Annotated in this window: 54 protein-coding genes and 1 pseudogene (1 of these 55 only partly in view); 32 read left to right on the forward strand and 23 right to left on the reverse strand. The window is 65.1% G+C overall.

Annotation, left to right across the window (positions count from 1 at the left end; genetic code table 11):
• Positions 1-177: 177 nt before the first annotated feature.
• The 3 genes and pseudogenes from MWU77_RS24780 to MWU77_RS19440 all read left to right on the forward strand — a co-directional run.
• Positions 178-378: pseudogene (locus MWU77_RS24780) on the forward strand (ABC transporter substrate-binding protein); the annotation flags it as partial.
• Positions 379-521: 143 nt separating this feature from the next.
• Positions 522-1466 carry an ABC transporter substrate-binding protein gene (locus MWU77_RS19435; RefSeq protein ID WP_308198831.1) on the forward strand — a complete coding sequence of 315 codons (945 nt, stop codon included), beginning with the start codon at positions 522-524 and terminating at the stop codon, positions 1464-1466.
• A 41-nt stretch (positions 1467-1507) separates the two neighbouring features.
• Positions 1508-3088: an ABC transporter substrate-binding protein gene (locus MWU77_RS19440; protein ID WP_247274540.1), complete on the forward strand. Its 1581-nt coding sequence runs from the start codon at positions 1508-1510 to the stop codon at positions 3086-3088.
• Between the two features lie 78 nt (positions 3089-3166).
• On the opposite strand, the gene MWU77_RS19445 is transcribed toward MWU77_RS19440, so the two are convergent.
• Positions 3167-3913, reverse strand: a complete 747-nt coding sequence (locus tag MWU77_RS19445) for a class I SAM-dependent methyltransferase (RefSeq protein ID WP_247274541.1) — start codon at positions 3911-3913, stop codon at positions 3167-3169.
• Between the two features lie 134 nt (positions 3914-4047).
• Here MWU77_RS19445 and MWU77_RS19450 point away from each other — a divergent pair, with 134 nt between their 5' ends.
• Positions 4048-6024: a CocE/NonD family hydrolase gene (locus MWU77_RS19450; RefSeq protein WP_247274602.1), complete on the forward strand. Its 1977-nt coding sequence runs from the start codon at positions 4048-4050 to the stop codon at positions 6022-6024.
• A gap of 16 nt (positions 6025-6040) precedes the next feature.
• Here MWU77_RS19450 and MWU77_RS19455 read toward each other — a convergent pair whose 3' ends face one another.
• The 7 genes from MWU77_RS19455 to MWU77_RS19485 all read right to left on the reverse strand — a co-directional run bounded on the left by MWU77_RS19455 (position 6041) and on the right by MWU77_RS19485 (position 12831).
• The gene (locus MWU77_RS19455) at positions 6041-6223 is read right to left on the reverse strand and encodes a YbdD/YjiX family protein (RefSeq protein ID WP_374229923.1); all 183 of its coding nucleotides are present in this window, start codon (positions 6221-6223) and stop codon (positions 6041-6043) included.
• Positions 6220-8538 (reverse strand): carbon starvation CstA family protein, encoded by a 2319-nt coding sequence (locus MWU77_RS19460; RefSeq protein WP_247274542.1) that lies wholly within the window; start codon positions 8536-8538, stop codon positions 6220-6222. Before MWU77_RS19460 ends, MWU77_RS19455 begins: the two co-directional genes overlap by 4 nt.
• 81 nt (positions 8539-8619) lie before the next feature.
• Entirely contained in the window at positions 8620-8889 is a 270-nt protein-coding gene (locus MWU77_RS19465; RefSeq protein ID WP_247274543.1) for a DUF2277 domain-containing protein, read from the reverse strand.
• 131 nt (positions 8890-9020) lie between these two features.
• Complete coding sequence (locus MWU77_RS19470; protein WP_247274544.1) at positions 9021-10169, reverse strand: acetyl-CoA C-acetyltransferase; 1149 nt, start codon at positions 10167-10169, stop codon at positions 9021-9023.
• Positions 10170-10178: 9 nt separating this feature from the next.
• Positions 10179-10787: a TetR/AcrR family transcriptional regulator gene (locus tag MWU77_RS19475; RefSeq protein WP_169688135.1), complete on the reverse strand. Its 609-nt coding sequence runs from the start codon at positions 10785-10787 to the stop codon at positions 10179-10181.
• Between the two features lie 38 nt (positions 10788-10825).
• The gene (locus MWU77_RS19480) at positions 10826-11626 is read right to left on the reverse strand and encodes an SDR family oxidoreductase (protein WP_247274545.1); all 801 of its coding nucleotides are present in this window, start codon (positions 11624-11626) and stop codon (positions 10826-10828) included.
• Positions 11623-12831, reverse strand: a complete 1209-nt coding sequence (locus tag MWU77_RS19485) for an acyl-CoA dehydrogenase family protein (protein ID WP_169688133.1) — start codon at positions 12829-12831, stop codon at positions 11623-11625. The genes MWU77_RS19480 and MWU77_RS19485 overlap by 4 nt, the downstream gene beginning before the upstream one ends.
• 44 nt (positions 12832-12875) lie before the next feature.
• On the opposite strand from MWU77_RS19485, the gene MWU77_RS19490 reads away from it, so the two are divergent.
• From MWU77_RS19490 to MWU77_RS19525, 8 genes are all read left to right on the forward strand, one after another.
• On the forward strand, positions 12876-14423 hold the full coding sequence (locus MWU77_RS19490) for a FadD3 family acyl-CoA ligase (RefSeq protein ID WP_169688132.1): 1548 nt from the start codon (positions 12876-12878) through the stop codon (positions 14421-14423).
• Positions 14420-15289, forward strand: a complete 870-nt coding sequence (locus tag MWU77_RS19495; protein ID WP_169688131.1) for an enoyl-CoA hydratase — start codon at positions 14420-14422, stop codon at positions 15287-15289. The genes MWU77_RS19490 and MWU77_RS19495 overlap by 4 nt, the downstream gene beginning before the upstream one ends.
• Entirely contained in the window at positions 15289-16449 is a 1161-nt protein-coding gene (locus MWU77_RS19500; RefSeq protein WP_247274546.1) for an acyl-CoA dehydrogenase family protein, read from the forward strand. Before MWU77_RS19495 ends, MWU77_RS19500 begins: the two co-directional genes overlap by 1 nt.
• On the forward strand, positions 16446-17420 hold the full coding sequence (locus tag MWU77_RS19505; RefSeq protein ID WP_247274547.1) for an acyl-CoA dehydrogenase family protein: 975 nt from the start codon (positions 16446-16448) through the stop codon (positions 17418-17420). Before MWU77_RS19500 ends, MWU77_RS19505 begins: the two co-directional genes overlap by 4 nt.
• The gene (locus MWU77_RS19510) at positions 17417-18466 is read left to right on the forward strand and encodes an acyl-CoA dehydrogenase family protein (protein WP_247274548.1); all 1050 of its coding nucleotides are present in this window, start codon (positions 17417-17419) and stop codon (positions 18464-18466) included. Before MWU77_RS19505 ends, MWU77_RS19510 begins: the two co-directional genes overlap by 4 nt.
• Positions 18467-18485: 19 nt before the next feature.
• Positions 18486-19037: a zeta toxin family protein gene (locus tag MWU77_RS19515; RefSeq protein WP_247274549.1), complete on the forward strand. Its 552-nt coding sequence runs from the start codon at positions 18486-18488 to the stop codon at positions 19035-19037.
• A 10-nt stretch (positions 19038-19047) separates the two neighbouring features.
• Entirely contained in the window at positions 19048-19923 is an 876-nt protein-coding gene (locus tag MWU77_RS19520) for an aldo/keto reductase (protein ID WP_247274550.1), read from the forward strand.
• 65 nt (positions 19924-19988) lie between these two features.
• Positions 19989-20732 carry an acetoacetate decarboxylase family protein gene (locus MWU77_RS19525; protein ID WP_374229932.1) on the forward strand — a complete coding sequence of 248 codons (744 nt, stop codon included), beginning with the start codon at positions 19989-19991 and terminating at the stop codon, positions 20730-20732.
• On the opposite strand, the gene MWU77_RS19530 is transcribed toward MWU77_RS19525, so the two are convergent.
• Genes MWU77_RS19530 through MWU77_RS19540 form a run of 3 tightly spaced genes read right to left on the reverse strand, consistent with a single transcriptional unit; the run spans position 20701 to position 22865 of the window.
• Positions 20701-21384 carry a GntR family transcriptional regulator gene (locus MWU77_RS19530; protein WP_247274552.1) on the reverse strand — a complete coding sequence of 228 codons (684 nt, stop codon included), beginning with the start codon at positions 21382-21384 and terminating at the stop codon, positions 20701-20703. The genes MWU77_RS19525 and MWU77_RS19530 overlap by 32 nt on opposite strands.
• Positions 21371-22108: a maleate cis-trans isomerase gene (locus MWU77_RS19535; RefSeq protein ID WP_247274553.1), complete on the reverse strand. Its 738-nt coding sequence runs from the start codon at positions 22106-22108 to the stop codon at positions 21371-21373. The genes MWU77_RS19530 and MWU77_RS19535 overlap by 14 nt, the downstream gene beginning before the upstream one ends.
• A 16-nt stretch (positions 22109-22124) precedes the next feature.
• A complete protein-coding gene (locus MWU77_RS19540; RefSeq protein WP_247274554.1) occupies positions 22125-22865 on the reverse strand; it encodes an Asp/Glu/hydantoin racemase in 741 nt (246 codons plus the stop codon).
• 80 nt (positions 22866-22945) lie between these two features.
• Between MWU77_RS19540 and MWU77_RS19545 the strand changes: the two genes are divergently transcribed.
• Both MWU77_RS19545 and MWU77_RS19550 read left to right on the forward strand, forming a co-directional pair.
• Positions 22946-23920: a D-2-hydroxyacid dehydrogenase gene (locus MWU77_RS19545; RefSeq protein WP_247274555.1), complete on the forward strand. Its 975-nt coding sequence runs from the start codon at positions 22946-22948 to the stop codon at positions 23918-23920.
• A gap of 43 nt (positions 23921-23963) precedes the next feature.
• Complete coding sequence (locus MWU77_RS19550; protein ID WP_247274556.1) at positions 23964-25337, forward strand: amidase; 1374 nt, start codon at positions 23964-23966, stop codon at positions 25335-25337.
• A 119-nt stretch (positions 25338-25456) separates the two neighbouring features.
• On the opposite strand, the gene MWU77_RS19555 is transcribed toward MWU77_RS19550, so the two are convergent.
• On the reverse strand, positions 25457-26209 hold the full coding sequence (locus tag MWU77_RS19555; RefSeq protein WP_169688120.1) for an enoyl-CoA hydratase/isomerase family protein: 753 nt from the start codon (positions 26207-26209) through the stop codon (positions 25457-25459).
• 313 nt (positions 26210-26522) lie between these two features.
• On the opposite strand from MWU77_RS19555, the gene MWU77_RS19560 reads away from it, so the two are divergent.
• The 4 genes from MWU77_RS19560 to MWU77_RS19575 all read left to right on the forward strand — a co-directional run bounded on the left by MWU77_RS19560 (position 26523) and on the right by MWU77_RS19575 (position 29656).
• On the forward strand, positions 26523-26978 hold the full coding sequence (locus tag MWU77_RS19560; protein WP_169688119.1) for a tautomerase family protein: 456 nt from the start codon (positions 26523-26525) through the stop codon (positions 26976-26978).
• 32 nt (positions 26979-27010) lie between these two features.
• Positions 27011-27571, forward strand: a complete 561-nt coding sequence (locus MWU77_RS19565; RefSeq protein WP_169688118.1) for a TetR/AcrR family transcriptional regulator — start codon at positions 27011-27013, stop codon at positions 27569-27571.
• 46 nt (positions 27572-27617) lie between these two features.
• Entirely contained in the window at positions 27618-28511 is an 894-nt protein-coding gene (locus tag MWU77_RS19570; RefSeq protein WP_247274557.1) for a thioesterase family protein, read from the forward strand.
• 125 nt (positions 28512-28636) lie between these two features.
• Positions 28637-29656 carry a zinc-binding dehydrogenase gene (locus tag MWU77_RS19575; RefSeq protein ID WP_247274558.1) on the forward strand — a complete coding sequence of 340 codons (1020 nt, stop codon included), beginning with the start codon at positions 28637-28639 and terminating at the stop codon, positions 29654-29656.
• Between the two features lie 73 nt (positions 29657-29729).
• Here MWU77_RS19575 and MWU77_RS19580 read toward each other — a convergent pair whose 3' ends face one another.
• Complete coding sequence (locus tag MWU77_RS19580) at positions 29730-30227, reverse strand: DUF3830 family protein (RefSeq protein WP_169688115.1); 498 nt, start codon at positions 30225-30227, stop codon at positions 29730-29732.
• Positions 30228-30245: 18 nt separating this feature from the next.
• A complete protein-coding gene (locus MWU77_RS19585) occupies positions 30246-31487 on the reverse strand; it encodes an aspartate aminotransferase family protein (RefSeq protein WP_169688114.1) in 1242 nt (413 codons plus the stop codon).
• Positions 31488-31598: 111 nt separating this feature from the next.
• Between MWU77_RS19585 and MWU77_RS19590 the strand changes: the two genes are divergently transcribed.
• Genes MWU77_RS19590 through MWU77_RS19605 form a run of 4 tightly spaced genes read left to right on the forward strand, consistent with a single transcriptional unit; the run spans position 31599 to position 37757 of the window.
• Complete coding sequence (locus tag MWU77_RS19590; protein ID WP_247274559.1) at positions 31599-33086, forward strand: NAD-dependent succinate-semialdehyde dehydrogenase; 1488 nt, start codon at positions 31599-31601, stop codon at positions 33084-33086.
• Positions 33087-33146: 60 nt separating this feature from the next.
• On the forward strand, positions 33147-33947 hold the full coding sequence (locus tag MWU77_RS19595) for a hypothetical protein (RefSeq protein WP_169688112.1): 801 nt from the start codon (positions 33147-33149) through the stop codon (positions 33945-33947).
• 4 nt (positions 33948-33951) lie between these two features.
• Positions 33952-35265: an alpha/beta hydrolase family protein gene (locus MWU77_RS19600; protein WP_247274560.1), complete on the forward strand. Its 1314-nt coding sequence runs from the start codon at positions 33952-33954 to the stop codon at positions 35263-35265.
• Complete coding sequence (locus tag MWU77_RS19605) at positions 35262-37757, forward strand: bifunctional lysylphosphatidylglycerol flippase/synthetase MprF (protein ID WP_247274561.1); 2496 nt, start codon at positions 35262-35264, stop codon at positions 37755-37757. The genes MWU77_RS19600 and MWU77_RS19605 overlap by 4 nt, the downstream gene beginning before the upstream one ends.
• Before the next feature lie 44 nt (positions 37758-37801).
• Here the strand turns inward: MWU77_RS19605 and MWU77_RS19610 are convergent, their stop codons facing one another.
• The 6 genes from MWU77_RS19610 to hsaA form a co-directional block, all read right to left on the reverse strand.
• Positions 37802-38086, reverse strand: coding sequence for a DUF4193 domain-containing protein (locus MWU77_RS19610; protein ID WP_169688110.1), 285 nt, complete (start codon positions 38084-38086; stop codon positions 37802-37804).
• 186 nt (positions 38087-38272) lie between these two features.
• Entirely contained in the window at positions 38273-39556 is a 1284-nt protein-coding gene (locus MWU77_RS19615; RefSeq protein ID WP_247274562.1) for an NADH:flavin oxidoreductase, read from the reverse strand.
• A 146-nt stretch (positions 39557-39702) separates the two neighbouring features.
• A complete protein-coding gene (gene hsaB, locus MWU77_RS19620; protein WP_247274563.1) occupies positions 39703-40311 on the reverse strand; it encodes a 3-hydroxy-9,10-secoandrosta-1,3,5(10)-triene-9,17-dione monooxygenase reductase subunit in 609 nt (202 codons plus the stop codon).
• Complete coding sequence (hsaC, locus tag MWU77_RS19625) at positions 40308-41210, reverse strand: iron-dependent extradiol dioxygenase HsaC (protein WP_169688107.1); 903 nt, start codon at positions 41208-41210, stop codon at positions 40308-40310. The genes hsaB and hsaC overlap by 4 nt, the downstream gene beginning before the upstream one ends.
• Positions 41210-42082 (reverse strand): 4,5:9,10-diseco-3-hydroxy-5,9,17-trioxoandrosta-1(10),2-diene-4-oate hydrolase, encoded by an 873-nt coding sequence (gene hsaD / locus MWU77_RS19630; RefSeq protein WP_247274564.1) that lies wholly within the window; start codon positions 42080-42082, stop codon positions 41210-41212. Before hsaD ends, hsaC begins: the two co-directional genes overlap by 1 nt.
• A 9-nt stretch (positions 42083-42091) precedes the next feature.
• Positions 42092-43267 carry a 3-hydroxy-9,10-secoandrosta-1,3,5(10)-triene-9,17-dione monooxygenase oxygenase subunit gene (gene hsaA / locus MWU77_RS19635; RefSeq protein WP_169688105.1) on the reverse strand — a complete coding sequence of 392 codons (1176 nt, stop codon included), beginning with the start codon at positions 43265-43267 and terminating at the stop codon, positions 42092-42094.
• Positions 43268-43456: 189 nt separating this feature from the next.
• Between hsaA and MWU77_RS19640 the strand changes: the two genes are divergently transcribed.
• Both MWU77_RS19640 and MWU77_RS19645 read left to right on the forward strand, forming a co-directional pair.
• The gene (locus tag MWU77_RS19640; RefSeq protein ID WP_247274565.1) at positions 43457-44602 is read left to right on the forward strand and encodes a Rieske 2Fe-2S domain-containing protein; all 1146 of its coding nucleotides are present in this window, start codon (positions 43457-43459) and stop codon (positions 44600-44602) included.
• A 2-nt stretch (positions 44603-44604) separates the two neighbouring features.
• Positions 44605-44943, forward strand: coding sequence for a hypothetical protein (locus MWU77_RS19645; RefSeq protein WP_169688103.1), 339 nt, complete (start codon positions 44605-44607; stop codon positions 44941-44943).
• Between the two features lie 16 nt (positions 44944-44959).
• Here the strand turns inward: MWU77_RS19645 and MWU77_RS19650 are convergent, their stop codons facing one another.
• Positions 44960-45736 carry an SDR family NAD(P)-dependent oxidoreductase gene (locus tag MWU77_RS19650; RefSeq protein ID WP_169688102.1) on the reverse strand — a complete coding sequence of 259 codons (777 nt, stop codon included), beginning with the start codon at positions 45734-45736 and terminating at the stop codon, positions 44960-44962.
• Positions 45737-45874: 138 nt separating this feature from the next.
• On the opposite strand from MWU77_RS19650, the gene MWU77_RS19655 reads away from it, so the two are divergent.
• From MWU77_RS19655 to MWU77_RS19675, 5 genes are all read left to right on the forward strand, one after another.
• Positions 45875-46804, forward strand: coding sequence for a LacI family DNA-binding transcriptional regulator (locus tag MWU77_RS19655; protein ID WP_247274566.1), 930 nt, complete (start codon positions 45875-45877; stop codon positions 46802-46804).
• A gap of 154 nt (positions 46805-46958) precedes the next feature.
• Entirely contained in the window at positions 46959-48674 is a 1716-nt protein-coding gene (kstD, locus tag MWU77_RS19660; RefSeq protein WP_206039899.1) for a 3-oxosteroid 1-dehydrogenase, read from the forward strand.
• Between the two features lie 50 nt (positions 48675-48724).
• Entirely contained in the window at positions 48725-49585 is an 861-nt protein-coding gene (locus MWU77_RS19665) for a MaoC/PaaZ C-terminal domain-containing protein (protein ID WP_169688099.1), read from the forward strand.
• 30 nt (positions 49586-49615) lie between these two features.
• On the forward strand, positions 49616-51361 hold the full coding sequence (locus MWU77_RS19670) for a cholesterol oxidase substrate-binding domain-containing protein (protein ID WP_247274567.1): 1746 nt from the start codon (positions 49616-49618) through the stop codon (positions 51359-51361).
• 28 nt (positions 51362-51389) lie between these two features.
• Positions 51390-52454, forward strand: coding sequence for an alpha/beta hydrolase (locus tag MWU77_RS19675; protein WP_247274568.1), 1065 nt, complete (start codon positions 51390-51392; stop codon positions 52452-52454).
• A gap of 22 nt (positions 52455-52476) precedes the next feature.
• On the opposite strand, the gene MWU77_RS19680 is transcribed toward MWU77_RS19675, so the two are convergent.
• Together MWU77_RS19680 and MWU77_RS19685 are read right to left on the reverse strand one after the other, a co-directional pair.
• Positions 52477-53280 (reverse strand): ABC transporter permease, encoded by an 804-nt coding sequence (locus tag MWU77_RS19680; RefSeq protein WP_247274569.1) that lies wholly within the window; start codon positions 53278-53280, stop codon positions 52477-52479.
• Complete coding sequence (locus tag MWU77_RS19685; RefSeq protein WP_169688095.1) at positions 53277-54236, reverse strand: ATP-binding cassette domain-containing protein; 960 nt, start codon at positions 54234-54236, stop codon at positions 53277-53279. Before MWU77_RS19685 ends, MWU77_RS19680 begins: the two co-directional genes overlap by 4 nt.
• Positions 54237-54392: 156 nt before the next feature.
• On the opposite strand from MWU77_RS19685, the gene MWU77_RS19690 reads away from it, so the two are divergent.
• The 3 genes in view from MWU77_RS19690 to MWU77_RS19700 are tightly spaced (at most 51 nt apart) and all read left to right on the forward strand, a layout consistent with a single transcriptional unit that may run on beyond the window.
• A complete protein-coding gene (locus MWU77_RS19690) occupies positions 54393-56051 on the forward strand; it encodes an MFS transporter (protein ID WP_247274570.1) in 1659 nt (552 codons plus the stop codon).
• A gap of 51 nt (positions 56052-56102) precedes the next feature.
• Positions 56103-57011 carry a DUF2268 domain-containing protein gene (locus MWU77_RS19695; RefSeq protein WP_169688093.1) on the forward strand — a complete coding sequence of 303 codons (909 nt, stop codon included), beginning with the start codon at positions 56103-56105 and terminating at the stop codon, positions 57009-57011.
• 29 nt (positions 57012-57040) lie between these two features.
• A protein-coding gene (locus MWU77_RS19700; RefSeq protein ID WP_169688092.1) for a MerR family transcriptional regulator crosses the window boundary here: on the forward strand, positions 57041-57480 show its 5' portion. The gene runs 328 nt beyond the window's last position; only the first 440 of its 768 coding nucleotides appear in the window; the start codon lies at positions 57041-57043; its stop codon lies off the right edge, out of view.

Genomic DNA, 57480 nt, shown 5'->3' on the forward strand with positions numbered 1-57480 from the left:
CGGGATCGGACGGTGGCGTAGGAACTTCCATCCAATCCCGTAGGTCGCACCCATCACAGTCGACACGCCGTTCACATGGCGACAAATCCCGAGGTCACAGGGCTACGCGCCGACCTTTCCGGGACCCTGGGAACGCTGATGATCGACAATCCTGAAACCCTCGAGATCGAATACCGGATGGCCTCCGACTTCTCGACCACCGACGGGGGCAACACCTTCACCCTCGAGCTTCAGCCGGGACTGACTTTCACCGACGGAACACCCCTCGATGCCCAAGCAGTACACCTCAATTGGTCGCGAATCGCGGATCCCGACACGGGGTCGAGTTCCTTTCCCCAGGCCTCCCAGATCTCCGCGACAGAGGTGGTCGACGAGACCACGCTGAGGGTCGTCATGGCCAACCCGAATCCGATGTTCGCCTACTCGATCACAAACAGCACGCTGAACTGGATCGCCTCCCCCACCGCGCTGAGAAGGGCAAGGACGCCTTCAACAACGCCCCGATCGGCGCGGGCCCGTTCGTGCTCACCCAGTGGCGTCGCCAGGACCGCATGGAGCTCACACGCAACCCCGACTACTGGGACGCACCCCGGCCATACCTCGACAGCATCACCCTCCTCAATGTCCCCGACGGAAGTCAGCGGGTGAACATGCTTGCATCGGGCGGCGCCGATCTCGCTTCGGAAACCAGCTGGACAGCTCTGGCCAGAGCCGAGGATGCCGGGCTCGGCACCGAACTCGCACCCGTCGGCGGTGGGCAGTACTTCGCGATGAACACCCGTCGTGCCCCTTTCGACGACCCCCGCGCACGTCGCGCGGTCTCGATGGCACTGAACCTCGACGACATCAACGTCGCCGCGTTCGAAGGCACCGGCGACATCCCGGAAACCCTGTTCCCCGAGTCATCGCCGTTCTACAAGGACATTCCGTTGGCCGAGTACAACCCCGAAGAAGCCCAGCGACTGTTCGACGAGCTCGCAGCAGAAGGAAAACCCGTCGAATTCACGTTCCTTGCAACAACATTGCCGGAGACCAAGGCGACCGCAGAAGTCACCCAGGCGCAACTGGCCGCATACGACAACGTGCACATGAACGTCGAGGCCGTCGATTTCGCCGCGTTCATTCCGCGCAACATCGCCCGCGACTACGAGATGATGATCTCGTCGGCGAATGTCCAAGAGCCGGATTCCACCTTGTGGAATGCCTTCCACTCACGGTCGATGGGCAACGTCACCGGCATCTCCGATCCCGAACTCGACGCAGCTCTCGATGCGGGTCGCGTGGGCACCACTCCCGAGGAACGCGACGCAGCCTACGAGATCGTGCAGAAACGACTCAACGAGGTTGCTCCCGGCGTCTGGTACACACGGGCGGCGCCGGCCGTCATGACCGCCGACAACATCCACGGCATCCGCATGTACTCACTCGGCTCCCCGCTTCCTGCGGAAATGTGGGTCACGGGATAACGACGCACCACATCACCGCGACCTGAAAGATAGGTACATTCATGCTCGAATGGGTTGTTCGGCACAGAAACCCGGTCACCGCGCTCATCTCTGTCTGCGCGGCAGCGCTGCTCCTGACGGCGTGCGGAACGAACGGCGGCTCCACGGCCGCTGCGGGGTCCGACGGCGAACCGGTTCCCGGCGATGTCGCCCGCGTCATCCAGGTGCGCGAACCGGTGTCGCTCGACCCGGCGACCCTCGCCAACAACTGGGTCGGCCAGGGCCTGCTGGGCAATGCGCTCTACGGGACGCTGATGATCGACGACCCGCACACACTCGAACTCGAACACCGTATGGCCGAAGATTTCGTCACGCCCGACGGCGGTGCCACGTTCCTCCTCACCCTGCGGCCGGATCTCGTCTTCACCGACGGAACACCGCTCGACGCCGAAGCGGTGAAGTTCAACTGGGATCGCATTCTCGATCCGTCGCTCGGATCCGGTTCGCTGACACTGGCGTCGCAGATCGCAGGGACCGAGGTCATCGACGATGCAACACTGAAGGTCACTCTCGTTGCACCGAACCCGAAGTTCGGGAATTCGATCACCTCGAGCGGGCTCAACTGGATAGCGTCCCCGTCCGCGTTGGCCGAAGGAACAGACGCCTTCAATGCAGATCCCGTCGGCGCGGGCCCATTCACACTGACCGAGTGGACACGCCAGGATCGCATGAAACTCGAACGCAACCCCGGCTACTGGGATGCACCCCGCCCGTACCTCGACGCCATCGAACTCCGCGCTGTCAGTGACGCGAACCAGCGTGTCAACATGATGGTCAGCGGTGGCGCCGATCTGGCGTCCGAATCCAGCTGGGCAGCGCTGGCGAAGGCCGAGCAGGCGGGGTTGGCCACCGACGCCGTACCCGTCGGCGGCGGACAGTACCTGGTCATGAACACCCGACGCGCTCCGTTCGACGACCCCCGAGCCCGGGAGGCGGTGAGCGCCGCGGTGAACCTCGACGACATCAACAGCGCGGTGTTCGAGGGACACGGCCAAGTTCCCGACACACTGTTCCCGGAGTCGTCACCGTTCCATGCGGACATCCCCCTCCGGCAGGATGATCCCGAGCGGGCACAGCAGCTCTTCGACGAACTGGCCGCGGAGGGAAAGCCCGTCGAGTTCACCTTCACCGCGACCTCGCTCGTCGAGATCAGATCCGTCGCCGAGAGTCTTCAGGCGCAGCTCGCCGCCTACGACAACGTCGACGTCCAGGTGGAGGTGCTCGACATCGCGGGGTACATGCCTCGTACCGCCGCCCGTGACTTCGACATGATCATCTGGGCCGCCGACAGCCCAGAACCCGACACCACGTTGTGGAACGCCTTCCATTCCACCTCGTCGGGAAATCACACCGGCATCTCCGACCCCGAATTGGACGCAGCCCTCGACGCCGGACGTACGGGCACCTCGGGCGAGGAACGTGTGGCCGCCTACCGCACGGTGCAGGAACGGCTCGCCGAGCTCGAACCTGGGATCTGGTACATCCGGTCGGCGCCGTCGGTGATCACCGGCCAGAATCTGCACGGCGTGCAGATGTACGCGCTGGGATCGCCGATACCCGACGGAATGTGGCTCACTCCTTAGCTTCGGTCGGCGCCCGGCGTGCAGTTCTCGTCGCAATTTGCGGGTAATTGCGACGAGAACTGCACGCTCACGGGTGATTCAGATCGTTCCCACACGCATGTTGACGGGCGACGTGAACTCCCGTGTTGTCGCGGGATCGCCCCACAGGTCTGCCAGATCTGCTGCGAAGGACTCGAGAACCTCGGACTTACCCGCCTCCGCGGCCTTCCGGACCGCCGACCACGTCGAGATATAGCCCAGCATGCCGTTCAGATCCCACTGTGTGCGGATCTGCATCGGTGGAGCCGGGCGCTCCTCGAACGGAAAGTCGATGTCGGCGTATCCGCTGTCGACGAGCTTGCGTTCCTCCGGCCAGTACGGGCCGATCTCGGTCCGGTAGAAGTGCTGGAACCGTTCGTCGAGGTCTGGGTCGAGCTTGGTCACCCCGTAGCTGACCAGCACGAGAACAGCATCGTCGACCGCGATCCGCCGGACCTCGCTGTAGAACGCCGGGCGGTCGAACCAGTGCGCCGCCTGCGCGGCGGTGATCAGCGCAGCGCTCCGATCCTGCACGGGAAGCGTCTCGGCGGGTGCCTGAAGGTAGCGGACCCGATCATGGAGCCTGGCGTTCGCGATCTGATCTGCACTGGAATCGACTCCGATCACGACATCGAATCGGGCTGCGAGCTGCACCGTCAATTGGCCGTTTCCGCATCCGACATCGACCGCCAGATCGGTCGCCGGAGCAAGAGAAACGAAGAACTCCGCGAGCTCCGCCGGGTACTCGGGACGAAACTGTGCGTAGGCCTGACCGCCATGATCGAACCAGTTCTTTCCCGCCGCCATGATCCGAAAATACAGCACACCGGTGTGTGCACATCGTTGACCTGGGGATTACCGACGGCTAACGTGCGAGCAAGCTGTTACTGCCGGTACGGGGGGAACCAAAGGTGAAAAGACGTCTCATCAGCGCTGTCGTCATGACGGCGACCGCCGCCATGACGATTGCTCTCGCACCCACGGCTGCGGCCGACCCTGCGGGCGGGGCCGATGCCATCGCATGGCAGGAGGCTGTCGATGCGCCCGATGCGTACCCGAACACCGCAGTCGAGTGGGATGTGCCGATCACCCTCAGCGATGGAACTGTGCTCCGTGCCAACGTGTTCCGGCCCGCAAAAGCCGACGGAACACCGATCGACGAGCAGACCCCCGTGGTTCTCAACCTCACGCCGTACACCAAACTCCTGTCGACGCTCGCGTCCGTCGCGATGGAGGATCCGACTCTTCAGCCGCTCGTCGAAGATCTCGGGACGATCCTCAACCTCGGCGTCCCCTTCGACGGCATCACGGAGCTTGCCGCTCCCGCGGCGCAGCTGGGACGCGCCTTCGGGCTCAACCGCGACCTCGTGCAGAACGGCTATACGCAGGTCATCGTCGACGTCCGCGGCACCGGATTCTCCCATGGACAGTGGGATGTGCTCGGACCTCGCGAACAACAGGACACCGTCGAGGTCATCGACTGGGTCGCGGCGCAGCCGTGGTCCAACGGGCGTATCGGCACTACCGGTGTCTCGTATTCGGCGATCAATCAGATCCAGGCTGCCGGACACCGGCCCGCCGAACTCGACGCCGTGTTCGCGGTCGAACCCGGCAACGATCTCCTCCGCGACATCGTCGGCACCGGCGGTGCGATCGGCGTCGGATTCATGCCGGCATGGCTCGGCCTCGTCAACGGCCTCAAGTGGGCCCCCGACGTCGAAGCCCTGTTGCAGGGCAGATTCGATGCACAATGGCTCCGCGATCGTATGGCCGATCCGGTCACGAAGATCCCCGAACTCGTCGAAGCGCTCACCGCACCGACCATCGAGGGTGTCTCACCCGAGGCACTCGAAGTCGCGCAGGACGGCCCGTTCTATCAGGAACGACAAGCAGATCTCGACGCCATCGAGGTACCCACCTTCGTGTTCGGCAACTGGCACGACATCTTCGCCAACAGCGAACCCGACATCTACAACTCGATTCCCGTAGCGCCCGGCAACAAACAACTCGTGATGGGCGACGGATACCATGCCGTCCTCGGTGAGGGCTTCGGCACTCCCGGACACCCGCCGACGATGGTGGCATTGCAGCGTGCCTGGTTCGACCACTGGCTCAAGGACATCGACAACGGCATCACCGAGTACGGGCCGGTCACGCTGCTGCAGCAGGGTGACGGCTGGACCACCACCGACCAATTCCCGCGTGCGGGTGTCGAATACCAGCGGATGTACCTGTCGACGAGACCGAGCGGCACTGCCGCACACTCGGTCCACGATGGCAGCCTGCAGCCTGCCCCGCAGGATTCTCCGGCGCGGCTCACCGTCGCACCCGGCCTGCGCGGGGTGTGTTCGAGGGAAGCCGCGCAGGGCACTGCGGGTATCGCCGTCCTCCTCGGATCGAACTGCACGAAGGACGCACGTTTCAACGAGGAAGAGGGCCTGACGTTCACTTCGGAGCCGATGGCAGAGCCGACCGTCCTCTCCGGGCCGATCAACCTGCATCTGAATACGGTGCTCGACACCCCGGACGGCTTCTGGTCGGTGTCGATCAACGATGTTGCACCCGATGGCCGCTCCACGGTGCTCTCCAGCGGATCCCTGGTCGCGTCACTGCGCGCGATCGATGATTCGAAGAGTACGTTCACCTCGTCGGGCGACTACGCGCGCGCCCATCCGTACCTCACGCTCGACACACATCAACCGGTCGTGCCCGGCCGGCCCACGCAACTCGACATCAGCATGATTCCCACCGACGCGATCCTGCAGCCGGGGCACCGCATCCGGATCGACGTCTACGCGTCCAGCATTCCGCGGTCATTACCGCTCGGTCCGATGCTCCACGACAGCAGGCTCGCACCGCAACATCTCGAACTCGATTCCACCGCACCGAGTTTCGTCACGTTGCCGATCGTGGGCTGAGCAGCCTGCGCCCGCGTCAACAGCACCGTGCCTCGGGATCTGCGTCGCTTGCGGCGTACCTCTGACGCCAATACTCACGCTCGGTCATGACCGGGTAGCCGGGGTTCAGCTGCCGCTGCAAGGCGACGTACCGGGCGTAGTCGTGATCGCCCATCAGCGCACCGACCCACCACCATGCCCGACGCACTGCGGTGATCACGGCGTCCCGCTCTCGTGCTGATGCGCGTGATCCGTGTGCGCGTGGGCGGCACCGGGTGCACGCACCTTGCCCGACGCGATGAGTTCATCCCATTGCTTCTGCAGTTCACGCTCGGCCGGTGTGGGTACGAATCCGGCAGGCGCGAAGATCTTCGACGGCACATCCGGCGACTCGGTCGTCGGCATGCCGCCGAGCCGCACCGATCGAATACACACCACGACCCCGGCGACGGCCACGATGAGAACGAGTACCGCGAACACGATCGACAGAGTGCCCTGGATGAAGGTGTTGCGGATGACAGCGTCGATCGCCGCAGGCGACGCGGCCGAACCGAACCGGGTCTCGCCGGCGTTCTTCGCATCGACGAACGCATTGTGCTGTGCCCAGTATCCGACCGCGCGGTCGCTGGAGAAGATCTTCTGCCACGACGCCGTCATCGTCACGATGAGATCCCATGCCAACGGGATACCGGGGATCCACGCCCACTTCACCAGGCCCTTCTTGACCACGATCGTCAGGACGATCGTGAGCGCGATCGCGGCGAGCAACTGGTTGGCGATACCGAACAGCGGGAACAAGGTGTTGATACCACCCAGTGGATCGGTGACACCCATGAGCAGGATCGCACCCCACAGCCCGCAGACCACGAACGAGCAGAACCATGCACCTGGACGCCACGACGGGTCCTTGAAACGCTTGGCGGCACCACCGAAGTTGCCGAGCGAATCCGACAGCATGAATCGCGCGACACGGGTACCGGCGTCGACGGTCGTGAGAATGAACAACGCCTCGAACATGATCGCGAAGTGATACCAGAACGATTTGAGACTGTCTCCGCCGAACAGGTCCGACAGGACATTCGACATGCCGAATGCGAGCGTGGGTGCACCGCCGGTGCGGGAGATGATCGACTCCTCCCCGACCGCCGCTGCCGCACCGGCGATCTGCTCGGGCGTGACGTCCGGGGACGACAGCCCGAGGCTGTTCACATAGGCCGCGGCTGTTTCGGGTGTGCCACCGGTGAGCGCTTCCGGCGCGTTGAGCGCGAAGTACAGGTGCTGATCGATGATGCACGCGGTGACCAGGGCCATGATCGCCACGAACGATTCGGTGAGCATCCCGCCGTACCCGATGAGGCGGGTTTGCTTCTCTTTCTCCAGCATCTTCGGAGTGGTGCCGGAGGAGATCAATGCGTGGAACCCCGACAGCGCGCCACACGCGATGGTGATGAACAGGAACGGGAACAGCGAGCCGGCGAACGCGGGCCCGTCACCGTCGATCGCGAACGACGTGACGTCGGGCATCTGGATCTCGGGGCGGGCGACGAGAATACCGATGGCGAGCAGCGCGATGGTACCGACCTTCATGAAGGTCGACAGGTAGTCGCGCGGGGCCAGCAGCAACCACACCGGCAGGACAGACGCGGCGAACCCGTAAGCGATCATCAACCACGCGATCGTCACCTTCGACAGGGTGAACCATTCGACACCCCAATCGGTTTCGGCGACCCACCCTCCTGCAACGATTGCCAGGACCAGCAGCACGACACCGATCGCAGACACTTCGGAGACCTTGCCGGGCCGCAGATAACGCAGATACACACCCATGAACAATGCGATCGGAATGGTCATCGCGATGGAGAACAACCCCCATGGGCTCTCCGCGAGTGCATTGACGACCACGAGTGCGAGCACCGCGATAATAATGATCATGATCACGAAAACGGCGATCAGGGCCGCGATTCCGCCGATCGGGCCGAGTTCGTCGCGTCCCATCTGTCCGAGACTGCGCCCGCGCCGCCGCGACGATATCCACAGCACCAGGAAGTCCTGGACTCCACCGGCCAGGACGACACCGACGATGATCCAGATCGTTCCCGGCAGGTAGCCCATCTGAGCGGCGAGGACCGGGCCGACGAGGGGACCGGCCCCGGCGATCGCGGCGAAGTGGTGTCCGAACAGGACCCGCCGGTCGGTCGGCATGTAGTCCTTGCCGTTCTCCAGGACCTCGGCGGGGGTCGCGCGATCGTCACGCGGTTGTACGATCTTGCGTTCGATGAATTTGGCGTAGAACCGGTATGCGACAAGATATGTGCACACTGCCGCGATCACGAACCACACCGCGTTGATGTTCTCGCCGCGCACCACCGCGATCATCGACCAGGCGAAACCACCGACGAGTGCGAGGACTACGAAAACGATGCGCGCCGTGGCGGACATCGGTGTTCGATCGACGACGCCAACCGGGGGAAGATCCGGGTCCGTGCGCAGGTATTCGACGTTCGCGTCGGTGGGCGGCGTCGGGTCGACGGCCATCTCGGCTCCTCGACAACGTGCACAGTTATGGCCTGCGTCACGCTACCCGCGGATGGGTGCCCGGGAACCGAATTGATGGATTCAGCCGCGCGCGGCGATCCTCGCCTGCACTTCGGGGCGTCGCAGCGGCGGCACCGTAGGTGGTGGTTGCCGCCGCTCGGGAAGGAGATCGAGCAATCTCGTGGTCGTCGCGGCAACCTCCGCGACGGCTTGCTCGAACGGCTCCCGGGTGGCATCGGACAATTTGTGGATTCCGCTGACCTTACGGACGTACTGCCGGGCGGCCGCCTCGATCTCCTCGGCGGTCGCTACCGGCGCGAGCCCGCGCAGCTCCGTGATGTTCCGGCACATGCCTTCAGGGTAGACCGCGATGCGCAGCAGACCCGGGGAAAACCGACGCCCGCCGACATCCCGCGACTGCGAGTGCAGTGGCGGAAGGCGGCGGGCGCGCGGAAAGTGCGGAAAGTGCGGAAGAGGCCGGGTCAGAGGCGCTCGATGATGGTCACGTTCGCGGTACCGCCGCCCTCGCAGATGGTCAGCAGGCCGTAACGGCCGCCGGTGCGCTCGAGCTCGTTGAGCAGGGTCGCCATGAGCTTGGTGCCGGTCGCGCCGAGCGGGTGACCGAGCGCGATCGCACCACCGTTGACGTTGACCTTGGCCGGGTCGGCGCCGATCTCCTTGATCCATGCGAGCACGACGGGAGCGAACGCCTCGTTGATCTCGATGACGTCGATGTCGTCGATGGTCAGGCCGGTCTTCTCGAGTGCGTGCTGGGTCGCCGGGATCGGCGCCGACAGCATGAAGATCGGGTCGTCGCCGCGGGCACTCATGTGGTGGATCCGCGCGCGCGGCTTCAGACCGTGCTTCTGCACGGCTTCGTCCGAGGCGAGCAGCAGCGCGCTGGCGCCATCGGAGATCTGGCTGGCGACGGCCGCGGTGAGGCGCCCACCGTCGACGAGGACGTTGAGCCCGGCCATCTTCTCGAGGCTGGTCTCACGCGGCCCCTCGTCGGTGGTGAACTCCCCGACCGGGACGATCTCGTTGTCGAAGCGCCCCTCGGCGATGGCAGCCTTGGCGCGCTCGTGGCTCTGCAATGCCCACTTCTCGAGGTCCTCGCGGCTGATGTCCCACTTGTCGGCGATCATCTCGGCGCCGCGGAACTGCGACACCTCCTCGTTGCCGTAGCGCTCGGTCCAACCCGCCGACTCGGCGGTCGGGGTCGTGAAGCCGTACTGCTGGCCGACGATCATCGCGGCGGAGATCGGGACCTGGCTCATGTTCTGCACGCCGCCGGCGATGATGAGGTCGGCCGTACCGGACAGGATCGCCTGCGCCCCGAACTGGATGGCCTGCTGGCTCGAGCCGCACTGACGATCGACGGTGACGCCGGGCACGTGCTGCGGGAGGCCCGCGGCCAGCCACGACATGCGTGCGATGTTGCCGGCCTGGCCACCGATCGCGTCGACGCAGCCGAAGATGACATCGTCGACGTCCGACGGGTCGATGCCGGTGCGCTCGACGACGGCCTTGATGACGTGCGAGCCGAGGTCGATCGGGTGAATGGGAGCCAGGCTGCCGTTCTTCTTACCGATCGGAGTGCGGATAGCATCGACGATGTACGCCTCGGTCATTGTTGCTCCTTATGCGGGGTTCGGGTTCGACAGTCCGTCGAGAACGATGGAAAGGTACTGCTGCGCAACTTGTTCGACACTGAGCGCTCCGCCAGGCCGATACCAGCGCACCGCGACCCACACCGTGTCGCGGAGAAAACGGAAGACGACGTCGACGTCCACGTCGGGCCGGAACGAGCCTTCGGAGATTCCACGCTCGAGCACCCCCGACCACAGTGTGCGGAACTCGGTGTTGAGTTCGGCGATGTAGGAGAACCTGTCGCCGTCGAGGTGCTTGGCCTCGTCCTGGTAGATCGCGACCGCGGCGTGCGATCGGTCGATCGATTCGTATGAGGTGGTGACGAGGGCTTCGAGCGTCGCGCGGGGGTCGAGGCCTGCGGCCACGATCTTGCGGTACCGGTCGAACAGGTCGTCGAGGAAACCTCGCAGGATCTCGTCGACCATCGACTCCTTCGAGTCGAAGTGGTGGTAGAGGCTCCCGGAGAGGATCCCCGCGGCGTCAGCGATGTCGCGGACCGTCGTGGCGCGGACACCGCGTGACGCGAAGAGGTCGGCCGCGATGTGGAGCAGTTCGGCGCGGCGGCCGGTCTTCGCTGAGTCGTCGCGAGGTGGGGTCATGGAGCAAAAGCCTTTCGAACTTCCGGCCTGTCGAACTACTAGGCCCGCTGCGAGGAGATCGAGACGATCTCGCCGGTCAGGTAGGTGGTGTAGTCGCTCGCCAGCATCGCGATCGTCGCAGCAATCTCCCACACCTCCGCCGCACGACCGTACGCCTCGTCGGACGCCAGCCGGTCGAGCAGTTCCTCGCTGGTCACCTTCGCGAGGAAGGCGTGACGCGCGATGGACGGGGCGACGGCATTGATGCGGACACCGTATTCGGCAGCCTCGATCGCCGAACAGCGGGTGAGCGCCATGACGCCGGCCTTCGCCGCGGCATAGTGTGCCTGCGAGTGCTGGGCACGCCAGCCGAGCACCGACGCGTTGTTGACCAGGACTCCGCCGTGGCCGGCCGACTTGAAGTACCGCAATGCGGCGCGCGTCGCCCGGAATGTGCTCGTGAGGGTGACGTCGAGGACGCGATCCCACTGTTCGTCGGTCATGTCGACGACCGGGGTCTCTCCACCGAGTCCGGCATTGTTGATCAGCGTGTCGATGCGGCCGAGCTTCTCGGCGGCACCGGTGATGAGTGCGTCGACCTGCTCGGTGGACGACACGTCGCACACGATGGAATGCACCTGCTGTTCGGGGAACTCCGCGGCGAGCTTGTCGGCCGCCTCACCGAGGCGACGCTCATGGAAGTCCGAGATCAGGACGTCGGCGCCCTCGAGCAGGGCGCGTCGCGCCGACGAGAAACCGATTCCTGTGCCGGCCGCCGCGGTGACGACGACTTTCTTGCCTGCGAGCAGCCCGTGCCCGGGGGTTTCGACGGGCGGGGTGGACAGCGGGGAGATGGTCACGGGCGAGCCTCTCGGGGAAGGCCGAGCACACGCTCGGCGATGACGTTGCGCTGGACCTCGTTGGATCCGCCATAGATGGTGTCGGCGCGGGTGAACAGGAACAACCGTTGCCATTGGGCGAGCTCGAGGTGTTCCGGGTCGGTGATGTTCGACGGTGTTCCCGCGTGATCGTGATCGGGTGCGACGAGCGACGCCGCGCCTTGCGCTTCCATTGCAAGGACACCGAGGTCGCGGTGCCAGTTTGCCCACAGCAGTTTGGCTACCGAGGCCTGGCCGGGGTCGGCGTCGCCCAGGGTGCGAAGGGCGTGGGCGCGCATCACCCGCAGCCCGATGCGGGCTCGGGCGATCTTCTCGCGGATATTGGGGTCGTCGATCGAGCCGTTGGCCCGCGCAAGGTCGACGACACCGTCGAGTTCGCGGGCGAAGCCGATCTGCTGGCCGAGGGTGGAGACGCCGCGTTCGAAGGTCAGCAGACCCATCGCCACCTTCCACCCGTCGCCGGGCTCCCCGACGACGAGGTCGGCATCTGTCACCGCATCGTCGAAGAAGACCTCGTTGAATTCGGAGGTGCCGGTGAGCTGCTGGATCGGCCGGACGGTGACGCCGGGCTGGTCGAGCGGCACGAGCAGGAAACTCAGACCCTGGTGGCGGGTCGATCCCGGTTCGGTGCGCGCAATCACGAACGCCCACTGGGCGACGTGCGCAAGGGACGTCCACACCTTCTGGCCGTTGATGATCCACTTGCCGTCTTCGAGGCGCGCGGTGGTCGAGACGTTGGCGAGGTCGGATCCGGCACCCGGTTCGGAGTATCCCTGGGCCCACAGTTCGGTGACGTTGCGAATTCCGGGGAGGAATCGCTTCTTCTGCTCCTCTGTACCGAACGCGATGAGGGTGGGTCCGAGCAGCTCCTCGCCCAGGTGGTTCACCCGGGCAGGCGCGTCGGCCTTCGCGTATTCGGTGTGGAAGGTGACCCGCTCCTCCATGGTGGCACCGCGCCCGCCGTATTCGGTGGGCCAGCCGATGCAGGTCCATCCGGCCTCGGCGAGATGGCGATCCCACGCGAGTCGTTGTTCGAAGAACTCGTGCTCGCTGCCGGGCCCGCCTTTGCCCCTGAGGGCGGCGAATTCGCCGGTCAGGTTCTCGTCGAGCCACGTCCGCACGGTGGCCGCGTACTCGGTATTTTCCAGGCTCTCGCTCTCTTGCACGTCTGTACGATAACCTACCAAGCAATTGCTAGGTAGGGAGCTCAGTGAACACACATCCGAGAACCACGCCGGCCGCCCTCGTCCGCTCTGCCGAGACCTGGCCCGACCGGCTCGCGATCGTCGACGGCGAGACCCGACTGACCTTCGCACAATTGCACGCACACGTGCGGGATTTCGCCGCGGCTCTGGTCGCTCGAGGCGTCGAACCTGGTGCGCGCGTCGCGATCTGGTCGCCCAACACGTATCACTGGGAAATCGCTGCTCTCGGTGTGCATTGGGCCGGTGGCATCGTCGTCCCCGTCAACACCCGTTACACCGCCGGTGAAGCAGCCGAGATCATCGAACGCGTCGACGCGTCCGCGCTCGTCATCGTGGGCGACTTCCTCGGCTCCGATCGCTACGCACAACTCCGCGCGGTCGCACCCGATCTCACCGTTCCCACAGTCGTGCGAGTCCCGGTCAGCGGGAACGACAATCCGGTCGACGGCGTCACCGACTGGGACGATTTCCTCGCCGGTGCCACCGACGCGTCGCGTACCGATGCCGACGCTCGCGCCGCGGCCGTCGAGCCCGACGATCTCTCCGACATCCTGTTCACTTCCGGCACCACCGGAAAGAGCAAGGGCGTACTCAGTGCGCACCGCCAGTGCATCGGAGTCGCGCAGGCGTGGTCCGAATGCGCCGAACTGACCGTCGACGACAACTACCTCGTCATCAATCCCTTCTTCCACACCTTCGGATACAAAGCCGGGATCGTCGCGGCGCTGCTCGCAGGGGCAACGGTCATCCCGCTCGCGGTCTTCGACGTCGAGAAGGTCATGACGATGGTCTCGGCCGAACGCATCAGCGTGCTACCGGGCGCACCGACGATCTACCAGAGCATCCTCGACCACCCGCGTCGCGGCGACTACGACCTGAGCAACTTGCGCATCGCGGTCACCGGCGCCGCACCGGTGCCGGTCTCGCTCGTCGAACGCATGCAGACCGAACTGAACTTCGACGCGGTGATCACCGCGTACGGCCAGACCGAGGCCGTGGTCGCCACGATGTGCCGCACCGACGACGACCCCGTCACCGTGTCGACTTCGTCCGGACGCGCGACCGCCGACTTCGAGGTGCGGATCGGCGACAAGGGCGAGATCCTGCTGCGCGGCCCGAACGTGATGCTCGGCTACCTCGACGATCCCGAGGCGACCGCCAAGACCATCGACTCCGACGGCTGGTTGCACACCGGCGACGTCGGCACACTCGACGAGCGCGGGTACCTCGACATCACCGACCGCCTCAAGGACATGTACATCAGCAACGGATTCAATGTGTACCCCGCCGAAATCGAGGCGTCGCTGCTGCGGATCCCCGGTGTCCACGAGGTCGCCGTCATCGGCGTGCCCGACGAACGGGCCGGAGAGGTCGGCTGCGCCTTCGTCGCCACCTTGGACGGAGCGAACCTGACCGAGGATCACGTTCTCGCCTACGCCAAAGAGAATCTGGCCAACTTCAAACGACCCCGGTCGGTGCGCTTCGTCGACCACCTTCCCCGGAATGCGTCCGGCAAGGTCCTGAAAAACGTTCTGCGTGAGGAGAAGTCATGACAGTCCCCTTCGAGCCCGACGTCGTCACCTATGAGGTACGTGACGGCATCGCGATCGTCACCCTCAACCGTCCGGACTACCGGAACGCCCAGAACTCGGTGATGACGTATGCCCTCGACGCGGCCTTCGAGAAGGCCGTCGAGGACGACGAGGTGAAGGTGATCGTACTCGCGGGCAACGGCAAGCACTTCTCCGCCGGCCACGACCTCGGCACCCCCGGTCGCGACCACCACGTGCACTACGACAACAAAGCCGTCATGTGGTGGGATCACGTCGACAAGCCGGGTGGCGACCAGCGGTACGCCCGCGAGATGGAGGTCTACCTCGGGATGTGCCGCCGCTGGCGGGAGATCCCCAAGCCGACCATCGCGATGGTCCAGGGGGCATGCATCGCCGGTGGACTCATGCTCGCGTGGGTGTGCGACCTCATCGTCGCCTCCGACGACGCCTTCTTCTCCGATCCCGTCGTGCGCATGGGCATTCCGGGTGTCGAGTACTTCGCACACCCGTGGATCCTCGGCACCCGGTTCGCCAAGGAGATCCTGTACACCGGCGACCGCTTCACCGCGCAGCGCGCATACGAGGTTGGCATGGTCAGCCGGGTCGTGACGCGCGACGATCTCGAATCCGAGACCCTCGCCCTCGCCGGACGTATCGCGGAGATGCCGCGATTCGGCCTGGCACTGACCAAGCGTGCCGTGAACCAGTGCGAGGACCAGATGGGTATGCGTAACGGCATGGACTCGGTCTTCGGGCTGCATCACTTCGCACACTCGTACAACGCGGAGGTCGGCACCGACTCCCTCGGCGGCATGGACGCCAAGTCGATGGCTGCCAGCGCTCGCCCGGCGAAGGAGAGCAAGTGATGGATCTGGAACTCGACTCCGCCACTGTCGCTTTCCGCGACGAGGTTCGGGCATTTCTCGCCGAGAACGTCCCGAAGACCCCACTGAAGTCGATGGACACCGCCGAGGGGTTCGAGGAGCACCGGGCCTGGGAGCGGCTGCTTGCCGATGCACGCCTATCCGTCGCCTCGTGGCCCGAATCGCTCGGCGGGCGCGACGCAACCCTCGAGCAGTGGGTGGTGTTCGAGGAGGAGTACTACCGCTCGGGTGCACCCGGCCGGGTGAGCCAGAACGGTATCTTCCTGCTCGCCCCCACCCTGTTCGAGCACGCGAAACCCGAACAGCTCGCACGCATCATGCCTCGCATGGCACGCGCCGACGACATCTGGGCCCAAGCCTGGTCGGAACCCGAATCGGGCAGCGACCTCGCATCACTGCGCTCGACCGCCACGAAGGTCGACGGCGGCTGGCTGCTCAACGGGCAGAAGACCTGGAGTTCGCGGGCATCGTTCGCCGACATGGGCTTCGGCCTGTTCCGGTCCGACCCCGAAGCCCAGCGCCACAAGGGCATCACGTATTTCATGTTCGACCTGCGCGCTGAGGGCGTCACCGTCCGGCCGATCGACCAACTCGACGGCGAACCCGGATTCGCAGAGATCTTCCTCGAGAACGTCTTCGTCCCCGACGACCCGTCGAATCCCGCCGAATCCGGCGTGATCGGTGAGGTCAACGCGGGATGGCGGGTCGCGATGAGCACCGCGTCGAACGAGCGTGGCCTGTCGCTGCGTGCGCCCGGACGGTTCCTCGCCACCACCGACCGTCTGCTGCAGCAGTACTCGCAGTCGCCGCTCCACGGCGACACCGCGCTTCGGAACAAGGTCGCCGACGCGTGGATCGGTGCACGCGCCTACGAACTGTCGACGTGGGGCACGGTCACCAGGCTCACGAACGGTGGCCAGCTGGGTGCCGAATCGTCGATCAACAAGGTGTTCTGGTCGGAATGGGACATCGCCGCACACGAAACCGCCCTCGACCTGCAGGGTGCGCACGCGGAGGTGGTCGACAACTGGACCGACGGCTACCTCTTCTCACTGTCGGGCCCGATTTACGCCGGCACCAACGAAATTCAGAAGAACGTCATCGCCGAGCGGTTGCTCGGCCTCCCGAAGGGTGACCGATGAGATTCGCACTCGATGAGTCCCACGAGGACTTCGCGTCGAGCATCGACGCACTCCTCACCAAGTCCGACATGCCCGCTGTCATCCGTGCATGGAACAGCGGAGACACCGCACCCGGCCTGACCGTGTGGCAGCGACTCGCAGAGACCGGCGTGAACGGCCTGCTCATTGCCGAGGAGCACGATGGTCTCGGTGCCGACGCCGTCGACCTCGTCGTGGCCATCGAACAGTTGGGCCGCCACGCGGTTCCGGGCCCGGTAGTCGAAACCGTCGCTGTCGTACCCGCGCTGCTTGCAGCGGTTGCTCCGGATCGTCTCGCGGCGCTGGCCTCCGGGACGCTCGCGACCGTCGCGGCAGCTCCGCACACGCCGTATGCGGTGGATGCCGATACAGCCGCGCTGCTCCTGCAGGTCGACGGCGAGTCGGTCTCGACGGCCACCGCGGGTGTGCAGCACGCGTCGGTGGACCTCGCGCGTCACCTGTTCGAGGTCTCGCCCGCCGACGTGCTCGGCTCGACTCGGTTCGACTCCGCGTTCGACCTCGGCGCACTCGCAACTGCCGCACAATTGCAGGGCCTCGGCCGCACCCTGCTCGACATGTCTGTCGACTACGTGCAGCAGCGTAAGCAGTTCGGCCGGGTCATCGGTTCGTTCCAGGCCATCAAGCATCACCTCGCCGACGTTGCCGTCGCATTGGAGATGGCACGTCCGCTTCTCCACGGTGCAGCGCTCGCGGTCCGCGATGGACTGCCCACCGCGTCGCGCGACGTGTCGGCGGCCAAGGTCGCATGCGGCGATGCCGCCTACCTCGCGGCACGTACGGCACTGCAGGTGCACGGCGCCATCGGATACACGCAGGAATACGATCTGTCGCTCTGGATCACGAAGACCCGCGCGCTCTTCACCGCGTGGGGCACACCCGATTTCCATCGCGAGCGCGTCGTCGCGGCACTCGAGAACGGGATCGCGTCGTGACATTCGAGACCGAAGATCGCGGCGCACTGCGGGAGTCGGTACGGAGCCTGCTCGCGAAGCACTCGGATTCCGCGGCCGTCCGCAAGGCGATCGCATCTTCCGACGGCTACGATGCGGATCTGTGGTCGCGGCTCGTGGAACAGGTCGGGGTTGCAGCACTCGCCATCCCTGAGGAGTACGACGGTGTAGGTGCGTCGTGGGCCGAAACCCATGTCGTGCTCGAAGAACTCGGCCGCACGCTGACTCCGTCCCCGTTCCTCGGATCGGCCGTACTGGCCGCACGGACGGTGCTGCTCTCGGGCGACACCGACGCCGCATCCAGGCTGCTGCCGGGCATCGCTGCCGGCGAGATCGTCGCGGTGTGCTGGGCATCGGAAGCGGGTTGGCACCGGCCGGGTGTGGTCGCCGACGGCGATCTGCTCACCGGCACAGCGCACTACGTCCTCGGCGGCGACATCGCGACCACACTGCTCGTGATCGCCACCGACGGTGACACCACGGCGCTGTTCGAGGTGGATCCGCAGACCGACGGCGTCGCGCGTCGCAGGGTTCCGACGATGGACCCGACCCGCTCACTGGCCGAGGTGTCGTTCTCCGCTGTCGCAGCCCGCCGATTGTCGTCGACCGACGACCTGGTGGAAAGGTTGCGAACTGCTGCGGTGATCGCGGTGTCGGCCGAACAGGTGGGCGCTGCCCAGGCGACGCTGGATCTGACGGTCGAGTACACGAAGAACCGTAAACAGTTCGGTCGTGTCATCGGGTCGTTCCAGGCACTCAAGCACCGTATGGCCGATATGTATGCGCTCGTCGAAACTGCGCGGTCCATGTCGTACGCGGCTGCGCTGTCGCAGGATCCGCAGGATGCCTACGCGGCCAAGATCTACTGTTCCGAGGCGTTCGAGCAGGTCACGGCCGAAGCGGTACAGCTGCACGGTGGCATCGCGATCACGTGGGAGCACGACGCACAGCTGTTCTTCAAGCGCGCGCACGGCACCTCGCAGTTGTTCGGGCAACCTCGCGAATATCTGGCCGCAATCTCTGCCTGACCGCGGATAGTCTCCCCGGGTGCCTCTCCTCGATTCGTCGACGCCCCCGCCCGATCGCCCCTGCCGCATCGTCGTGGCGGGGGCATCGGGGTCCGGGAAGACGACACTCGCGGCGAAGGTCGGCGATTCTCTCGGGATCGAGCACATCGAAATCGACGGGTTGCATCATGGGCCGAACTGGACGCCGCGGCCGTCGTTCGTCGCCGACGTGGAGGACTTCACCTCACAGCCGTATTGGGTAACCGAGTGGCAGTACACCGTGGTCCGTCCATTGCTTGCGGAGCGGGCCGATCTGATGATCTGGCTCGATCTACCTCGCCCCGTCGTGATGCGGCAGGTGATCCGCCGGACGCTGCGCCGGCGAATCCGGCGTGAGGTGTTGTGGAACGGCAACGTGGAACCGCCGTTCTACACACTTTTCACCCGACGCGAGAACATCATCCGGTGGTCGTGGTCGACGTACGGCTCGTACACGGGGCGTATCCGTGAGGTCCTCGAACGGCATCCCGATCTTCCCGTCGTGCGGCTGACGAGCCGACATGACATCGACGGGTGGACGGCCCGCCTTTAGGCTCGAACGTATGACGACTCCCGAAATCGCGCTGAACTCCGGAACCACCATCCCGCAGCTGGGCCTCGGAGTCTGGCAGGCCACCAACGATGAGACCGAGCACGCCGTCCGATTCGCAATCGACGAAGCCGGCTACCGGCACATCGACACCGCCGCCGCGTACGGCAACGAGGAGGGCGTGGGCCGCGCGCTCGCGGGCACCTCGGTTCCGCGCGAGGACATCTTCGTCACCACCAAGCTCTGGAACTCCGACCAGGGCTACGACGCTGCCCTGAAGGCCTTCGACACGAGCCTCACCAAATTGGGCACCGAGTATGTCGACCTGTACCTGATCCACTGGCCGCTACGCGACAACGATCGTCTGCTGCGCACGTGGGACGCCCTGGAGAAGATCGCCGAATCCGGCCGGGCGAAGGCCGTGGGTGTGTGCAACTTCGAACCGCACCACCTGCAGTTGCTCGTCGACCGCGGTGGGCTGCTGCCGGCCGTCGATCAGGTGGAGCTGCACCCGAACCTTCCTCAGCATGCGATCCGCTCCACGGCTGCAGAACACGGCATCGCGGTCGAGTCGTGGAGTCCGCTCGGCGGCACCAGCAACTCCGGCTGGGGGCCGAATTCGAAGCCCAACACCCTGCTCACCGACCCCGTCGTCGACCGGATCGCCGACCGTCACAGCAAGAGCGCTGCGCAGGTGCTGATTCGGTGGCATCTGCAGAACGGCTTGATCGTGATCCCGAAGTCGGTGCACGACGTGCGCATCGCCCAGAACATCGACGTGTTCGATTTCGAGCTGTCCGATCTCGATCTCAGCGAGATCGACACCCTCGACAACGGCAATCGTGTGGGTGCGCACCCGGACGAGATGAACGCCGGCGCACCGAAGTGAACACTACTGCCCTGTTCCCTTAATTTCTAGAACGTGTTCTCATTGCTGGTATGAGTGATGTTCACATGGTGCTGGGCACTCCCATCGAGATGCCTGTGCAGGTGCGCACGGCGACCGCGTTCATGGCCGTCTTCTCCGTCCCGGTCTCCCCCGCTCAGGCCCTGATCGACCACACCGGACTCGAGCTCCTGCAGTACCGACCCGGCCGTGGATTGTGCACGCTCGTGTTCGTCGACTACGTCGATGGCGACCTCGGACCCTACAACGAGTTCGGGGTCTGCTTCCTCGTCCGCGACCACGCCCGGCGCGGTGGCGGCGTGCCGCAGGATCTGCGCGACCTCGCAACCGGCGGCGCCGGCGCGCTGATCCACCAACTGCCGGTCGACGGCGAATTCACGCGCGCGGCGGGTCGCGGAATATGGGGCTTCCCGAAGATCCTCGCGGATTTCGACACCGACCACCGCAGCGACACCAAGCGAGGAACTGTGAGCTGCGACGGCGCGCTGATCGCAGAGCTGTCGGTGGCTCCTGGCCTGCCCGTGCCAGGAAAGGGTATCGCCGCGTCGCTGGCCGCTTACTCGCACCTCGACGGCGTCACTCGTCGCACCACGTGGGACATGAATCCCAGCGGCGTGCGCACCCGGATCGGCGGTGCGGCGCTGCGGCTGGGCACCCATCCGATCGCCGAGGAACTACGCCGCCTGGGTCTGCCGCGACGCGCACTGGTCACGTCGTCCATCCCCGACCTGAGAATGACCTTCGGCAGCGCCGAGACCGTTACTCCTGCCCCCCGAGACCCTGAGCCCTGAGCCGATCGACGGTGTCGTGCAAGTGCTCGCCGAGAAGCTTGCGCACCACGTCGGGTTCGGCGGTGCGGATCGCCTCGCGCAACGCGACATGCTCGTCGACCTGCACGTGCAGATCCGGATAGGTCGTGTGCAGCGCCCCGAGGCACATACGGGTTTCGACGAGTAGCGTGCGGGCCGACCGGATCAGCCGCGGGCTCGATGCACCGGCGACAAGGATCTCGTGGAACATCTGGTCGCCGTCGGAGACACCGGCGGCGTCGCCCCTGTCCGCAGCCACGCGCATCGCGTCGATCGCGGTCCCGAGATCCTGCCATGTCTGCTCACGGCGCCCGTCGAGCACGAGATCGAGTGCGCCACCCTCGATGACACGGCGATTGTTGTAGACGTCGACGACGTCGTCGAAGGTCAGTTCGGTGACGAAGATCCCCCGGTTACGGATGCTGTAGAGGAGCCCTTCGGACACGAGGCGCTGCATGGCTTCGCGCAACGGTCCGCGCGACACGGCGAAACGTGTCGCGAGTTCGGCCTCACCGAGTTGTGCGCCGGGTTCGATGGCGCCGCGGACGATGGCCGAACGCAGTTGATCAGCGATCAGTTCCGCCGTCGACGGTTGAGCCACGGGTTGCAGATCCCCGAGATCACCGAGCGCCATGATCGACACCTTCCTCGAACAGTGTGCCCAGTTCCGGGCGTCCTAGGTTATATCCCGCGAGCCGGAGGCCTTCCCACACCGTCACCTGATTGGCGGTGAGGACCGGCTTGCCGATGTGCGCTTCGATGTCGCGCAGAAAGCGCAGCGTGTGCATGGCGGTGTCGGGCACGAGGAGCACCTGCGCATCGGGGTGATCGTTGGCTGCAGCGAGGTCGAGCACCTCACGGGAGGTGAGGGTGCCTACCTGGGCTGCAGTCTCGATGCCCGCACCGGTGAACGAGATGACGTCGATCCCCGAACAGAACAGGAAGTCGACGAAAAGCTCGCTCACGTCGCGCGGGTAGCTTGCGGCGACCGCGACGCGGCGTGCGCCGAGGGCTCGCACTGCTTCGACGAACGCGAAGCTCGTGCTCGACACGGGGAGGCCACCGATGGCTGCCGAAAGCTGATCGACCTGGTTACGCGCGCCTTCCCATCCGTACACGAAACTCCCGGACGTGCAGGCCCAGACGACGGCATCGGGCTGCTCCGGGGTGAGCTTCGCTGCCCCAGCGGCGAGTTTCCCGGGGCTGCCGAGGTCGAGAAGTTCGGGCACCGCGTGCAGGTCGGTTCCGTAGATGTGTACGACCGGAATCCGGACTCCGAGAAGATCCGCGGCGAACGCGTAGTCGTCCTCGGCCGCATGGTCGGGGTAGATGATTCCGACCGTCGGACAACTGACCATCAGGCGACACCTTTCATCAGAAAACACCTCTCAACCACTGGCCGGGCCCTGTCATCGGCAGCCTCATCCTGCCGAGACACGCCCAGATCGTGAGCTGATTGGCCGTGAGCACCGGTTTGCCCAGTTCACGTTCCAGCGGTGCGATCAGGTCGTACGTCGGAAGGTTGGTGCAGCTGACGAAAACGGCCTGGGATTCGGGGGTATCGGCGCCGATGATGTGTTCGGCGATGGTGCGGTAGTTGACCTTCCAGATTCCGCCACCGAGCCCGAGGTGGTCGGAACGCAGAACCTCGGTTCCCGCTTCGGCAAGAAAATCGCTCAGGAGCAGCGTCAGCTCCTCGTCGTACGGGGTGAGCACCGAGATCCTGGTCAGGCTCAGTTCGCGGAGCGCTTCGAGCAGCGCCCCCGAGGTCGTCACCGCTTCTGGTGCCCCGGCCTCGCAGATCGCGTCGCACAGCGTCTTCTCGTACGCCACGCCTTTGACGAACGACCCGGAGCTGCAGAGGTAGGCGACCACCTCGGGCTCGACCTGCAGGATGTCGCGGGTCGCGGCCATCAGGTGGCGCCGATCGGAGACGAGTTCGGCCATCGCCCTGCTCACCGCGACGGGCTCGAAGGGTGTGCGCGCGAGGTGCAGGCTCACTTCGAGCGGGGTCCAGCGCCACAGTTCGCGTTCGAGCGCGAGGTCGAATGGTGCAATGATGCCGATGCCTCGCTGTGCGAGGGGTCCCTCGAATTCGGGGATGTTCAATTCCATAGGGCCCTCTGCTTCTACCCGAAGACACCACCGTACGAGGATTGTTGACAATAATACGATGTCCTCATACCGTGTCAAACGTGACAGCGAACCCGGTAGTAGCGGTACTGCATGCCGAGACAGTGCCCGACACGACGCTCCTGGCCCCGGTGGCCGAACACGCCGAGATCCGCTACACCGACAGCGACGGCCTCGCCACCGCCCTCGAGGGCGCCGACGTGCTGTTCGTCTACGACTTCCTCACCGATTCACTCGCCCGCGCATGGCATGCCGCCGAGACACTGCGCTGGGTCCACGTGGCCGCAGCGGGAGTGGATCCCATCATGTTCCCGGCACTGCGCGACAGCGATGTCACCGTCACCAACTCTCGCGGCGTATTCGATCAGCCGATCGCAGAATACGTTCTGGCGCAGATCCTCTCGTTCGCGAAAGATCTCCCGCAATCACTTCGGCTCCAGAGCGAGCACACGTGGCAGCACCGCGAATCCGAACGTATCGCCGGACGCACCGCTCTCGTCGTCGGCACCGGCCCCATCGGTCGCGCGATCGCACGCCTCCTCACCGCGGTCGCCATGGAGGTCCGAGGCTCCGGGCGACGCGCACGCGCCGACGACCCCGATTTCGGCACCGTCACCGCCACCGAAAACCTCACCGAGGCACTCGCAGACGCCGATTTCGTGGTCGTCGCTGCACCCTTGACCGAGCAGACACGTGACATGTTCGATGCCTCCATGTTCCGCGCGATGAAACCGAGCGCACGCTTCATCAACGTCGGACGCGGCGACCTCGTCCGCACCGACGACCTGGTTGACGCCCTGCGTTCCGGGGAGCTCGCAGGCGCCGCACTCGACGTCGTCGACACCGAACCGCTCCCGCCGGAACACGCACTGTGGGATATTCCGAATGTCATGATCACACCGCATAATTCCGGTGACTTCCGCGGATGGAGAGACGCGCTGGTCGACGTGTTCGTCGACAACTTCCAGCGGTGGCGTTCCAGCGGTGAGCTCGAGAACGTCGTCGACAAGCACCTCGGCTACGTGCCGAGCACCTGAGGCCTGACGCCGGGAGCAAGTCCGAACACCAGGGAGGCAACTCATGAAGCCCACCGACATGACCGCGGTCGAGCTGGTGACTGCCTACTCCGCGGGTGAGTTGTCCCCGGTCGAGGCCACTCGAGCAGTCCTCGACGACATCGCCGAGCACGATCGCGACATCAACGCGTTCTGCCTGGTCGACGAAGATCGAGCCCTGGAGCAGGCCCGCCGATCCGAGGAGCGCTGGCGCACCGGGTATGCAAAGGGACTGCTCGACGGGGTACCCATCTCGATCAAGGACATCTTCCTCACCAAGGACTGGCCGACGTTACGCGGCTCGCAGGCCGTCGACGCCGATCAAGCATGGGATGTCGACAGCCCCGTCACCGCACGACTTCGTGAGGACGGGATGGTGTTCGTCGGCAAGACCACGACACCGGAGATCGCGTGGAAGGCCGTGACAGACTCCGCGTTGTACGGGATCACCCGCAACCCTCACGACACGACGAAGACCGCGGGCGGATCGTCCGGCGGCAGTGCCGCCGCAGTTGCAGCCGGGTTCGGGCCATGTTCGGTGGGCACCGACGGAGGCGGAAGCATCCGCATCCCCGCGGCGTTCTGCGGTGTGGTCGGTTTCAAACCGACGCACGGGCGGATTCCGCTGTTCCCCGCCAGCCCGTTCGGTCCGCTTGCGCATGCCGGGCCCATCACCCGAACGGTGGAGGACGCGGCCTTGCTCACCGACATCCTGTCGCTACCCGACCCCCGTGACCCGACCGCGCTCGCACCTCCCGTCATGACATTCCGTGGCTCACTGGACCGAGCGGTCGTCGGTCTCGATGTCGCGTACTCGAAAACGCTCGGCTACGTCTCGGTCGACCCCGAGGTAGGCGACATCATCGACCGTGCCGTGCGTCGGCTCGCTGATGCCGGCCTCGCCGTCACCGAAGCCGATCCCGGATTCGGCGACCCGCTCGAAGCCTTCGAAGTGCTGTGGGCCTCCGGCGCCGCCGCGATGCTGAAGAACTTCCCCGACGGCGCACGCGACAAGGTCGATCCGGGCCTGGCCCGAGTGTGGGAGCGCGGCGAAACACTCAGCGCCGTAGAGTATCTCGATGCTCGTGCCGTCGCCGCCGCCGTGGGCATCACCATGGGCACGTTCCACACGACGCACAATGTGCTGCTGACTCCTGCGGTACCGATACCGGCGTTCGAGGCCGGCTACGACGTGCCACCCGGGTCGTCGGCAACCACCTGGCCGCAGTGGACGCCGTTCAGCTACCCGTTCAACCTCTCACAACAGCCGGCGATCAGTATTCCGGCAGGCACTACATCGGCCGGGCTTCCCGTCGGACTCCAGATCGTGGGGCCGCGGCACTCGGACGACCTGGTCCTCGCAGTCGCACGGTTCGCGGAATATGCACTGGCCGCCTGAAGGGTTCATGACGCGCTCGGCGACAAAGGTATTCGAGTTTCCCGTCCTGCACTCAACGCTGTGCGCGATGCATTACCACAGGGGCCACAGTCAGAGGTCCTGACCGACCCCGAATACTCTCACTTTCGCGATACCGGCTGGTACTGCGCGATGGCGTGGCGAGTGACCGGTGACGTGAAAAGATCGGCAAATACCTCGACACTGGCGTCGATTCCGGGCTGGAGGCCACTGTTGAGCCAGATCTCGAACAGTCGCTTCTGCGCGGCCAGGACCTCGCGGGTGCAGCTGGACAATCCCGTAACCAGATCAGCAGTCGCGTCTTCGAGTTCGTGAGGGGCGACGATCCTGTTCACGAAACCGTAGGGCGCGAGGTCTGCGACCGAGTACATATCCGCGGTGAGGATGATCTCCTTGGCCTTGGACAGACCCCCGTAGTGGTGGAGAAGCGCCGCATCGACAACCGATGGGATACCGAGCTTCACCTCGGGCAGCCCGAACTCGACCTCAGGGTGCGCGATCCGGAGGTCCGCGGCGAGAGCCATTTCGAATCCGGCACCGAGGCAGTATCCGTTGATCATTGCGATGACAGGAACCGGGGCGAGTCTGATTGCGCCGACACAGTCGCGGACCTGAGAAATGATGCGGTGTGCTGTTTCCGGCGTTGCGTCCGCGAAGGTCTCGACATGCATGCCGGCGGAGAACGATCGGTCTCCGGAGCCAGTAAGGACGATCGCCCTGATTTCCGGACCGATTGATTCGACCGCTCCGGTAATGACCGGGAGATCTTCGACCTGGAGTGCGTTGAGGATCTCAGGTCGATCGAGAGTGATGCGGCGGGTTCCATCCTTGTCTGTGATGAGTGGCTGTCCCATGAGGACTCCTCCTTCTGTCCGGCGCGAGGGTGGGGTCGAATCGTCGGCCGCCATCCGAACGCGTCCTGCACCGACGCGCGCATGGACTCGAGATCCACCGCTTCTCCAATCCCGACTGGATCGAGCTCACCTCGAGTGAAGCATCAAGACGAGGGGACGACAAAGATCAGGACGTGTTCGGTCGGATCACCGAAACCTATGACGACAGGCCACGATACAAAACTCGATTTCGCACATGCCCTCCATCGACTCAATCGTCCGTCACCGATTATGCTATGTTGCATATAATAATTCCGACGATGAGGATGGGCTGATGCCGCTACTCGAACTGACGTACCCGAAAGGCGCCCTGACCTCCGAGGCACGCACCGGACTGGTCACGAAGCTGACCGAGATCCTGATGCATTGGGAGAGCGTCCCCGACACGCCGTTCTTCCGCGCCGCCACCTGGGTGCAACTACACGAACGCCCGGACTGGGCCGTCAATCAGGGCGGACAACGTGCCGAGCAGCCCCTCTACCTACTTTCGGCAACCGTCCCCGAAGGCGCCCTGAGTCAGCGCCGAAAGGCGGGCATGATCACGGACGCGACAGCGGCAATCCGCGAGGCCGACGGCGGCGATCCCGATCCGTACCGAATCTGGGTACACATCCACGAGATCCCCGACGGCAACTGGGGCGCCGGGGGCCAACCCATAATGTTCGCTGAGCTTCGGGCGGCTGCTGCACAAGCCCGCGCAGACCGGAATGGGAGCATTACGACCGACTGACTCGCGCGACAACAGAGGATGGTAGTGACGTCATGGCCCGTGGAACACGCGACAAGATGGTGGCGAGCGCAACCGAGGTCCTGCGGGAACGCGGACTGACCGGTACATCCTTCGACCGCGTACTGGAGCACTCCGGAGCACCCCGAGGTTCCGTCCGCCACCACTTTCCCGGTGGGAAATCAGAGATGATCCAGGCCGCCGTCGACAGGGCGGGTAACGAAGTGACCGCTCGACTGTCGTCGGCAATCGATCGCGGGGCAACGGCGGCGCAGCTCGTCGAAGGTGTCTGCGACTACTTCGGGAAATGGTTGCTCCGCAGCGACTACCACGCTGGGTGTCCTGTCGCGGCAGTCGCACAGGAAGGATACGGCGACCCCGCGCTCCGGGACAGCACAGCCGCGGCCCTTGGCCGATGGGTCGACATTCTCGCCTCATCACTTCGCGACGAGGACCGGTCCACGGGAGACGCGGACGAACTCGCTGCCATGTGCGTCGCCGCCATTGAAGGCGCGATCATGATGGCACGGGTTCAGCGCTCCCTCACACCTCTCGAAGCCACCAGCAAACAGCTCCGAATACTACTCCACCGGTGAGCACGCGCTACCGCGTCTCATCGAAACTCGATGTAAGGCAATCAATATGACCGACAGCATGACCGAGGGGCGGCGCACTGCGGCCGCCCCCGACACCATCGACGGCTGCTTCAGACTCGACGCCACCGAATCGGCCTCGGACGGCACCATATGGGAGACCTTCACACCCTCTGAGCACTCCGGCAGCCCCTGGGGCCCCGGGATCCAGCACGGAGGCCCGGTGGCGGGTCTGATGGCCCGAGCGATGGAGCGATGTCAACCACGGGACCGAACCCGGATCTCTCGCGTTACCGTCGAGATCTTGGGACCGGTGCCGCTGTCCGATCTCAGAGTTCATGCATGGGTCGAGCGCCCCGGACGCAGAATCGAACTGGTTGCCGCCGAACTCCACTCGCGAAACTCCGACAACACATTCAGGCCCGTCGCCAAAGCCCGTGGGTGGCGACTCGTCAACACCGACACCCGAGAAGTTGCCCATCATGCCGATTCGGCCCTGCCCCCCACAGAGGACGGCGAGGCAGATGATCCCCGCTCGTTCCCTCTACCGGATTCCTGGCGGGTCGGATTCGTCAATGCCATCGATTGGCGCGTGGTCTCACCGATAGGAGTTCGCAATACCCCGACCTCGGCCTGGCTGCGGATGGCGAAGCCCCTCGTCGAAGGTGAGCCGACCAGCGACCTCACCCATGCGGTCGCACTCGCTGACCTCGCGAACGGGCTCGGCGCGCGTCTCGATCCCCATGAATGGACGTTTCTCAACACCGAGCTGTCCGTCCATCTGTTCGAGCCACCCCGAGGGTCATGGATCGGTCTCGAATGCGAAACCTCGATCGGACACGACGGAATAGCTATGAGCGCAGCCGTCATCCACACCCCCGCCGGACCCGTGGGACGCAGCACGCAGAACGTCCTGGTCGAGAAGCGTCCCGAGCGCGTGTAACCCCGCACCGCACCGGGCTTACAGCCTCAGCGGACCCAGCACCGACAAGAAGCGTGCACTGAATCTCTGGGACCACGCGCCCACATGCGCTAGCGGTACCCCAACCGTCGCGAAAGGCATACACCATGCGAGAACTCATATACACCGGACGCTGGACCGCCGAGTGGCGCGAAGCAGCAGATCCCAAAGTCGACGGCGCCGGTGAAGCGATCGTAGCTCCCATCGCGGCGACCACCTGCGACGTCGACTCTCAGATCCTCGCAGGCCGCGGCTTCATCGAACCACCCTTCGCGATCGGGCACGAATGCGTGGCGCAAGTGATCGACGTCGGAGACGAGGTCACCACGGTCCTGCCCGGCGACATCGTCGTCGTACCCTGGTCGATCAGCTGTGGCACATGCGACCGCTGCCGATCCGGACTCCACGCGCACTGCGCGAACGTACCTCACATGGCGATGTACGGCGCCCCGCTCGGTGGGTCATGGGGTGGGCTCTTCTCCGACCTCGTGAAGGTCCCCTACGCCGACGCCATGCTCGTCCCGCTGCCGCAGGGCCTCGACCCCATTGCGATGGCCTCCGCCAGCGACAACTGGTCCCTCGCCTGGCGACTCGTCGCTCCGCACGTCAGCTCCCGCCCGGACATGTCGGTCCTGGTCATTGCGCGTGGAAGCATCGGCCTCTATGTCTGCGACATAGCCAGAGCACTGGGCGTCGGGGACGTATTGTATGTCGACCCCGACGAAGGGCACCGAGCACTTGCCGAACAGTTCGGCGCGCGTACGCTTGCCGAGACCGCACCGATTCATCAAGGCTTCGATCTCGCCGTCGAGGCCACGGGACGGGTGGACCAGCTCGCGCTCGCGGCACAGTCCCTCAAGCCTGAAGGCTTCTGCGAGAGCGCCGGCAATCACTTCCAGCCCGGTGAACTTCCGTTGATCAACATGTATCTCAACAGCATGACGATGCGCATAGGACGGGACAACGTCCGATCCAACATTCCCGCGGCCCTCGAGCTGGCCGCAACCGGCAAGGTCGACCCCCGTGCCGTGGTCTCCCACGTCTTCGACTGGGAGGAACTTCCCGATCAATTGACCGAGCGGCACTCGAAGCCCGTCTTCGTTCGCAACCCGGATTCCGGCTCATAGGCCGGGCAGCGAGCATACGACCAGGTGGGTGTTCGGCGGCGACCCGGGGCGCTCGCTACGGAGTTTGCCCCGCTCACCTCGCTCGGGCGAAGGTCAGCGTCTCCCCCACCACCCCCTGTATCCACAGGTCGTTACATGCCACCGCGAGCTCGGGTAACCCGTCCTCGATGGCCGCGAACACGTTTCCCGGCACCCACCCGACGTCACCGTTGATCAGCAGGTTGTTGCGGCCATAGAACAGCGCCAGGTCGGTGGCGCCCTGCTCGTGGTGGGCCTCCGATCCCGGTTCGTACCCGTACGCGGGGTTGCCGATCTCCCACGGCTCGAAATCGAACAGGCACACATCACCGGGAATCGGTGTCACCGTAGGATTTTCACGATGCGGCGCGGTCGTGATTCGCGGGACGAGCGTATACAGCTCGTTGCGTGCGTATTTCGCGTGGAACGCGGCGCCGCTCTGCGGTAAGGCGTTCCACACCGCCTCGCATGTCAGCGGCGCCTCTGCGTCGAGGAGTCGTGCGCGGCAGGAGATGCCACGCTTGTCGAGCGTGATCGTGATGAAGCGGGCCACGGAACCTCCTGGACGCGATCAGACTTCGGCGAGCACCTCGGACCAGATGCCGAGGGCGTCCTCGACCTGCTCGGAGGTGACGATGAGCGGCGGAATCATCCGCACGACGTTCATGTATGCCCCGCAGGTCAGGAGCAACAGTCCCTTGCTCGACGCGAGTTTCTGTGCAGCCGCGGCGCGTTCGCGATCGGGAACCCCCTCGCCAGTGACGAACTCACTGCCCACCAGCAAACCGAGTCCCCGCACATCGCCTACTGCGTCGGTGGCACGTGAACGTGCCCCTTCGAGCAGTTCGGTGCCGCGTGCCGCGGCATTGTCGACGAGGCCTTCCTTCTCGATGACCTCGAGAGTGGCGATTGCGGCGGCGCACGCTACAGCGTTGGCGCCGTAGGTCCCGCCCTGGGATCCGGGCCATGCTTTGGCCATGAGCTCTTCGGATGCCGCGATACCGGACAGGGGGAACCCGCTGGCGAGGCCCTTCGCGATTGTGATCACGTCGGGCCGGGTGTCGAAGTGCTGGTGCCCGAAGAACTTTCCGGTGCGCCCGAATCCGGTCTGGATCTCGTCGAAGACGAGAAGGATGCCGTGCCGGTCGGCACGCTCACGCAGGCCTTGGAAGAAGCGGGTGTTGCCCGGAACGTAACCACCTTCGCCGAGAACGGGTTCGACGATGAACGCCGCGGTTTCGGCCGGTGAGGTGACCGTCGCGAAGAGGTAGTCGAGTTCTTTCAGCGCGAAATCGGTGGCTTGCTCCTCGGTCCATCCGTAGCGGTACGCGTTGGGGAACGGCGCGATGTGCACGCCACCCATCAGGGGGCTGAACCCCGCGGAGAATCGTGTACCGGAGGTGGTCATCGACGCGGCGGCGACGGTGCGGCCGTGGAATCCACCGTGGAACACGATCACGTTGGGACGTCCGGTGGCCTGGCGGGCCAGGCGCAGCGCGGCCTCGACCGCCTCACTCCCCGAGTTCGCGAAGAACAGCGAGTCGAGACCTTCGGGCAGGACGGCGCCGAGCCGTTCGGTGAGTTCGAGCAGGGGTTTGTGCATGACGGTCGTGTACTGGCCGTGGATCAGCGAGCCGATCTGTCGCTGTGCCGCTTCTACGACGTGCGGATGGCAGTGACCGGTGCTGGTGACACCGATTCCCGCTGTGAAGTCGAGGTATCTGCGTCCGTCGGTGCCGTAGATGTAGCTGCCGGCGGCGTGGTCGACGGTGACGGGCGTGGCTTGCTGAAGCAGTGGAGACAGTCGAGTCATGACAACCCTCCCGGGTTCGGCGACCGAGTTCGAATCCCAATCCTATTGTTGGATTGTTGACAATATGCATAACATGGGCGGAGACCGAAGGCAACGGACGAAAGGCATGCCATGCCCGATCAGGCGGTCACTCGGAACGACAAGCTCAGCCCTAACGAAGACGCAGCCATCCGCACGGTCCCGACGGGCCTCTTCATAGACGGTCGATGGCAGGACGCCGACCGCACGATGCCCGTCGTCGACCCGTCCACCGAACGGGAGTTGTGCTCGGTCGCCGACGCGAGCCCCGCCGACGGGATGCGCGCCCTCGACGCCGCGGCAGCCGCGCAGGATTCGTGGGCGCAGACGTCACCGCGTGAACGCTCGACGATCCTCGCGGACGCGTATCGGCTCATGATCGAGAATGTCGATCGGCTCGCGCTGATCATGACGCTCGAGATGGGTAAGCCCCTTGCCGAGGCACGCGGCGAGGTGAGCTACGCGGCCGAGTTCTTCCGCTGGTTCGCCGAGGAGGCCGTCCGCATCGACGGCGGCTACATGCAGGCGCCCGCGGGCGGATCGAGATTCTTCGTGACCCGACAGCCGGTGGGCCCGACTCTGCTCATCACTCCGTGGAATTTCCCGATGGCGATGGGCACCCGCAAGATCGGCCCGGCCATCGCTGCCGGTTGCACGAGCGTGATCAAGCCGGCGTCGCAGACACCGCTGTCGATACTCGCCCTCGCCGACCTGCTCAGCGAGGCGGGACTTCCGGCCGGGGTCGTCAACGTCGTCACCACGTCGCAGTCCGATGACGTGATGGCGCCGCTGATCCTCGATCCGCGCTCACGCAAGCTGTCGTTCACGGGGTCGACCGGAGTCGGCAAACACCTGCTCGAACTGTGTGCGCGCACCGTCATGCGCACCTCGATGGAACTCGGCGGCAACGCGCCGTTCCTCGTCTTCGACGATGCGGATCTCGACTCCGCGGTCGACGGCGCGATGGCCGCGAAGATGCGCAACATCGGACAGGCCTGCACTGCCGCGAACCGTATCCTCGTCCAGCGCGGTGTCGCCGAGGAATTCACGAAGCGCCTCACCGAGCGTATGTCCGAACTGCCGATGGGCCGAGGTGTCGAGGACGGGGTGGTCGTCGGGCCGCTCATCAACCGCGCCGCCGTCGACAAGGTCAGCGAGCTCATCGACGACGCCGTTGCCCGCGGCGCGACCGTCGCCCTCGGCGGTACCCCCGTCGACGGACTCGGATACTTCTATCCGGCATCGGTGCTCACCGACGTCGCCGACGACGCGCAGATGTGCCACACCGAGATCTTCGGCCCGGTCGCGGCGATCAGTACTTTCGAGACCGAGGACGAAGCGATCCGACGTGCCAACGACACCCCGTTCGGGCTCGTGTCCTATGTCTACACCGAGAATCTGCGACGAGGGCTACGCGTGTGCGAAGCGCTCGAAGCCGGCATGGTGGGATTGAATCAGGGCGTGGTCTCCAACCCTGCCGCACCGTTCGGCGGGATCAAGGAGTCCGGTCTCGGGCGCGAAGGCGGCTTCACCGGAATCGACGAGTTCCTCGAAACCAAGTACATCGGTGTGGCGCTGTAACCGTACGGAACTGCGGTCGTTCGGCGCACACGAGGAGCTGCTCCCTGGCAGGATCGCTCCATGCCGGCCACGACGGTGGCGCGCGTCCGCGCCGAGTTGAATACCCACCCGGTGGGCCGCGCCCTCGAGCGCATTCTGGTGGGGCTCGGGCGCATCGAACTCGTCGACCGCTCGATGACGCTCGCTGCGCAGCTGTTCACCTCGGTTCTGCCCGTCATCATGGCCGCGTCGCTCCTCGTCGACACGTCCACAATTCGGGAGACCCTGCTCGCTCCGTTCGGAGTCGATCCCGATGCGCTCGTCCAGGACGGATTCGAGGTGACGTCGGAAGCGGCGGCGTTCGGCGCGGTGGGGCTGTTGATGGTCCTCATCAGTGGCACATCGTTCGCGCGTGCGCTCGGCAGGGTGTACGGCAAGATCTGGGATACGCCCGTGTTGCGCCTGTCCCATGCGTGGCGGTGGTGTGCGGTCCTGTTGCTGGTGGCGACCTCCGCGCTGGTCACCGGACTGATCCACCAACTCGGGTCACCGATCATCGCGCTGATCGCTCAGTGGTGCATGTGGGTCGGTGTCTGGACGACGTGCCCCACACTGCTCACGGCAGGCCTCGTTCCCACTCGAGTGCTGGTCGCCACCGGCCTTCTCACAGCAACACTGCTGACCGCTGTCAGCGTCGGAGGACGAATCGCACTGCCCCATGTCACCGCCAGTTCCGAAGCGCATTTCGGGACACTCGGGATCGTCTTCACCATCGTCGGGTATCTGTTCGTCGTCGCTATCGCGCTCGTTGCGTCACCGGTGATCGTCCAAGCGCTGATCGGCGACAACGACTCCGGAGATGTCGAGGCCGATCCATACTGAGTCGGTGTCCTTGTCCGGGATCACCGACCCTGTGCTGGATCTACCGCTGACCACGAGTGCAGCGGCGATCGTCTTCACCGCGGCTGCGGTCGTCGGGCTCGGCGTACTCGCCGCCAGGCGAACCAGGCAGTGGCTCGTCCTCCTACCTGTGCTCGGGTCATGTGCGCTGGTGGTCACGGTGGCGGCCGCAGTTGTGGTCGAGAAGCTGTGGCGGCCGTTTCCCGATCCCCTCCCGACGACGGTTTACGTGTGGTCGGGGATTGCGATTCTCGCTCTCACCCTCCTCGTGGGCCGTCTGCTGGCCCGCGATCGGGCCCGGCGCCATCTTCCCGTGGCGTGCGGGTTGATCGCGGCATGGCTGGTCGTCACGCTGGCCGCCGCAGGTCATATCAACGCCGTGTACGACGCGTACCCGACCGTCCGCGCGGCCTTGGGTGTGAACAGTTTCCGCACCGTATCGTTCGACTCGCTGGAGCCGGCCAGGACGGTCCCGAGCGACACGTGGACGCCACCGCCTCGCCTACCGACGAGCGGCGCGGTGATCACCGCTCCGATACCGGGCGCGACCTCGGGGTTCGAAGCCCGCGCGGCGCACCTCTACCTTCCGCCCGCCTATTTCTCCGACCCCCGTCCGGAGCTACCGGTTCTGGTGCTGTTGGCAGGACTACCCGGCAGTACCGAGGACTGGCTCATCGGCGGCCGGCTCACCCAGACCATGGATGCGTTTGCCTCCGAACACAGCGGACTCGCACCGATCGTGGTGCTCGCCGACGGCACCGGAAGCCAATTCGCCAATCCCTTGTGCGTCGACTCACATCTCGGCAACGTCGCGACCTATCTGTCTGTGGACGTGCCCGCGTGGGTGCGCAACAACCTTCAGGTGGACACCGATCCGAGGGCATGGGCCATCGGTGGCCTGTCGTACGGGGGCACCTGCGCGCTGCAGATGGCGACGCTGCGGCCGGATGCCTACCCCACGTTCCTCGACATGTCGGGGCAGGGTGAGCCTACGCTCGGCGACCGCACCCGCACGGTCGACGAGGTGTTCGGTGGTGACGAAGCCGCCTTCGAGCGCATGAATCCCGCCGACCTGCTGGCCCATGAACGCTTCCCGGAGTCGGCTGGTGCATTCGTCGTCGGAAGTGACGACAGCGAATTCCGTTCCGGCATCGAACAACTCAAAGCCGCCGCGCAGGCTGCGGGTATGGATGTCCATCTCACCGAACTACCCGGCGGGCACAGTTTCGAGGCGTGGTCGGCCGGACTGGAGAAGGAGTTGCCGTGGCTCGGTCAGCGACTCGGCCTGACACACCCGTGACACACGTTCGACCGGTTGTCGCGCGCTACACGTCGATACTGCGAAGCGCTCCTGTCTCGCTCACGCTGCTTGCTGGACTCTGGATTCTCGGCGCGGTCACGGGAAGCATCCTGCGCGGCCCGTCGCGAGGTCTCGCCCACGACGTCTCGCTCGGAGTGTCGAGCTTCTCGGACGGGCATGTGTGGGTGCTCTGGACATCCGGGTTGTTCGCGTCGAGGCTCGCGGATTACCTTCTCGTCACCGCCGCCGTCCTGGCAGTTGCCGTTCCGGTCGAGAATCTCTGCGGTAGCAGGCGGTTCGCGATCGGCGCGGCCGTCACTCAGGGCGTGGGTGCAGCCGCAGCACTGGCGGTAGCACAGCTAGTCTCCACGTTTCCGAACTCGTGGGGAATCGCTCTCCACGGCCATCTGATCGAAGATCCACTTCCCTGGATCATCGGCACGCTCCTGACTGCCACCGCGGCGATGTCGACACTGTGGCGACGACGAATCCGCATGGTCGTGCTCGTCTTCCTGATCACCACCACGCTGTTTGCCGGTCACCTGCAAGACCTGACGCGCCTCGGCGCTGCTGTTGCCGGGTTGGTGCTGGGCCCCCTCCTCTTCCGGGGTCGTCCGCACGTCGCAACACTCGGCGGCACGATCAGAGAACAACGCACACTCGTCGCTCTCGTGGTCGCGGCCAGTGTGCTCGGCCCTGCGCTCGCCGCCTTCTCGCCACACGCCATCGGTCCGCTGTCGGCCCTGCGTGAGTTGTTCGGCCAGGTCCCCTACACGGCGCGCGAACTCGTGGACGTGTGTGACGATCCGGCTCTGGCCGACGAGTGCCGCAAAGGGCACCAGGCCCTCCGACTCTCGGGGTTCGGTCCGCTGGTCGCGAATCTGCTGCCCGCTGCGGTGTTGCTGGTGGGCGCGGAGGGTCTGCGGCGTGGACGCCGCGCCGCGTGGTTGCTCACGGTATGGGGACACCTCGCACTCATCGCTGCAGCGACGGCGAGTGCCGTGGTCCGAGCGACCGAGACGCGTTCGCTGGTGTACGGATATCACCGGCACGGATCGTTGTACCAGGAACTGGCGCCGTTGTCTGTGCTTCTCGCGGTCCTCGTGGTGCTTCTGGCGACGCACCGGTTGTTCCAGGTGCGTGCGCCACGCGGAACCTACCGGCGCGTGTGGCTCGGTACTGCCGCCGTGACCGCGGCGGCACTGGTCGTCTACGTAGCAGCAGGATCGCTTCTCGCCGGGAGCTTCGATCGCGACCCCGGTCCGGTGACGCTGCTACGCGACTTTCCTCGCCGGCTCGTACCGCCGGTGTATCTGCAGCTGTTCGACCCGCCGATATTGCCTGCGACGATTCCCGCGACGGTGCTGTTCGAATGGGTGGGAATCGTGGTCTGGGTCGTCTTCGCCGTGTTGATGTTCCGTAGCTTCACGATTCCCGCGCTCGGGCACTCCGCTACCGACGAACAGCGGGTTCGTGCCCTGTTGCGATCACCAGGAGGCGAATCGCTGTCATGGATGATCACGTGGCCCGGCAACAGCTATTGGTTCAGTGACGACGGTGCCCACACAGTCGCGTATCGGGTTCACTCGGGTATCGCCCTGACCACAGGGGACCCCGTTGGCGATCCGTCGACACGCGCCGACGCCGTCGATGCGTTTGCTTCGTACTGTCTACGTAACGGATGGACGCCGTGCTTCTATTCGGTCGGCGAAGATCTCGCAGTCGTTGCGCGCAACCACGGCTGGAGTTGTGTGCAGGTCGCCGAGGAAACCCTCCTCGACCTGCCGGAGCTCGCGTTCAAGGGCAAGAAGTTCCAGGACGTACGGACCTCTTTGAATCGCGCGACCAAACAGGGCATCGAGGCCCGCTGGACCACATTCTCCGAAGCTCCCCTGTCGGTGGTTTCACAGATCGTCGAGATCTCGGAAGAGTGGGTCTCCGACAAGGGGCTTCCCGAAATGGGTTTCACACTCGGAGGGCTGGAGGAACTGAAGGACCCGGAGATCCGCCTGCTGGTGGCACTCGACACCGACGGCCATATGCACGGTGTCACCTCGTGGATGCCGGTGTTCCGCGACGGCAGGCTCGTGGGGCTCACACTCGATTTCATGCGACGGCATTCCGACGGGTTTCCGCCGGTGATGGAGTTCCTCATCGCGTCGGCTGCGCTGTCTGCCCGCGAGGACGGGCTCGAGTTCCTCAGTCTGTCCGGTGCCCCGCTCGCCAGTGCGGCGGACGAGTCCGGTGGCGATGAGCGGGGTGCACTCGACGACCTCCTGAACCTGCTCGGTCAGGTTCTCGAGCCCGTGTACGGGTTCCGGTCGCTCCTGTCGTTCAAAGCCAAGTTCCAGCCCCGCCATCGCCCCATGTACATGGTGTTTCCCGACTCCACGGCATTGCCGCGGATCGGGCTCGCGGTCGGCCACGCGTACCTGCCGAACATGTCGTTCGAGCAGGGACGGCAGCTCATGTCACGGATATTGCAACGCTGACCGCAGTCGCCGAACGGCGTTCGACCGTTGCGAGAACAGCATTCTCAGGCGCAATCCAGGCAGATGTTCTCTTCCTGATCCGACATGCGATTGCGATGCTGAACGAGAAAGCAACGCGTGCAGGTGAATTCGTCTGCCTGGCGAGGAACGACGCGGACGGTCAGTTCCTCACCGGAGAGATCCGCACCGGGAAGCTCGAACGATTCGGCGGTGTCGGCTTCCTCGACGTCCGCCACCGCCGCCTGTGCGGTGTTGCGGCCGGGCCCCAAAATGTCGAGCGGTTCATCATTGTTCTGTTCGACCCTGGGGCGGTCGTAGTCGGTTGCCATGGGCTCCTCCCATTCATGCACGATTGGCGGCTGTACCTGGTCTTGGTTGACCGATGGTAGAGCACAACACGCTCGGGGGAGGATTTATGCCCGATCACATGGTGATTTCACAATCGTCCGCTGCCGCCAGAGCAATCCCCCGCCCGACGCCCTGGCCGCCTCCGGTGATCAGCGCCACTCGCCCTCTCAGTCCCGGCATACCGATCCCCTTGCCGACGCCGCGAGTTCGTCGACGCCTGTGATAACCGCACTGTCGGCTCCACGGGCAGAATCAACAGCTCCGAACGCCGACGCGGGGTCCAGGACACAGTGCGTACGCCCGTACACGGTGTACATACATCGATTGCAGTGTGTGCAGTACGTCTGCTTGGACCGGTCTGTTCGAATCGCCTCCACCAGATTCGGCTCACGAAGCAGAGCCCGCCCCATCGCGACGAAGTCGAATCCCTCAGCCATCCCAGTGGACATGTGGTCGAAGTCGGTGATGCCACCCAACAGGATCAGCTTGGTGTTCTTCATCAACGGAACGAACTGTCGCGCGGATTCGAGCATGTAGAGGTCGTGATAGGGGAACTCTCCAAGGATCTTCTTTCCCAAGAGCAGGACACCGGTCTTCCACGGCTGCGGCATCACAGCAGCGAAGTCGTCCACCGGGACGTCCCCGCGGAACAGGAACATCTGACGCACCACCGACGACCCCTGGGTCAACTCGAGTGCATCCAGGGTGCCGTCCGCATCGAGCAACTGTGCGGTCCGCAGCGATTCCGACACACCGATTCCACCGCGAATTCCGTCGTCCATGCTGATCTTGGCCGTGACAGCGATGGCGTTACCGACTCGCGTACGCACTGCATCCGCGATCTCCCGGACGAATCGGGATCGGTTGTCGATGTCGCCACCGTATTCATCGCGACGTCGATTGAACAGAGGACTCAGAAACGAGCTGGGTAGATAGTTGTGACCGAAGTGCAGTTCGACGGCGTCGAAGCCGGAGTCGACGGCGATTGCTGCCGCGTCAGCGAAACGCTGTACGACGTCGGTTATTTCACGGCGTGAGATCGCCCGGCAGTACTCCAGCGCGGTCGGGTTGACCATCCTGCTCGGCGCCACCGCGGTGACCCCGGTGATCTTCTTGGATGCGACCGGACCGGCGTGTCCGAGTTGGGCCGAGATCGCGGCGCCTTCGGCGTGGACGGCCTCGGTCAGGCGCTGTAGGCCCGGCACCGCATTCCGTGTCATGAGGATCTGGCCGGGCGCACTGGCGCCCTCCGAACTCACGCAGCAGTAGGCCACCGTTGTCAGGCCCACGCCTCCTCGGGCGTACGCGACATGGAAGTCGATCAGATCCTGCGTGACGAGGCCGTCGGGAGACCGCCCCTCGGACGTGGCCGCCTTGATGATCCTGTTGCGCAGCTGTATCGGCCCCAGCTGTGCTGGGTCGAAGGGGTCCGGCGGGGTAATCGAGGGCATACATTGAACCTTTCGTCGTGACAAGGCTCACCATGTATGCCGCGGGCCACCCGCGACAGAGTGCTCCCGCCCAATGGAAGCGGCGACAGCAGATCAGCGACGGGAGCGGAGTTCGACGATCAGGAGACACCGCTCGCTTCAGGCAATCAGAGCCAGGTGTCCTCGGATGCAGTGGTGAGAAACGCTTCGAGGTCATCGCGCCACGGCGCCGGGGTGGTCTTCTCCGGTTCGATACCCGTGTACTGACCGCGGTAGAAGAGCAACGGCCTGCCCAGCTGCTCTCCCACTTCACTCAATGAGGAGACCCGGCCGAACACCACCCAGTGGTCGCCGCCGTCGTGCACTGTCTCGACGGTGCAGTCGATGTGCGCGAGCGACCCGGCGAGAATGGGCGAGCCGAGCGGCGACGACGTCCACTCGACACCCGCGAACTTGTCCGGTTCCTTCGACCCGAAGCGGGCGCACACGTCCTGCTGGTCTTCTCCGAGCACGTTCACACAGAACCGGCCGCTGCGTTCGATCGCCGACCACGAGCGGGATTGCTTCGTAGGACAGAAGAGGACGAGCGGCGGGTCGAGCGACAAGGCTGCGAACGACTGGCAGGCGAATCCGACGGGCGCGTCGTCGTCGACAGTGGTGATGATGGTGACGCCGGTGCAGAACTGCCCGAGGACGGTGCGGAACGTCCTCGGGTCGAGGGGCGCGACCCCCTGCGGCTCGAACGCACCGGCGCCACCGTCTGTCGGGGCACTCATTGCGTGAACCCCACCGAGAAGTCGTGCCCCCACAGGCTCACAGCAGTCGATTCCCGGGCGATCCAACCCTCGTCTTCGACCTGCAATCCTTCACAACCGAATTCGACGTCGAATCCGCCCGGTGTCTTCATGTAGAACGAGAGCATCTTGTCGTTGACGTGACGGCCGAGGGTCGCCGACATCTTGACCTTCTTGCGCAGTGCCCGGTCGAGCCCGAGACCGACGTCGTCGGAATTCTCGACCTCGATCATCAGGTGCACGATGCCGCTGGGTGTGGGCATCGGCATGAACGCGAGGCTGTGATGACGCGGGTTGCATCCGAAGAATCGCAGCCACGCAGGCTTGCCGTCGGCCGGCCTGCCCACCACCTGTGGAGGCAGACGCATCGAGTCGCGCAGGCGGAAGCCGAGGACATCGCGGTAGAACCGCAGCGACTCCTCGTCGTCGCGGGTGGAGAGCACGACGTGTCCGAGGCCCTGCTCGCCGGTCACGAACTTGTGCCCGTACGGACTGACCACACGACGGTGTTCGAGCGCGGCGCCGTGGAACGCCTCCAACGTATTGCCGGACGGATCCTGGAACACGATCATCTCGTCGACGCGGCGGTCGGCGAGCTGCTCCGCAGTGCCTTCCTTGAACGGGACCCCGGCGGCCGACAGGTTGTCGCGCACCGTCTGCAGGTCGCCGGCATTCGCCGTCTCCCAGCCCGACACCAGCAGGTGGTCGGTGTCGTGCGGCTCGATGACGAGCCGAGCCGGGAAGTCGTCCATGCGCAGATACAGGGCGTCGGGGTTCGTACCCTTGCCTTCGACCATGCCCAGGACCTTGAGACCGTAGTCGCGCCACGCGGCCACGTCGGTCGCGCCGATACGCAGATACGCGAGGGACCGGATCGACATCATTTACCTCCGTCGGTGAGGAAATCCGCCGTGATCCGGTTGAATTCCTCGAACTTCTCGAGTTGCGCCCAATGCCCGCAGCCACCGAAGACGTGCAGTTGTGCGCGCGGGATCATCTTGAGTGCCACGAGCGCGCCGTCGAGTGGATTGACGCGGTCTTCCCGCCCCCAGATGAGCAGGACGCGCTGCCGGAGCTTGTAGGCGTCGCGCCAGAGCATACCGAGTTCGAAGTCGCTGCTGGAGAACGACTTCCCCATCGCTTTGGCGGCGGCGAGTGATTCGGGGGCGCTGGCGGCTTCGAATCGCTCGTCGATCAGTTCGTCGGTGACGAGTGACTGGTCGAACACCATGATCCGAAGGAAGGCTTCGAGGTTCTGACGCGTGGGCTGGTAGCTGAACTTGCCGAGATTGCGGACTCCCTCGGTCGGGTCGGGGGCGAACAGGTTGACGCTGAGCCCGCCCGGACCCATGAGGACCAGCCGACCGGCACGGTCGGGGAAATCGAGAGCGAAACGCACGGCCGCACCGCCGCCGAGGGAGTTACCGAGCAGGTGGACGCGCTCGATACCGAGGTGGTCGAGCAGGGCCTTCAGCGCGGTCGAACTGTGCACGAAGTACTGCGGGTGCTCGGTGGGCTTGTCGGACTTGCCGTATCCCGGCTGATCGACACAGATGACGTGGAACTTCTCCGCGAGCACGGGAATGTTGCGAGAGAAGTTCGACCAGCCCGACGCGCCCGGGCCACCGCCGTGCAACAGCACGATCGTCGTGTCGTTCCCGACGCCTGCCTCGTGGTAGTGCAGGCGCAGATCGTCGCGGACCTGCGCGAAGCGGGACGTCGATTCGTAGGTGATCTCTTGCGTTGCAGTCACGGGCGGTCCTTAAACCATCGTGTCGGTGAGAGGAAGACCGAATTCGGCGCCGCCGAACATGACGTATGCGCGTTCGGCGTCGTTGGCGGCATGCACACGACCGGCGTGAGCGTCGCGCCAGAATCGTTGAATGGGTGTGCCATTGGCGAGCGCGGTGGCGCCCGAGTTCTCGAACAGTCGGTCGATCGAGGCGATGGCGCGGCCGGTCGCGCGCACCTGGTCGCGACGGGCGCGCAGGCGGAGCTCGATCGGAACGTCCTTGCCTTCGAGGAGATAGGCGTACTCGTCCGCGACATTGCCCGAGAGTTGCCGCCACGCGGCGTCGATGTCGCTGGATGCCTCGGCGATGCGGATCTTCGCGAACGGGTCGTCCTTGGCCTTCTCCCCCGCGTAGGCGGCGCGCACCCGCTTGCCCTGGTGCTCGACGTGGGCGTCGTAGGCCCCGTAGGCCATGCCGACGATCGGGGCGGAGATGGTCGTGGGATGGATGGTTCCCCACGGCATCTTGTAGACGGGCGCGGTGTTCCGCTCGAGTCCGGGCGAGGCCAGATCGTTCATCGTCTTGAAGCTCAGGAAGCGGTGTCGCGGAACGAACACGTCCTTGACCACGACGGTGTTGGAGCCCGTTCCACGCAGCCCGACCACGTTCCACACGTCATCGATCTCGTACTCCGAGCGCGGTATCAGGAAGCTACCGAAGTCGACGGGGCGCCCGTCCTTGATGACCGGGCCGCCGACGACGACCCAGGTCGCGTGATCGCTGCCCGACGACCACGCCCAGGCACCGTTGACCTTGTAGCCGCCGTCGACGACCTCGCCGGCGCCCATCGGCGCATACGACGAGGAGATGCGCACATCGGTGTCCTCACCCCAGACGTCTTCCTGCGCCTGCTGGTCGAACAGTGCGAGGTGCCAATTGTGGACACCGATGATTCCGGACACCCAGCCGGTGGATCCGCAGGCACTCGCGATGGTGCGCACCGCGGTGTAGAAGGTGACGGGGTCGGCTTCGTATCCACCCCACTGTGCCGGTTGCAGAAGTTTGAAGAAGCCGGACTCCTGGAGCGCCTTGATCGAACCATCGGGGATGCGGCGAAGATCCTCGGCTTCCTGCGCGCGTTCCCGCAGGCTGGGCAGCAGAGCGTCGATCCGCTGCAGTACCTCGTGGCTGTCGTGGTCACCCACTGGACACTCCCGTCTGTTCAGGAATTGATCGCTTGGTTCGAGACTAGAACATGTTCTTATTTGTGTCGAGACCGGACGAGTTCCGTGGCATCACAGGTTTCACGGGGACCAAAGTCCTCGTTCCCTTTCGATCGCGGGGGAAATTCTATAACGTGTTCTACTAAGAGATCCGGAAGGAAGTGAGCGGACATGGCACAGATTCGCGAGATCGACGTCGGAGAGGCGCGGACCCGGTTCGCGCGGGGTTGGCACTGCCTCGGACTGAGTCGCAGTTTCAAGGACGGCAAGCCGCACTCCGTCGAGGCCTTCGGCACCAAACTCGTGGTCTGGGCCGACAGCAACGGCGAGATCAAGGTGCTCGACGGCTACTGCCGGCACATGGGTGGCGACCTGTCGCAGGGCGAGATCAAGGGCGATTCGATCGCGTGTCCGTTCCACGACTGGCGCTGGGGCGGCAACGGTAAATGCACCGACATCCCCTACGCGCGTCGCGTCCCCCCGCTCGCCCGCACTCGCGCGTGGACCACGATGGAGAAGCACGGCCAGCTGTTCGTGTGGAACGATCCGGAGGGCAATGCGCCGCCGGAGAACGTCACGATTCCCGAACTCGAGCAGTACGGGACCGACGAGTGGACCGACTGGACGTGGCATCAGATCCTCATCGAGGGGTCCAACTGCCGCGAGATCATCGACAACGTCGTCGACATGGCGCACTTCTTCTACATCCACTACGCCTTCCCCACGTTCTTCAAGAACGTCTTCGAAGGACACGTCGCGGAGCAGTACCTCAACACCCGCGGACGTCCGGACAAGGGCATGGCCACCCAGTACGGCATGGAATCGAAACTCGAGTCGTACGCGGCGTATTACGGTCCGTCCTACATGATCAATCCGCTGAAGAACAACTACGGCGGATACGAGACCGAATCGGTGCTGATCAACTGTCATTACCCGATCACCCACGACTCATTCATGCTGCAGTACGGCATCATCGTCAAGAAGCCGACGGGCATGAACGCAGAGCAGACCGACATGCTGGCCGCCAAACTCACCGAGGGTGTCGGTGAGGGATTCCTGCAGGACGTCGAGATCTGGAAGAACAAGACCAAGATCGAAAATCCGCTGCTGTGCGAAGAGGACGGCCCGGTGTACCAGCTGCGTCGCTGGTATGAGCAGTTCTACGTCGACGTCGCCGACGTCACCGACAAGATGACCGGACGCTTCGAATTCGAGGTCGACACCGGTAAGGCCAACGAGGCCTGGGAAGCGGAGGTCGCCGAGAACATGGCCCGCAAGGCCGCTGAGGCCGAGAAGAAGCAGGACTCGGAGGTCTGACGATGAGCGCCTCGACCCGACGCAGCACGTGGGCCAAGTCTCCGAGTTTCGCGGACCAGCCGGAACGGGTCGAGGCGATCGCCGCCCAGACCGCCATCGACAAGATCAACTACCTGGATTCGGGCCTGAGCGAGGTCGAATGCCGCAGTTGTGACACCTGTGTCCTGGTGCGCAAGAACAGCTTCCGTCAGACGAGCGTGCAATGGCAGAGCGATCCGAACGTGACATGCCCCGTCTTCCGGGACACCGACCGTGCCAGTGCGCCTCGCGAGGGCTGCCCGAATCTGCGGGCCAGCATCGAGCAGGCCGTGCTCGACGGTTCGCTGAACATCGCCAGGTAACCCCCGCGGCAGCAGGTCACGCTGCGATCCAGCCTCCACCGTCGGCGTTGATCGTCTGACCGGACAGCCAGTGACTGTCGTCGGAAGCGAGGAACACGACGATCGGGGCGACATCCTCGTACGGGTCACCGGGGCGGCCGTACACGTTGTCCTTGAAGGCTTCCATCGCGTACTTCTGCATCTCCGGAAGCTGCTGATCCATCGTCGCGGTGGCGTTGTCCGTGAACCCACCCGGGCAGATCGCGTTCACCCGGATATTGTATTCGCCCCACTCGCGTGCGACCGTACGGGACAGTGCACGGACCGCCTCCTTCGAGGGCGAGTACGTGGCGCTCAGCCGGGGGCTCTCCTGACCCCATCGCGAGCCGAAGTTGATGATGGACGCGCCCGCGCCCGGCTTGTTCTTCATGTTCGGGAAGCACAGCTTCATCATGTGCCACGCGGAGAACACGGAGATCTCGAGTTCCGTCTTGAAGTCCTCGATGTCCAGGTCGAGGAACGGCTTGAGCGTCGTCTTGTGCACATTGTTCACCAGGACGTCGACCGTGCCGAGTTCCTCCACGGTCCGGTCCACGAATGCCTTCAGGCTGTCGTACGAGGTGACGTCACAGCCGACCGCCACCACGCGTGCGCCCTGCTCCTCGCACAGCCGCTTGGTCTCCTGCAGCTTCTCCTCCTGGATGTCGCAGATGGCCACGTCGGCGCCCTCCGCGGCGAGACGGACCGCCTCGTACTTGCCCAGTCCGCTCGCCGCCCCGGTGATGATGGCCACCTTGCCGTCTACCTTGCCCATGCGCTTCCCTTCTCGTGATGTCGACGGGCCGATCCGAGCGGCACCGCCTCTCGGGGGCGAACGTAGGTGCTTAACAGCGTTAAGCCGTACTCTGAGTCGGTGGTCAGAGGGAAACGGACACCCACCGCGCGAACACGCGTGCGAAGAACAACGATCCGGGATGTCGCCGATGCCGCCGGAGTTTCCACGGCCACCGTCAGTTACGTACTCAACGACACACCGAACCAGACGATCACAGCTGCGACACAGGACCGCGTGCGCGCCGCGGCCGACGCGCTGGGTTACCCACCGCGCACCGTGACGTTTCCCTCCGAGGTCGTCGCCTCACCGGTCGTGCTGCTGAACGTCGGCACGGACGTCATCGGCACGAGCATCGGTCGCTTGATCCGCACGATGCAGGAGGAGTTGCGCCGACACGACCGCACCCTCGTCGTGATCTCGGAGGGCCGCGACGCCGCGCAGGACCTTCGGAGAAAACTCGGACCGCTTGCCGTGGTGGATCTCTCCCAGCTACCCGACGATCTCCGTGACGACCACATCTGGGGAGCGTTTCGCGGTCACCAGGCCGGATTCCCGTTCCATACCCGGCTGCAACTGCAGCATCTCGCCGAGCACGGCCACCGGCACGTCGCCCTCGCCATCCCCGCCGAAGGAACCGGCTCGTTCGGCCGTGCCCGCATCGCCGACGCCCACCGCGCCGCTCTCGATCTCGGATTGGCTCCGCTCACCGTCGTTCGGGTGTCGATGGACCCCGATCCCCGGGCGCGCACCGAATCGGTGCGCACTCTCGTGCAGGAGTCGGACGTCACCGCGGTCGCGTCGCTCAACGACGCCGTCGCCCTGTCCGTGCTCTCGGTGATGACGCAACTCGGGTACCGCGCTCCGGAAGACCTCGCAGTCATCGGATTCGACGACGAGCACCAGGAAAGTCTGTGGGAACCCGAACTGACGACGGTCCGGATCGACACCGCCGCCTATGGGCGGCGCGCAGCGCGGCTGGCGGTCGACGCGACCACCCGAGACTGGACCGAAGCGCCGTCCACGATCGTTCGGCGAGCGTCCGCCTGATTCAGCCCGGCGCCCCCGTTCCTCGGCGGCGGGAACCTTCACCCATTTGTGAAACGTGTATCGAGTCGCACCGTGCTCGCGATTCTCCGTCCCGTCCAGACAATCCGGCCGGAAAGGATGGACTCGACAGAACCAATTCTATAACGTGTTCTATATGACTGAGCAGGAGTACGACATCGTCGTCGTCGGCAGCGGCGCCGGCGGAATGACCGCCGCCATCACCGCAGCCAACAAGGGTGCGAGTGTCGTCGTGATCGAGAAGGCCGCCTGCTACGGCGGTTCGAGCGCCCGCTCCGGCGGCGGCGTATGGATCCCCAACAACGACGCCCTGAAGGCGGCCGGTGTCGAGGACACCCCCGAGGCCGCACGCACCTACCTGCACAGCATCATCGGCGACGTCGTTCCCGCCGAGAAGATCGACACGTACATCGACCGCGGCCCTGAGATGCTGTCCTTCGTCCAGAAGCACAGCGCCCTCGAACTGCAGTGGGTCCCCGGATACTCCGACTACTACCCGGAGGCCCCGGGCGGACGCGCCGGTGGCCGTTCGGTCGAGCCGAGCCCGTTCGACGGGCGCCGCCTCGGCGCAGACCTCGCCACCCTCGAACCCGACTATGCGCGGGCGCCGAAGAACTTCGTCATCACCCAGGCCGACTACAAGTGGCTCAACCTGTTGATGCGCAATCCTCGCGGACCGCTGCGCGCCGCGAAGGTCGGCGCGCGCTTCGTGTGGGCGAATCTGACCAAGAAGCACCTGCTCGTCCGCGGTCAGGCGCTCATGGCGGGCTTGCGTATCGGTCTCCGCGACGCGAATGTCCCCTTGCTGCTGAACACCGCCCTGACCGACCTCCTCGTCGAGGACGGCGTGGTGCGCGGCGTCAAGGTGATCTCGGACGGCGAAGAACGGATCATCCGCGCCGGCAAGGGTGTCGTCCTCGCAAGTGGCGGCTTCGATCACAACGACGAGATGCGCAAGGAATACCAGCGCGCACCGATCGGCACGGAGTGGACCGTCGGAGCCAAAGCGAACGAGGGCGACGGCATCCGAGCCGGCCAATCCATCGGCGGTGCAGTCGATTTCATGGACGATTCCTGGTGGGGTCCGTCGTTCCCGCTCACCGGCGGCCCGTGGTTCGCACTGTCGGAACGGAGCCTTCCCGGCTGCATGATGGTCAACAGTGAGGGCAAGCGGTTCGTGAACGAATCCGCCCCGTATGTCGAGGCGACGCATGCCATGTACGGCGGACAGTACGGCCGCGGCGAGGGACCGGGCGAGAACATCCCGGCATGGATGGTTCTCGACCAGCGTTACCGCAACCGGTACACCTTCGCCGGGATCACACCCGGACAACCGTTCCCGAAGCGATGGTTCAAGGCCGGAGTGATGGTCAAGGCCGACACCATCAGTGAGCTCGCCGAGAAGATCGGCGTTCCGGCGTCTGCGCTCTCCGAGACCGTCGAGCGATTCAACGGTTTCGCCCGCTCGGGCAAGGACGAGGACTTCGGTCGCGGCGAGTCGAAATACGACCACTACTACGGCGACCCCCGCAACAAGCCCAACCCCAGCCTCGCGGAGATCGGCAAGGCTCCGTTCTACGCAATCAAGGTCGTTCCGGGCGACCTCGGCACCAAGGGTGGTCTCGTCACCGACGTCGACGCCCGCGTCCTCAAGGAGGACGGCACAGTGATCGACGGCCTCTACGCGACCGGCAACGTCAGCTCCCCCGTGATGGGTCACACCTACGCCGGCCCCGGCGCCACCATCGGACCGGCCATGACCTTCGGCTACCTCGCTGTGCTCGACATCCTCCGCAGGAACGGGAACCATTCAGCGGAAGACGCCGTCGCCGATACCGCCGATCACGCTTAGGCTGCCCACCCGGCGCCGAAGTGCGGCCCGGTCGCGAAGAAAGGACCCCCGTGCCCATCGACCCCTCAGTCGCCCTCGGCGCATCGCTCCCCATCCAGGAATTCTCGTGGAGCAGCAGTGACGTCCAGCTCTACAATCTCGGACTCGGTGCCGGCGCCCGCCCCACCGATGCCGGCGAGCTGCGCTACCTGCGCGACGGTGATCCCCAGGTACTCCCCACATTCGCGACGGTAGCCGCGACATTCCACGACACGGAACCGCCGAAGGTGTCCTTCCCCGGTGTCGAGATCGATCTGGCGAAGGTCGTGCACGGCAGCCAGGAAGTGAAGGTCCACGCGCCCATCCCGGCATCCGGCAAAGGCCGCACCACCACTCGCATCGCCGAGGTGTGGGACAAGGGCAAGGCCGCAGTCATCGTGCAGGAATCCGTCACCGAGGATCTCGACGGAAACCCGCTGTGGACCGCCCGGTCGTCGATCTTTGCACGCGGAGAAGGCGGCTTCGGCGGCGAACGCGGACCGTCGGAGGCCGTCGCATTGCCCGACCGCGCCCCGGATGCCGAGTTCGACGTCCCGACGCTGCCTCAGCAAGCGCTCCTGTACCGCCTCTGCGGTGATCGCAACCCACTCCACTCGGATCCGGAATTCGCGAAGGCCGCAGGGTTCCCGGCGCCGATTCTCCACGGCCTGTGCACCTACGGCACGGTGTGCAAGTCGATCGCCGACCACCTTCTCGATTCCGACGCGACACGTGTCGCCGGGTTCCGTGCCAAGTTCGCCGGCGTCGTGTTCCCCGGTGAGACACTGCGCGTACGCGTGTGGAAGAGCGGGAAACAGCTCCTTGCCACTGTCGCTGTCGCGGACCGAGACCTTGCACCAGCCCTGGCCGATGTGGTGCTCACCATCGCGTGAGTTCCACCCTCCCGGAAAGATGCTCTATACATGACAATTCGAGATTCCGCTCCGCGTCTGTCCCGACGAGGCTTCCTCGCCGCCGGCGCCGGCGCTCTGGCCGCGACCGCTGTCGGCGGCTGGACACCCGCGCACGCGATTCCGTTCGGATCTTCCGACGCGACGCTTCCGGCGCCGCCGTCATTCCCCGAGGGCATCGATCTGTACCAGCAGGCGTACCAGAACTGGTCCAAGGAGATCATGCTGGACTCGATCTGGACGTGTGCACCGAACAATGCCGATGACGTAGTGCGGCTGACGAATTGGGCCCACGAGAACGGATACACCATCCGTCCACGAGGTGCGATGCACGGCTGGACGCCACTCACGATCGTCAACGGCGCTCCGGTCGACCGGGTGATCCTCGCCGACACCATGCTTCATCTGAACTCCGTGAGCGTGAATCCGGGTGGCAACCCGGCGACCGTGACGGCCGGGCCCGGCGCCACACTCGATGCGATCACCTCGGCATTGCAGGATCACGGACTCGGGTTCGCGAACCTGCCCGCACCCGGCGTCCTGACGATCGCAGGATCGCTCGCGGTCAATGCTCACGGAGCAGCTCTTCCGGCCGACGGTGAAAGCAATGTTCCGGGACATACTTTCGGCTCGCTGAGCAACCTCGTCACCGAGCTGACCGCAGTCGTGTGGGACGGCAGCAGGTATGCGTTGCGTACCTTCACCCGCGCAGACCCCGATATCACCGCGCTTCTGACACACCTCGGTAGAACGTTCCTGACGTCGGTCACACTCCAGGCCGGGCCCAACTACAGGATGCGGTGCCAGAGCTACACCGACATCGACTGGCGCGAACTGTTCTCTCCTGCAGGCGCTTCGGGTCGGACATTCGAATCGTTCGTGAGCAGCACAGGCCGAGCCGAGGCAATCTGGTATCCGTTCACCGAGAAGCCGTGGATGAAAGTGTGGTCGCTCGCTCCGGAGAAACCGGCCGAGTCCCGCGAAGTCACCGGACCGTACAACTACCCGTTCTCCGACAACGTTCCTGAGCCGATCACCGATCTGCTCGGGCAACTGACGGGTGGAAACCCCCAGATTGCCCCGCTTTTCGGCCAGACCTACTACGGCGTGACCGTTGCGGGCCTCGCCGCGACGGCCTCGTCGGACATCTGGGGCTGGTCGAAGGACCTGCAGTTCTACATCAAGGCCACCACTCTGCGTCTGACCGAAGGCGGTGGCGCGGTGCTGACCAACCGCGCCAACATCGCCACCGTCATCCATGATTTCACCCAGTGGTTCAACGAACGGATCGAGCACTATCGCGGTCTCGGCCAGTACCCGCTCAACGGTCCCGTCGAGATTCGTTGCTGCGGTCTCGATCAGTCATCCGACGTGCGCGTGCCGTCTGCGGGCCCGCCGACGATCGCAGCGACACGTCCGCGCCCGGACAAACCCGAGTGGGACACCGCGATCTGGCTGAATGTGCTGGGCGTTCCGGGCACACCCGGCATGTTCGCGTTCTATCGCGAGATGGAGCAGTGGATGCGTCAGCGCTACAACGGCGGTGATTCGACTTTCCGTCCCGAGTGGTCGAAGGGCTGGGCGTTCGGACCCGAACTGCCGTATACGGACGACCACATCATCACCCAGGGCCTGCCCGATACCTATCGCGAAGGTGTTCCGGCCGATGAGAACTGGGACAGTGCGCGGGCGGTGTACAACCGGCTCGATCCGCATCGGGTCTACAGCAACACGTTCATCGACCGTCTGCTGCCCTGATCATTGACCTTTGCTAAGGTTCGCAACCATGCGAAGCTTGCGACGTGTGATCGGTGCTGCAGCGGTTCCACTGCTCGTGGTGGCGGGTGGTGCGACGTTCACAGGTATAGCGTCCGCACTGCCCGACACGGGCTCGGTGGTCGCACCGGCCGGCGCCGACACCGAGGTCACGTTCGACGCTTCCGGAACCACCTTCCACGGCAGCCTGCGCACCCCCGAGGGCGACATCAAGGGCGCGGCACTGCTGTTGCCGGGCAGCGGAGTCACCGACCGCAACGGCAACCAGGCACCGTTGATGGTGGCCGACACCCTGCTTCGCGTCGCCGACTCGCTCGCCGCCCACGGGATCGCGAGCCTACGCTTCGATAAAATCGGCGCGGGTGCCACCGGCCTCGGGTCGTACGCGCCCGAGACCGGAAAGGTGTACGGGTTCACCGATCAGGTCGATCACGCTCAGGCTGCTGCCGAGTTGCTCTCCGAGCGCACCGGATTTGCGGCCGACGACATCCTGGTGCTGGGGCACAGCGAAGGCGGCCTGACCACGCTCGCACTCGCGCAACGCGGGGTCGGCGACGGCTACGGGTTGCTGGCACCGCTGTCGATGCGTTACCTCGACCTTCTGAACGGGCAGCTCGAGGCCGTCGCGAACTCGGGGCAGCTCGACGAGGCCGCCGCCGAGCAACTCCGCAACGACCTGCCCCGCACCATCGAGTCCCTCCGCACCTCCGGCACCGTGCCGGATGGTCTGAGCCCGATCATGGAGCAGTTCGGGTTCAACGACTACAACGCGACGTTCCTCGCCGAGGCCGACGCACTGAATCCACCCGATCTCGCCGCCTCGCTGCCCTCCGGCGTCCCCGTCCTGCTGACGTGCTCCGACAAGGATCTGAACATCAGCTGCGATCAGATCGCGCCGCTGCGTGCATCCCTCGAGCACACCAATCTGCAGTTCGATCACTTCACGACCGCCAATCACACCCTCGAAGAGCTCGGCCCGCTGCCCGCCGGGGTGGCCGACGGCCCGGTGTTGCTGCCCGCATCGACCGAGTTCGCGACTGCGATCAACGGATGGGCCGCCCAGCGCGGAGCGTGATCCTCCTCGGCTCACCGACCCGTTATCGGCTCACTGCCTTCTTGTAGCGACGGATCGCGAACGGCACGAACACGACCAGCATCAACGCAGTCCACAACAGTGACGCAATGACGGGGTTCTGCAACGGCCACACGTCGGGCACCGGCATCATCGGATTCGTGTTGCCGAACAACTCGCGGACGGCCTGGGTCACCGCGGACACCGGGTTCCATTCGGCGAACGTACGCAACACGGTCGGCATCTGCGAGGTGTCGACGAATGTGTTGGCGATGAACGACAGCGGGAAGATCACCATGAAACTGGCGTTGTTGAACACCTCGGGCGTACGGATCCACATTCCGACGACAGCCATCAGCCACGACAAGGCATAGGCGAACAGCAACAACAGGGCGTAACCCGTGAGCGCCTCCAGAGGCGACGAGTTGATACGCCAGCCGACCACCAGACCGGTCAACGACATGACCACCAGACTCACGATGTTGATGAGCACGTCGGTGGAGGTACGGCCGATCAGCACCGCGGACGGGGCCATCGGAAGCGTCCGGAATCGGTCGATGATGCCCTTCTGCAAATCCTCGACCATGCCGAGGCCGGTCCACGTGGCACCGAAGATCACGGTCTGGGTGAACACTCCGGCGATGAGGAACTCCCGGTACGACGTGCCGGGGATCTGGATCGCGCTGCCGAACACGTACGCGAACAGCAACACGAACATGATCGGCGACAGCGTCGTGAAGACGATCAGATCCGGAACGCGCTTGATCTTGATCATGTTGCGTTTGGCGATCGTGAGACCGTCGGATGCGGTCATCTGCAGAGTGTTCATGAGGTCGGCTCCTCGATCCTCTCCTCCGCCTCGTGACCCGTCAGTGTGAGGAACACGTCGTCGAGAGTGGGCCGGCGCAGCGTGACATCGGTGACCCGGACGCCGACCTCCGCGACCCGCCCGAGCGCGGCGACGAGCAGTTCGGTTCCGCCTGTGGCAGGCACGATCACCCTGCCCGATTCGATACGGATATCTCCGGCGGCAAGCTCCGCCAAAGCCTCACGCGCAGTCTCGATCTGTCCAGCATCGGGCACCGACAGCTCGATCCGCTCTCCGCCCACGAGCGACTTGAGCTCGTCGGCGGTCCCCCTGGCGATGATGGTGCCCCGATCGATCACGACGATCCGGTCGGCGAGTCGCTCGGCCTCATCCATGTACTGCGTGGTGAGCAGCAGGGTGGTGCCGCGTTCGACGAGTTTCTCGATGATGCCCCACAGCCCGAGGCGGGCGCGTGGGTCGAGTCCGGTGGTGGGCTCGTCGAGAAACAGCACGGGCGGCTCGGCGACGAGAGCACCGGCGAGATCGAGTCGGCGCCGCATACCGCCCGAATATGTCTTCACAGGACGATCACCTGCATCGACGAGATCGAATTGGTCGAGCAGTTCTCGTGCCCGCTTGCGGCTCCGTTTGGCGCCGAGGTGGTAGAGGCGCCCGACCATTTCGAGGTTCTCGTATCCGGTGAGATATTCGTCGACCGCGGCGTACTGGCCCGAAGCACCGATCTGTGTGCGCAATGCTTCGGCATCGGCAACGACATCGAATCCCGCGACCTCCGCCCGCCCGCCATCGGGGACGAGCAATGTCGTCAGAACACGAACCGCCGTGGTCTTCCCGGCTCCGTTGGGGCCGAGCAACGCGGTGACCGTGCCTTCGGGAACACGGAGGTCTATGCCGTCGAGCGCGGTGAGGCCACCGAACCGCTTGATCAATCCTTCGACAACGATGGCATCAGCCATGAGTTCTCTCCTGGATACGGGTTGCTCGCCCAGTGTGCACCAAGGCACCGACAGAGTGCGATCGGTTTTCCGAGTCCTGCCCTTGCCGTCCGGTTCTGTTGTACTTTGGATTTCTACCTGCGCGGGTCACTTCTGGAATCGGAAGCCGGTTCGGCAATGAGCAAGAGTCGTAGATCAGATCCGGAAGTGCGATCGGGTTCCGCACTCGTCCTGGCAGTGCTGGCATCGGGCCAATTCCTGATGACGCTCGACAGCTCGGTGATGAACGTGTCGATGGCGACCGTCGCGCAGGATCTCGACACGACGATCACCGGAATCCAGACCGCGATCACGCTGTACACGCTGGTGATGGCATCTCTGATGATCACGGGCGGCAAAGTCGGTACCGCGCTCGGACGGCGCCGCGCCTTCGGGGTCGGACTCGTGGTCTACGCGGTCGGCTCGCTCGTCACCGGGTGTGCTCCGAACTTGCCGATCCTTCTGCTGGGCTGGTCGCTCCTCGAAGGCATCGGTGCGGCACTGATCATGCCTGCGATCGTCTCCCTCGTCGCCGCGAACTTCCCACCCGAGCGGCGCGCAGCGGCGTACGGGCTCGTTGCGGCTGCCGGTGCAATGGCGGTCGCCGTCGGCCCGCTACTCGGTGGGGCGGTGACGACGTTCGCGTCGTGGCGCTACGTCTTCTTCGGCGAGGTCGTCGTGGTGGCGCTGATCCTGCTCGTACTACGGCGGGTGCGGGACGTTCCGGCGGCGCCGATGTCGATCGACGTGCCCAGCGCGCTCATGTCGGTGGTGGGGCTGGCGATGATCGTGTACGGCGTGCTGCGGTCGAGCGAATGGGGCTGGGTGATCGCCACACCCGGCGGTCCGGAGGTCATCGGTATGTCGCCCGTGATCTGGCTGATCCTCGTCGGGTTGCTGGTCCTCTACGCCTTCATGCGGCGGCAGCACGCGCTGGTCGCGACGGGTCGCGATCCACTCATCGATCCGGCATTGTTCGAAAGTCGTCAACTCACCGGTGGACTGACGATGTTCTTCGCCCAGTTCGCAGTCCAGGCGGGTGTGTTCTTCTCGGTGCCGCTGTTCCTGTCCGTGGTGCTGGAGTTGAGCGCACTCGAGACGGGTGTGCGGATCCTGCCGCTCTCGCTTGCACTCGTGCTCGCCGCGGCGGGTATCCCGAAACTCTGGCCGCACGCGAACCCCAGGCGGGTTGTGCGACTGGGGCTCGCCTCGATGATCGTCGGGATCGCCGTGCTCACCGCGGGAATGGATCCCGGAGCCACCGCCGCCGTGGTGGCGATCCCGATGCTGTTCCTGGGGGCAGGCCTCGGCGCGTTGTCGTCCCAGTTGGGAGCGATCACCGTGTCGGCGGTGCCGGAGTCGAAGAGCGCCGAGGTCGGCGGCGTGCAGAACACCGCCACCAACCTCGGCGCTTCGCTCGGTACAGCGCTGATCGGCTCGATCCTGATCGCCACCCTCTCCACGTCGGTGAGCGCAGGTATCGAAGACAACCCGGATATCCCGGCAGCCGTCCAGCAGCAGGCAGGGACCCAGATCGCACAGGGCGTGCCATTCCTGTCGAATACCGAACTCGACGGCGCCCTGGTCTCGGCGGGCCTGGACGCACCGACGCGCGACGCCATCGTCGCCGTCAACAGCGATGCGCGACTCGAAGCCTTGCAAGTGGCGTTCGGTGTGACCGCTCTGCTCGCAGTCGCCGCACTGTTCGGGACAGGTCGACTACCGTCGCGTGCCGTCGGTACCGACCCGAGCGGACCGGGCTTCGAAGGCGCTAGCTGTACTGACCGGGGACATTGATCGAGGAAACGGTTGACCTTGTCGTAGCGTCAATGTTTACGGTCGCTTGTCATGACCATTTCAGTGATTGACAGTGCCTCGGGCATGAACCGAGTCCTGACGGCGGACGCGAAGGATCGCGCCGACCTCATCCGTGACATGTGGGCTCCGATGGCCGGGATGTACCACTTCATCCCCGGCGGCGTGGACATGGCGACCGTGCACCAGCAGAACTTCGGCTTCCGTCCGGACTCCGCGATCGAGCAGGTCCGCGAAGGTCTGGAATCCCTTGTCGCGGCCGATGCGTGGACCCGCATCGAGAAGGCCCTCGAGGACGGGGTCGCAGCGTTGACGTCTGCCGATCCGGGTGTGACCATCCCCGACCTGAACGTGCTGCTCGTCCTGGGAGATCCGACCAGCCAGCACTTCGTCGACGAGGTGCAAGGGATGTCCGGGTTCGGCGGCATCAGCGGCTACATCGCCATCACCGTCTGGCCCACCTCGCGCGTTCTCGATCGCCTCGAGGCGATCGCGGTCCACGAACTGCACCACAACGTGCGCTATTCACCCGGCGGGATCGTGTGGGACCCACAGACGGTGATGGTTGGCGAGCACGTTGTGTCCGAAGGGCTCGCCGACGTTTTCGCGTCCGAGTTGTATGGCGACGCCGGCTACACCCACTTCGTGCGCGATGAAACCCACTCCGACGACCAAGTCTTGGCGAAGGTTGCCAGCGGCCTGGGCGTCACAGGAATGGCAGACTTCGCCGCCTGGGTGCTGGGCGACTCCAGCGCACAACTGTTCGGTGCCGAGCCTGTCGGCTTGCCGACCGGGGCCGGTTATGCAGCCGGTGCTCGGCTTGTCCGCGCCTACCTCGACGCCACGGGCACCACGGCCGCCCAAAACGTCCGCACTCCCGCGTCCGAGATCCTGCGCATTGCGCTGCCACGGCTGGGCCTGACCACAGACCCGGCACACTGAGCAGCACGTCGAACGACAGGAGCCCGGTGATGGAATGGACGGTGCACGAGCTCGCTGAACGCGCAGGCATCAGCGGCCGCACGCTGCGCCACTATCACCGCATCGGGCTGCTCGAGCCCGATCGCGTCGGGTCCAACGGCTACCGCTACTACGGTCCCGACGCGGTCGCGCGCCTGCAACGCATCCTTCTGCTCCGCGACACGGGTATGCCACTGGCCGACATCTCCGCAGTGCTCGACGCCCCCGAGACGCCGACCGCCGAGGTCGAAGCGCTCGAGGCCCACCTGACACAGCTCGCCGAGGACCGCGAGGCCCTGGACCGGCGCATCAGCGCGGTCGAACACACCCTGCAGATGCGCCGAGAGGGCCGAGAACCACGCATGGATGTGATGCTCGAAGGCTTCAACGACCGCTACGAGGCCGAGGTCGTACGCCGGTGGGGACGCGAGGCCTTCGCCGCGTCGAACCG

This window comes from Rhodococcus sp. F64268 (assembly GCF_023015605.1).
Taxonomy (GTDB): Bacteria; Actinomycetota; Actinomycetes; order Mycobacteriales; family Mycobacteriaceae; genus Rhodococcus.

Bases quoted from the DNA above. Each gene is read 5' to 3' on its own strand.
- MWU77_RS19440 (WP_247274540.1), top strand. From the start codon at position 1,508: ATGCTCGAATGGGTTGTTCGGCACAGAAACCCGGTCACCGCGCTCATC.
- MWU77_RS19445 (WP_247274541.1), bottom strand. From the start codon at position 3,913: ATGGCGGCGGGAAAGAACTGGTTCGATCATGGCGGTCAGGCCTACGCA.
- MWU77_RS19450 (WP_247274602.1), top strand. From the start codon at position 4,048: ATGACGGCGACCGCCGCCATGACGATTGCTCTCGCACCCACGGCTGCG.
- MWU77_RS19460 (WP_247274542.1), bottom strand. From the start codon at position 8,538: ATGGCCGTCGACCCGACGCCGCCCACCGACGCGAACGTCGAATACCTG.
- MWU77_RS19465 (WP_247274543.1), bottom strand. From the start codon at position 8,889: ATGTGCCGGAACATCACGGAGCTGCGCGGGCTCGCGCCGGTAGCGACC.
- MWU77_RS19470 (WP_247274544.1), bottom strand. From the start codon at position 10,169: ATGACCGAGGCGTACATCGTCGATGCTATCCGCACTCCGATCGGTAAG.
- MWU77_RS19475 (WP_169688135.1), bottom strand. From the start codon at position 10,787: ATGACCCCACCTCGCGACGACTCAGCGAAGACCGGCCGCCGCGCCGAA.
- MWU77_RS19495 (WP_169688131.1), top strand. From the start codon at position 14,420: ATGACAGTCCCCTTCGAGCCCGACGTCGTCACCTATGAGGTACGTGAC.
- MWU77_RS19500 (WP_247274546.1), top strand. From the start codon at position 15,289: ATGGATCTGGAACTCGACTCCGCCACTGTCGCTTTCCGCGACGAGGTT.
- MWU77_RS19505 (WP_247274547.1), top strand. From the start codon at position 16,446: ATGAGATTCGCACTCGATGAGTCCCACGAGGACTTCGCGTCGAGCATC.
- MWU77_RS19520 (WP_247274550.1), top strand. From the start codon at position 19,048: ATGACGACTCCCGAAATCGCGCTGAACTCCGGAACCACCATCCCGCAG.
- MWU77_RS19525 (WP_374229932.1), top strand. From the start codon at position 19,989: ATGGTGCTGGGCACTCCCATCGAGATGCCTGTGCAGGTGCGCACGGCG.
- MWU77_RS19530 (WP_247274552.1), bottom strand. From the start codon at position 21,384: ATGGCGCTCGGTGATCTCGGGGATCTGCAACCCGTGGCTCAACCGTCG.
- MWU77_RS19535 (WP_247274553.1), bottom strand. From the start codon at position 22,108: ATGGTCAGTTGTCCGACGGTCGGAATCATCTACCCCGACCATGCGGCC.
- MWU77_RS19540 (WP_247274554.1), bottom strand. From the start codon at position 22,865: ATGGAATTGAACATCCCCGAATTCGAGGGACCCCTCGCACAGCGAGGC.
- MWU77_RS19550 (WP_247274556.1), top strand. From the start codon at position 23,964: ATGAAGCCCACCGACATGACCGCGGTCGAGCTGGTGACTGCCTACTCC.
- MWU77_RS19555 (WP_169688120.1), bottom strand. From the start codon at position 26,209: ATGGGACAGCCACTCATCACAGACAAGGATGGAACCCGCCGCATCACT.
- MWU77_RS19560 (WP_169688119.1), top strand. From the start codon at position 26,523: ATGCCGCTACTCGAACTGACGTACCCGAAAGGCGCCCTGACCTCCGAG.
- MWU77_RS19565 (WP_169688118.1), top strand. From the start codon at position 27,011: ATGGCCCGTGGAACACGCGACAAGATGGTGGCGAGCGCAACCGAGGTC.
- MWU77_RS19570 (WP_247274557.1), top strand. From the start codon at position 27,618: ATGACCGACAGCATGACCGAGGGGCGGCGCACTGCGGCCGCCCCCGAC.
- MWU77_RS19575 (WP_247274558.1), top strand. From the start codon at position 28,637: ATGCGAGAACTCATATACACCGGACGCTGGACCGCCGAGTGGCGCGAA.
- MWU77_RS19585 (WP_169688114.1), bottom strand. From the start codon at position 31,487: ATGACTCGACTGTCTCCACTGCTTCAGCAAGCCACGCCCGTCACCGTC.
- MWU77_RS19590 (WP_247274559.1), top strand. From the start codon at position 31,599: ATGCCCGATCAGGCGGTCACTCGGAACGACAAGCTCAGCCCTAACGAA.
- MWU77_RS19595 (WP_169688112.1), top strand. From the start codon at position 33,147: ATGCCGGCCACGACGGTGGCGCGCGTCCGCGCCGAGTTGAATACCCAC.
- MWU77_RS19610 (WP_169688110.1), bottom strand. From the start codon at position 38,086: ATGGCAACCGACTACGACCGCCCCAGGGTCGAACAGAACAATGATGAA.
- MWU77_RS19615 (WP_247274562.1), bottom strand. From the start codon at position 39,556: ATGCCCTCGATTACCCCGCCGGACCCCTTCGACCCAGCACAGCTGGGG.
- hsaB (WP_247274563.1), bottom strand. From the start codon at position 40,311: ATGAGTGCCCCGACAGACGGTGGCGCCGGTGCGTTCGAGCCGCAGGGG.
- hsaC (WP_169688107.1), bottom strand. From the start codon at position 41,210: ATGTCGATCCGGTCCCTCGCGTATCTGCGTATCGGCGCGACCGACGTG.
- MWU77_RS19640 (WP_247274565.1), top strand. From the start codon at position 43,457: ATGGCACAGATTCGCGAGATCGACGTCGGAGAGGCGCGGACCCGGTTC.
- MWU77_RS19645 (WP_169688103.1), top strand. From the start codon at position 44,605: ATGAGCGCCTCGACCCGACGCAGCACGTGGGCCAAGTCTCCGAGTTTC.
- MWU77_RS19650 (WP_169688102.1), bottom strand. From the start codon at position 45,736: ATGGGCAAGGTAGACGGCAAGGTGGCCATCATCACCGGGGCGGCGAGC.
- kstD (WP_206039899.1), top strand. From the start codon at position 46,959: ATGACTGAGCAGGAGTACGACATCGTCGTCGTCGGCAGCGGCGCCGGC.
- MWU77_RS19670 (WP_247274567.1), top strand. From the start codon at position 49,616: ATGACAATTCGAGATTCCGCTCCGCGTCTGTCCCGACGAGGCTTCCTC.
- MWU77_RS19675 (WP_247274568.1), top strand. From the start codon at position 51,390: ATGCGAAGCTTGCGACGTGTGATCGGTGCTGCAGCGGTTCCACTGCTC.
- MWU77_RS19680 (WP_247274569.1), bottom strand. From the start codon at position 53,280: ATGAACACTCTGCAGATGACCGCATCCGACGGTCTCACGATCGCCAAA.
- MWU77_RS19685 (WP_169688095.1), bottom strand. From the start codon at position 54,236: ATGGCTGATGCCATCGTTGTCGAAGGATTGATCAAGCGGTTCGGTGGC.
- MWU77_RS19690 (WP_247274570.1), top strand. From the start codon at position 54,393: ATGAGCAAGAGTCGTAGATCAGATCCGGAAGTGCGATCGGGTTCCGCA.
- MWU77_RS19695 (WP_169688093.1), top strand. From the start codon at position 56,103: ATGACCATTTCAGTGATTGACAGTGCCTCGGGCATGAACCGAGTCCTG.